This is a genomic window from Asaia sp. VD9, assembly GCF_037150015.1.
In the GTDB taxonomy this organism is placed as follows: domain Bacteria; phylum Pseudomonadota; class Alphaproteobacteria; order Acetobacterales; family Acetobacteraceae; genus Asaia.
Genome location: NZ_JBBCQM010000009.1, coordinates 112949 through 166624, shown reverse-complemented (window position 1 = coordinate 166624; position 53676 = coordinate 112949). Strand labels below are relative to the sequence as shown.

The 53676-nt window shown below is 59.9% G+C and carries 36 protein-coding genes and 1 tRNA gene (1 of these 37 running past the window's edge); 22 read left to right on the top strand and 15 right to left on the bottom strand.

Features of this window, described 5'->3' with window-relative positions:
* Nucleotides 1-34 precede the first annotated feature (34 nt).
* Nucleotides 35-111, top strand: a tRNA-Met gene (locus tag WFJ47_RS12195).
* Nucleotides 112-341: 230 nt separating this feature from the next.
* Here WFJ47_RS12195 and WFJ47_RS12190 read toward each other — a convergent pair.
* The 3 genes from WFJ47_RS12190 to rfaE1 form a co-directional block, all read right to left on the bottom strand.
* Nucleotides 342-857, bottom strand: a complete 516-nt coding sequence (locus tag WFJ47_RS12190) for a hypothetical protein (RefSeq protein ID WP_127103459.1) — start codon at nucleotides 855-857, stop codon at nucleotides 342-344.
* Between the two features lie 439 nt (nucleotides 858-1296).
* Nucleotides 1297-2457, bottom strand: a complete 1161-nt coding sequence (locus WFJ47_RS12185) for an AGE family epimerase/isomerase (RefSeq protein ID WP_336763325.1) — start codon at nucleotides 2455-2457, stop codon at nucleotides 1297-1299.
* 48 nt (nucleotides 2458-2505) lie between these two features.
* Entirely contained in the window at nucleotides 2506-3966 is a 1461-nt protein-coding gene (gene rfaE1 / locus WFJ47_RS12180; RefSeq protein ID WP_336763323.1) for a D-glycero-beta-D-manno-heptose-7-phosphate kinase, read from the bottom strand.
* Between the two features lie 139 nt (nucleotides 3967-4105).
* Between rfaE1 and WFJ47_RS12175 the strand changes: the two genes are divergently transcribed.
* From WFJ47_RS12175 to WFJ47_RS12150, 6 genes are all read left to right on the top strand, one after another.
* Entirely contained in the window at nucleotides 4106-4282 is a 177-nt protein-coding gene (locus WFJ47_RS12175) for a hypothetical protein (protein ID WP_158625444.1), read from the top strand.
* Complete coding sequence (locus WFJ47_RS12170; RefSeq protein ID WP_127103457.1) at nucleotides 4282-5463, top strand: S1C family serine protease; 1182 nt, start codon at nucleotides 4282-4284, stop codon at nucleotides 5461-5463. Before WFJ47_RS12175 ends, WFJ47_RS12170 begins: the two co-directional genes overlap by 1 nt.
* Before the next feature lie 96 nt (nucleotides 5464-5559).
* The gene (locus WFJ47_RS12165) at nucleotides 5560-6240 is read left to right on the top strand and encodes a response regulator transcription factor (RefSeq protein ID WP_127103456.1); all 681 of its coding nucleotides are present in this window, start codon (nucleotides 5560-5562) and stop codon (nucleotides 6238-6240) included.
* Between the two features lie 18 nt (nucleotides 6241-6258).
* Nucleotides 6259-7671 carry a HAMP domain-containing sensor histidine kinase gene (locus WFJ47_RS12160; RefSeq protein ID WP_127103455.1) on the top strand — a complete coding sequence of 471 codons (1413 nt, stop codon included), beginning with the start codon at nucleotides 6259-6261 and terminating at the stop codon, nucleotides 7669-7671.
* Between the two features lie 87 nt (nucleotides 7672-7758).
* Nucleotides 7759-8088, top strand: a complete 330-nt coding sequence (locus WFJ47_RS12155) for a hypothetical protein (RefSeq protein ID WP_127103454.1) — start codon at nucleotides 7759-7761, stop codon at nucleotides 8086-8088.
* A gap of 158 nt (nucleotides 8089-8246) precedes the next feature.
* Nucleotides 8247-11288, top strand: a complete 3042-nt coding sequence (locus tag WFJ47_RS12150) for an FAD-binding and (Fe-S)-binding domain-containing protein (RefSeq protein WP_336763318.1) — start codon at nucleotides 8247-8249, stop codon at nucleotides 11286-11288.
* A 94-nt stretch (nucleotides 11289-11382) separates the two neighbouring features.
* Here WFJ47_RS12150 and WFJ47_RS12145 read toward each other — a convergent pair whose 3' ends face one another.
* On the bottom strand, nucleotides 11383-12882 hold the full coding sequence (locus tag WFJ47_RS12145) for a replicative DNA helicase (RefSeq protein WP_127103453.1): 1500 nt from the start codon (nucleotides 12880-12882) through the stop codon (nucleotides 11383-11385).
* Nucleotides 12883-13009: 127 nt separating this feature from the next.
* On the opposite strand from WFJ47_RS12145, the gene WFJ47_RS12140 reads away from it, so the two are divergent.
* Nucleotides 13010-13729 carry an MgtC/SapB family protein gene (locus WFJ47_RS12140; RefSeq protein WP_127103452.1) on the top strand — a complete coding sequence of 240 codons (720 nt, stop codon included), beginning with the start codon at nucleotides 13010-13012 and terminating at the stop codon, nucleotides 13727-13729.
* Between the two features lie 303 nt (nucleotides 13730-14032).
* Here WFJ47_RS12140 and aspA read toward each other — a convergent pair whose 3' ends face one another.
* Together aspA and WFJ47_RS12130 are read right to left on the bottom strand one after the other, a co-directional pair.
* Complete coding sequence (gene aspA, locus WFJ47_RS12135) at nucleotides 14033-15436, bottom strand: aspartate ammonia-lyase (RefSeq protein WP_199751935.1); 1404 nt, start codon at nucleotides 15434-15436, stop codon at nucleotides 14033-14035.
* A 164-nt stretch (nucleotides 15437-15600) separates the two neighbouring features.
* Nucleotides 15601-16641: an aromatic ring-hydroxylating dioxygenase subunit alpha gene (locus WFJ47_RS12130; RefSeq protein WP_336763313.1), complete on the bottom strand. Its 1041-nt coding sequence runs from the start codon at nucleotides 16639-16641 to the stop codon at nucleotides 15601-15603.
* A gap of 127 nt (nucleotides 16642-16768) precedes the next feature.
* Here WFJ47_RS12130 and WFJ47_RS12125 point away from each other — a divergent pair, with 127 nt between their 5' ends.
* A complete protein-coding gene (locus WFJ47_RS12125) occupies nucleotides 16769-17728 on the top strand; it encodes a LysR family transcriptional regulator (protein WP_336763311.1) in 960 nt (319 codons plus the stop codon).
* A gap of 15 nt (nucleotides 17729-17743) precedes the next feature.
* Here the strand turns inward: WFJ47_RS12125 and WFJ47_RS12120 are convergent, their stop codons facing one another.
* The 6 genes from WFJ47_RS12120 to WFJ47_RS12095 form a co-directional block, all read right to left on the bottom strand.
* On the bottom strand, nucleotides 17744-18763 hold the full coding sequence (locus WFJ47_RS12120) for a L,D-transpeptidase (protein ID WP_336763309.1): 1020 nt from the start codon (nucleotides 18761-18763) through the stop codon (nucleotides 17744-17746).
* A 42-nt stretch (nucleotides 18764-18805) separates the two neighbouring features.
* Nucleotides 18806-20773, bottom strand: a complete 1968-nt coding sequence (locus WFJ47_RS12115; protein ID WP_336763308.1) for a S9 family peptidase — start codon at nucleotides 20771-20773, stop codon at nucleotides 18806-18808.
* A gap of 8 nt (nucleotides 20774-20781) precedes the next feature.
* Complete coding sequence (locus WFJ47_RS12110; protein ID WP_336763307.1) at nucleotides 20782-24117, bottom strand: efflux RND transporter permease subunit; 3336 nt, start codon at nucleotides 24115-24117, stop codon at nucleotides 20782-20784.
* Nucleotides 24118-24243: 126 nt separating this feature from the next.
* Nucleotides 24244-25113 (bottom strand): SDR family NAD(P)-dependent oxidoreductase, encoded by an 870-nt coding sequence (locus WFJ47_RS12105; protein ID WP_336763305.1) that lies wholly within the window; start codon nucleotides 25111-25113, stop codon nucleotides 24244-24246.
* A 10-nt stretch (nucleotides 25114-25123) separates the two neighbouring features.
* On the bottom strand, nucleotides 25124-28555 hold the full coding sequence (locus tag WFJ47_RS12100) for an AAA family ATPase (RefSeq protein WP_336763303.1): 3432 nt from the start codon (nucleotides 28553-28555) through the stop codon (nucleotides 25124-25126).
* Complete coding sequence (locus tag WFJ47_RS12095; protein ID WP_336763301.1) at nucleotides 28552-29910, bottom strand: DNA repair exonuclease; 1359 nt, start codon at nucleotides 29908-29910, stop codon at nucleotides 28552-28554. The genes WFJ47_RS12100 and WFJ47_RS12095 overlap by 4 nt, the downstream gene beginning before the upstream one ends.
* A 94-nt stretch (nucleotides 29911-30004) precedes the next feature.
* On the opposite strand from WFJ47_RS12095, the gene WFJ47_RS12090 reads away from it, so the two are divergent.
* From WFJ47_RS12090 to WFJ47_RS12080, 3 genes are all read left to right on the top strand, one after another.
* Nucleotides 30005-31687: a Na+/H+ antiporter gene (locus tag WFJ47_RS12090; RefSeq protein ID WP_336763299.1), complete on the top strand. Its 1683-nt coding sequence runs from the start codon at nucleotides 30005-30007 to the stop codon at nucleotides 31685-31687.
* A gap of 191 nt (nucleotides 31688-31878) precedes the next feature.
* Nucleotides 31879-33750 (top strand): DUF262 domain-containing protein, encoded by a 1872-nt coding sequence (locus tag WFJ47_RS12085; protein WP_336763297.1) that lies wholly within the window; start codon nucleotides 31879-31881, stop codon nucleotides 33748-33750.
* Nucleotides 33747-36173, top strand: coding sequence for a DUF262 domain-containing protein (locus WFJ47_RS12080; protein WP_336763295.1), 2427 nt, complete (start codon nucleotides 33747-33749; stop codon nucleotides 36171-36173). Before WFJ47_RS12085 ends, WFJ47_RS12080 begins: the two co-directional genes overlap by 4 nt.
* A gap of 245 nt (nucleotides 36174-36418) precedes the next feature.
* Here the strand turns inward: WFJ47_RS12080 and WFJ47_RS12075 are convergent, their stop codons facing one another.
* Together WFJ47_RS12075 and WFJ47_RS12070 are read right to left on the bottom strand one after the other, a co-directional pair.
* A complete protein-coding gene (locus WFJ47_RS12075) occupies nucleotides 36419-37594 on the bottom strand; it encodes a mechanosensitive ion channel family protein (RefSeq protein WP_336763330.1) in 1176 nt (391 codons plus the stop codon).
* A gap of 212 nt (nucleotides 37595-37806) precedes the next feature.
* Complete coding sequence (locus WFJ47_RS12070; RefSeq protein ID WP_127103442.1) at nucleotides 37807-38757, bottom strand: bile acid:sodium symporter family protein; 951 nt, start codon at nucleotides 38755-38757, stop codon at nucleotides 37807-37809.
* A 528-nt stretch (nucleotides 38758-39285) separates the two neighbouring features.
* On the opposite strand from WFJ47_RS12070, the gene WFJ47_RS12065 reads away from it, so the two are divergent.
* The 9 genes from WFJ47_RS12065 to WFJ47_RS12025 all read left to right on the top strand — a co-directional run bounded on the left by WFJ47_RS12065 (nucleotide 39286) and on the right by WFJ47_RS12025 (nucleotide 50241).
* Nucleotides 39286-39879, top strand: coding sequence for a phosphate-starvation-inducible PsiE family protein (locus WFJ47_RS12065; protein WP_336763292.1), 594 nt, complete (start codon nucleotides 39286-39288; stop codon nucleotides 39877-39879).
* A 119-nt stretch (nucleotides 39880-39998) separates the two neighbouring features.
* Nucleotides 39999-40616: an NUDIX domain-containing protein gene (locus WFJ47_RS12060; protein ID WP_336763290.1), complete on the top strand. Its 618-nt coding sequence runs from the start codon at nucleotides 39999-40001 to the stop codon at nucleotides 40614-40616.
* Nucleotides 40617-40741: 125 nt separating this feature from the next.
* Nucleotides 40742-41506 (top strand): DeoR/GlpR family DNA-binding transcription regulator, encoded by a 765-nt coding sequence (locus WFJ47_RS12055; protein WP_336763288.1) that lies wholly within the window; start codon nucleotides 40742-40744, stop codon nucleotides 41504-41506.
* Nucleotides 41507-41589: 83 nt separating this feature from the next.
* Nucleotides 41590-42582 (top strand): sugar kinase, encoded by a 993-nt coding sequence (locus WFJ47_RS12050; protein ID WP_336763286.1) that lies wholly within the window; start codon nucleotides 41590-41592, stop codon nucleotides 42580-42582.
* Nucleotides 42579-43829: a D-tagatose-bisphosphate aldolase, class II, non-catalytic subunit gene (locus tag WFJ47_RS12045; RefSeq protein ID WP_336763284.1), complete on the top strand. Its 1251-nt coding sequence runs from the start codon at nucleotides 42579-42581 to the stop codon at nucleotides 43827-43829. The genes WFJ47_RS12050 and WFJ47_RS12045 overlap by 4 nt, the downstream gene beginning before the upstream one ends.
* 27 nt (nucleotides 43830-43856) lie before the next feature.
* On the top strand, nucleotides 43857-44639 hold the full coding sequence (locus WFJ47_RS12040) for an L-iditol 2-dehydrogenase (RefSeq protein ID WP_127103437.1): 783 nt from the start codon (nucleotides 43857-43859) through the stop codon (nucleotides 44637-44639).
* A 325-nt stretch (nucleotides 44640-44964) separates the two neighbouring features.
* The gene (locus tag WFJ47_RS12035) at nucleotides 44965-46488 is read left to right on the top strand and encodes a sugar porter family MFS transporter (RefSeq protein ID WP_127103436.1); all 1524 of its coding nucleotides are present in this window, start codon (nucleotides 44965-44967) and stop codon (nucleotides 46486-46488) included.
* 70 nt (nucleotides 46489-46558) lie between these two features.
* Nucleotides 46559-47422: an N-acetylmuramoyl-L-alanine amidase-like domain-containing protein gene (locus tag WFJ47_RS12030; protein ID WP_336763281.1), complete on the top strand. Its 864-nt coding sequence runs from the start codon at nucleotides 46559-46561 to the stop codon at nucleotides 47420-47422.
* A gap of 737 nt (nucleotides 47423-48159) precedes the next feature.
* A complete protein-coding gene (locus WFJ47_RS12025) occupies nucleotides 48160-50241 on the top strand; it encodes a Hint domain-containing protein (RefSeq protein WP_336763279.1) in 2082 nt (693 codons plus the stop codon).
* 37 nt (nucleotides 50242-50278) lie between these two features.
* Here WFJ47_RS12025 and WFJ47_RS12020 read toward each other — a convergent pair whose 3' ends face one another.
* Nucleotides 50279-51199, bottom strand: coding sequence for a bifunctional helix-turn-helix transcriptional regulator/GNAT family N-acetyltransferase (locus WFJ47_RS12020; protein WP_336763278.1), 921 nt, complete (start codon nucleotides 51197-51199; stop codon nucleotides 50279-50281).
* A 264-nt stretch (nucleotides 51200-51463) separates the two neighbouring features.
* Here WFJ47_RS12020 and WFJ47_RS12015 point away from each other — a divergent pair, with 264 nt between their 5' ends.
* Nucleotides 51464-53676 carry the 5' portion of a TonB-dependent siderophore receptor gene (locus WFJ47_RS12015; protein ID WP_336763277.1) on the top strand. 70 nt of this gene lie beyond the right edge of the window, so 2213 of the gene's 2283 nt are visible here — the first part of the coding sequence; it begins with the start codon at nucleotides 51464-51466; the stop codon falls past the right edge of the window.

The following is a 53676-nucleotide window of genomic DNA, read 5'->3' as shown; positions in this document are numbered from 1 at the left end:
CCCTGATCCACCCCACAAAACACCCCACCACCCTCGCGGGGTGGAGCAGCCCGGTAGCTCGTCAGGCTCATAACCTGAAGGCCGCAGGTTCAAATCCTGCCCCCGCAACCAAATCCCCACACATACACAGACTGCCGCAATCAGCGCATCAACACGCTCGCCCAGCACATAGAACAAGCACAGCGGCCAATACACGTGCCCAATGCCCAAAACGCAGGCACCAGCGCAAAGGCGCAAACCACTCTCAGAGGGTTAGAAAGAGCGCGCCTTACGCATGCGCTTGCGGACTGATCACTCCAGACACTCGTGACGCAGCCGTTGCCTGCGTCGAGCCCGCATTTCTACAGCTCTCGGTAGAGGTAGAACGGGATGAACGCGAAGATTGTCCATGCGATCAGGAAGACAAGGGGAGCCTGATGGGCAAACATGCGGCCGCGACGGGCACGATGGGTCATGGCACGAGCATCCTCGTCGCTTTTCCCAAGCGTAAACTCAGACAAATTTGGAGATCGTCGATGGAGACGCTGCTCCTTCTCGTTCCATTTACCAATCGCCGCATAGCCCGCACGGATGCCGGGAAACGCCATGAGGGTCAGCATGAACCCCAGGAGCGATAGAAGCGGAGGAATGAGAATGGCCATGCGGTCTCCCCAACGCGTTGTTGAGCCGGTCATCGCGGTCGCATAGGCGATCACCAGAAAGGCCTGCGAACTCAGCAGCGCTTGGAGGCGGCCATTGACCGTCTCCGTTTCGAACCGGATCTCAGAGCGATAATAGGCGAGCAGCTCGTTATCGGACGGTTTGCCGTGGGCGATGACTTCTTCAGCATCGGGGGGCGGGAACGCAGGTATGACCATGCAATGCTTTCGTGGAGTGAGAGGTGAAATCAGACAGGATCGTGTCGTCATCTGCCTAAGACAAAGGCGACGCATCTGAGCCTATGGCGCCATGCACTCTCAAAAAGCGTGTCCACCCCGACGGTTCATATTCGCCTAGGGGGAGGCCGGATGCAGCAAGATACTGTGCGCTGATGGGCGAAATTATTGAGTCTTTCGTCCTGACCTCGCTCTTTATGAATGCATGAGCCGTGCAGCCAGCCTTCAGCAGATCCTGCAACGTTCGGCGCCAGGCCAGAAGAAACATGATCGGCGCATAGGGGGCAGTGGCCCTCTGCCCGTTTCATGACGTTTTTTCGGGAGAGTGGAAATGCGACCACGCCTACGGCCGTGCCCTATGTCTCGGGTCGGCTAACGTAATGGGACGCGTCCCCTTTTCGCGCAATGCTCGTTTATCGGCTCAACGTGACGCGATTTCGCGGCCGGCTCCGTAGATATGATAGAGCGAACTTGCAGGCATGTAGTCCACCAGCGGGTACCCTTGCGCATCCACATGGTCGATCCAACCCCCATTCAGTCTGGCCGGGGCGAATTGCCGTAAAAATGCCCGCCCATAGGCTGTGGCATCTTGCGTGAGCGCCTCCTTATGCGGAGCCATATGCAGAAGCCGCAGCAATTCGGTTTGTGCCCAGATGCGGGCGGAATGCTCCAATACGCTGAGGGTGTCGCTCATACTGTCGAGTACGACGCGCCGCTCATGGTCGCACCCATGAGTGAAACCTGCCTCATGGAGGCGCGATGCTGTAGCGCCAAGCCATTCGGCTTCATCGCCAGAGCTCTGAGCCAGTCTGGCGAAATCACGCAGCAGCCATGACCATTCGAAAAGATGCCCGGCCTGAACCTGATTGGCCCCATGAGAGGCGAATGGCATCCAGTCTGGGGCAAAGAATTCAAGCAGCAGACCCGAGCGACGATCGATCAGATGTGTCCGCGCAAGCGTGACCAGAGCACGGGCCTTGTCGAGATAGAACGCGTCTCCCGTCGATTCGAATACGACGAGATAAGCCTCCAGCAGATGCATGTGCGGGTTCTGGCTGCGGCGGGTTCCGTTATCAGGGACCGCATCGAGATAGCCGCCATTGGGCGCCGCAAAGATTGCCTCGATATCCTCGGCAATCTGCCGCGCCATTTGCCGGTCCTGAGGACGGTCGGCATAGCGAATGGCCCATCCATAGGCAAAAAGAATGAAAGCATGGGCATACAGGTCGCGTCTGCTGTCTGCCGGACGATCATCCTGGCCGATGGAGAAAACCCAGCCTGGTTGACCATCTGCCCGGTGATACAGCCTAAGAACGGTGTCGAGACAGTCGAGCGCCTGTTGTCCGGCATCATGCACGCCATCGAGCGCGGCGCGACAATAGGTGGAGATCTGGCGGGCCTGAACCATCAGGCGCAAGGCCGGGAGGACAACCGGACGTGCCTGCCAGTCCAGGCGCTCGTGATACAGCCCGCGGTGAGTATCAAACCCTGCCGTACTCCATAGCGGCAGAGCCTGTCCGAAAAGCCAGTTGCGCCAGGACTCCTGCAGGGAGAGGGCCGGATCTTCCATAGCGGTCGTCATATCACTCGGGGGCCAATCACGTTGGGGCCAGTCACTTCGAGGCCGGGTTCACTTGCTGATCGGCTCGTCCGTCTTGGAGGCGGTTTTCATCTTGCGCACGATCGAGGTTGTCGAGCGCTCTGATACCAGATCGGCCAGTACGACGCGACCACCATAGGATTTCACAACGTCTCCACCGACAACCTCGTCTTCGGTGTAATCCGCCCCCTTGACGATAATGTCCGGACGAAGGGCGCAAATCGTCTCATAAGGCGTGTCTTCATCGAAAATGACGACCAGATCGACATCGCGCAGGGCGCCCATCACGATTGCGCGTGCCTGCTCGTCCTGAAGCGGCCGCTCCTCTCCCTTCAGGCGTCGTACCGAGGCGTCGCTGTTCAGCGCAACGATCAGCTTGTCTCCCTCGCGCGCAGCAGCCTGGATGAGTGCAATATGGCCAGGGTGCAGCAGGTCAAAGCATCCATTGGTGAACACGACACATGCACCATGCTGGCGCCAGGCCTCTATCATGGCCTGAGCCTGAGCCAGGGTCGCGATTACGCCATCGCGGTCGATCTTGGATTTGAGGGCTGCGCTCAGCTCTGCGCGTGAAACCGTGGCGGTGCCGAGCTTCCCGATGACGATCGCGGCCGCATTTGTCGCGATCACCATGGCAGTGCGCAGATCAGCCTTGGCGGATATCATGCCGGCAAGCGTGGCGACCACGGTATCACCCGCACCAGACACGTCGAAAACTTCAGATTTCGGCACGTGTGCATGCGTCATGCGTCCATTGCGCTCCAGCAGGGTCATGCCCTCTTCAGAACGCGTGACCAGCACATCGCCGCCGAATTGCTCTTGCGCGGCGAGCGCCGCAAAATGGATCTCGGTGTCGCTGCCAACGGGCAGCCCCGTGGCCGCTGCCAGCTCCTTGCGGTTCGGGGTGATCAGCTGGGCGCCCTTATAGGCCGAAAGATCGCGGCGTTTGGGATCGACGACCACCGGGATACCACGCAGATTTGCCGCCTGTATGACGGCCTGAAGCACGGCGTCGCTCAGCACACCCTTGGCATAATCAGAGCACACCACGACATCCGCCCGGTCCATGGCGACGAGGGCTGCAGCGATGAGGCGTTCCTGCGCGGCAGGTGCCACGACCACAGAGGGCTCCTCATCAATACGCACGATCTGCTGCCGCCCGCTCAGGACGCGCGTCTTGGTGATCGTCACCCAGTCAGGATCCTCCACCAGATGCGTCAGATCAATAGACGGCTGACGGCCGATTGCGCGGCGGAATTCGTGAGCAGAGCTGTCCTGACCGACGAGCCCGACCAGATCGACGGCACAGCCCAGGGCAGCGGCGTTCATGGCGACATTGGCTGCGCCACCGGGCACGGTGCTGTGCTTGGCGCGCAAAAGGACCGGTACCGGGGCCTCGGGAGAGATGCGATCGACGGACCCATGGATATAGCAGTCGAGCAGCAGATCGCCGATGATCAAGACCCGTCCGAATATGAAGTCACTAATCATCGCTCATCCTTGTGAAAACGCCGCTTTGATCCCGGCAGGCCATATCCTGCCCAAAGTCGCTCAAGCCCAGAGCTGCTCAGGGGCATCACGGGTGATACGCGATCAGCCCGTCCTTTTGTCCTGCCAAAGGTGGCGCCGCATGACAATCCTCAACCCGCTCAGTCAGAGCGGCATGCTGGCCCTCGTTCCTGCGCACCGGCGAGAGGGCCTCTCGGTCAGCCGGGTAAAACGGATCAGGAAGGGAGATGGAATCATTTCGTTTCTGCGCTATCGTGCCCCCATGACCCTGAAATTTGCCCTGTCTGTGGTTTCTTGATGCGCGCAGCTCTTGTTCTCCTCGTCCTGGCCGGGTTCGGCGTGAAGCAGGCCCACGCCCTGCCGGCATTTCTGGAGAAATTTCTGCCGCATCCGCCGCCGCAGCCAAGTCACCCGGCCATTCCTGCCGTTCCTCCGGCGAACACGGTGCAGATTCCGGCCCAGGCGGCCGTACCGGATGGAACGCCGGCCTTGCCGCCCGTGCTCGTGCAGTCAGGGCCGCTTTCTTTCGCCCCTCTGGTCCAGCGCGTGATTCCGGCGGTAGTGAATATCGCCATCACGCAAATCAGTTCGGAAGGGGGGGGCAAGGTTCCTGCCCAGATCAAGGGCACTCCGCTCGAAAAGCGTTATCGCGAGAAGATGCAGCGCCATCAGGAGGAGATCCTGGGAGCGGGGTCAGGGTTCATCATCGACCCTTCGGGGATCATCGTCACGAATGATCATGTCGTCGGCGATGCAGATAACGTGACCGTCTCGCTTTCAAACGGGCAGGAACTGCCTGCCAAGCTCGTCGGGGTGGATGCCCTGACCGACATTGCCGTGATCAAGGTGGAGTCGCCCAAGCCGCTGCCCTATGTCACCTGGGGCGATAGTCACAAGGTCAATGTGGGCGACTGGATCCTGGTCGCGGGTAATCCCTTCGGTTTCGGTTCCTCCGTGAGCGCGGGGATCGTTTCAGCCCGGGGCCGCGATCTCGGGGCCGGATCGCTCGACGACTTCCTGCAACTCGACGCACCGATCAATCCGGGCAATTCGGGTGGCCCCGCCTTCAATATGCGGGGTCAGGTCGTGGCCGTGAACGCCGCCATGGTGTCGCCCGCCGGCGGGTCGGTCGGGATAGGTTTCGGCATCCCGTCGGAAATCGTGGCGCCGATCGTCGAGGAGATACGGCGCACCGGCCATGTCGATCATGGTTGGCTGGGCGTGACCCTGGATGACGGGGATGGTTCGGTCGTGTTGGTCGACGTGGATCGCAACGGTCCTGCCCAGAAGGGCGGATTGATGAAAGGTGACAAGATTACCGCCATCAATAACGTTCCAGTTGAGAACGGTCGCGCGTTGCTGCGTACGGTCGCCGCCGGAAAACCCGGTAGCGCCGTGACATTCACGGTAATCCGTAAAGGCAAGACCGTCACTGTCACGCTTCCAATCGGGAAACGCCCGGCAGATGCGGATCTCTGATCACAGAACCCTTTCTTCTCGCGCGTAACTGAAAGATAATGCAGTCACCGTAAAGTGAGGGGCGGACCTGCCGCTTCTCTGAGCCAAGGACTGACCATGCGTATTCTGCTTGTCGAGGATGATCCAACCGTCAGGAGCTTCATCGTGAAGGGCCTGAAGGAAACCGGGCACCTTGTCGAGGAAGCCGATAACGGGAAGGACGGTCTGTTCCTCGCCGTGAGCGAGAACTTCGATATCGTTATTCTCGATCGCATGCTGCCGGGCGGCATTGACGGTCTGCGCATTCTCGAGACGTTGCGTGCGCAAAACAACGCGACCCCCGTTCTGCTGCTCTCGGCGCTGGCCGATGTGGATGAGCGTGTGGCCGGGTTGAAGGCTGGCGGCGACGATTACATGACCAAGCCTTTCGCCTTTTCGGAGCTTCTGGCCCGTGTCGAGGCTCTGGCCCGCCGTGGCAGCGCCGAGCAGGCTCCCCAGACGAAGCTGACCGTGGCAGATCTGGAAATGGATCTTCTCTCGCGTACGGTAAAGCGCGGTGAGGAGAAGATTGATCTGCAGCCGCGCGAATTCCGCCTGCTCGAATTTCTGATGCGTCATGCCGGTCAGGTTGTCACCCGCACCATGCTGCTGGAGCGCGTTTGGGACTATCACTTCGACCCGCAGACCAACGTGATTGACGTGCATGTCTCGCGTCTGCGTCAGAAGGTTGACAAGCCCTTTGAAACTGCGCTGATCCATACGATCCGCAATGCAGGCTACATCCTGCGCGCCAATTGAGCAGGATGAGATAACTTCATGAGGTTCAGCCTGTCGCGCTTTCCCCTGCTTCGCGTCTGGTGGAAGCGCGCCTGGCGATTTCGTTCGGCGGGGCTTGGTTTCTCTCTGGCCTATGGGCTGGTCTTTGCCCTTTCGGCCACGCTGTTCCTGACATTTCTGTGGTGGCACACTATAGGCGCACTGGAGCGCGAGGTCGGACAGGCCGTCGACGCCGATGCTCACGGTCTCGCCGAGCGCTGGATGCAGGGGGGACTCTCCAGCCTGCAACGCGCAATCCAGGATCGTCTGGACCAGGATGTCGAAGATCAGGATCTCTATCTCCTGATCACGCCGGGCGGCCAGCGTCTTGCCGGGAACATGCCTGCCTGGCCTGAGGCCGTGCAGAGAGCAGATCGCTTCTATACGCTCAAGATCAGCCGCGCCGGTAACACGATCTCGGCGGCCATGCACGCCTATGTGCTGCCGGATGGGCTGCAATTGCTGGTCGGGCGCGATATCAGAGGGCGCGATATATTGCGCCGCGTGCTGACAGAGACCTTCCTCTGGTCCTGGCTGATGGTAACGGCGCTGGCGATAGGCGGCGCCTGGGTGGTGCGGGGTATCTTCAGCCGTATTCTCAGTTCTATCGCGCGTACCACCACGGCTCTTGCGAATGGCGATATGCGCCAGCGTATGCCCCTCGTCGGCAATGACGTCGATCTCGTCTCCCATTCGATCAATCGCATGCTCGACAGAATTTCCAAGCTGATGGAGGGAGTGAAGCAGGTCTCGAATTCCATCGCCCATGATCTGCGTACGCCCATCACCAGAGCCCGCAATCGCCTTGAGGATGCAGCCCTCCATGCGCGCTCCACCGAGGAGATGCATGATGCGATCTATCGTGCCGTAGCAGACCTGGATCACGTCACGGCGGTGTTCGACGCCCTGATGCGTATTGCCCAGATCGAGGCCGGGGCGCGCCGCGCAGCTTTTGAGACGACCGATCTGATCAGGCCGCTGCACGATATCGCTGAGCTCTATGAAGCCACGGCGGAAGATGCCGGGTTGCAGATCGCGCTCGATCTGCCGCCGCGCCTGTTTTTCCATGGTGATGCGCGTCTGATCCAGCAGGCCGTGGCCAATATGATCGATAACGCCATCAAGTTCTCACCTGCGGAAACGACCGTGACCCTGCGCGCCAGCACCTCGGGCGCGCTGGTGCGGATCAGCGTGACCGATGAGGGCCCAGGCATGTCGGCCGAGGATCTTCTGCGCGCTTCCGAGCGGTTTTTCCGGGCTGATCAGGCACGCAACACCCCTGGTGCGGGACTCGGGCTGTCGCTCGTCCAGGCCGTGGCGCAACTGCATCGTGGAACTCTGGCCCTCGAGCCGCTGCAACGTGGGCTGAGGGTGGTTCTCAGCCTGCCCGTTGACGACACGACGCTGAATTGACGCATCGGTCAGGAAAACTAACCACATAACCAAGTCTTCATGTCGGGCCCATCAGACCGCAATACAGACTGGCATAGTGCGGGTTTCATGACCCAAACCGCCATCACGCTGCTTTGCCTGACCTGCGCCCTCGGCCTGCCCGGCATTGCCGAGGCTGAAACGATAGGGGGGCCGCGCTCACTGCCTGTACGGAGTGAGGCTGTTCCCATGGCCGTGACGAGCGACACTCTGGAATATTGCAAGACGCTGGCGCGCAAGGTCCATCGGACGCTGCGCCAGACTGCCACGGCCACGCCCCCCATCATCAATCAGGCCATGTATCTCGAGCATGAGGGCGAGGCACTGTGCGCTCATGGACATCTGCGCACGGGCATTGCCCAGGAGCGGCGCGCGCTGATCGTCCTGACGCGCTCCTGAGCGCATGGACCGACAGGCTTACGCTGCCCCGTCAGCCGGGTAACGTCATCCCGGTTCTGCTCTCTATCGTTTCCCCATCGTTCGGGGTAATCCAGTGCCCTGCGCGCGGTGTCCGAGCTTCCATACCGGTCCGCACCCATCGTGATGGATGACCGGCCATGAACATGATCGCTGTTCTCGACAAGACCCCTGGCAATTCCGGCACCCATGCCGCCTTTCTCGAGGCGCTGCACGATGCCGGGTTCGCGGGCGAGATTGGCACGGGTCATGACACGCGCCTGGTGCATGCCACCGATAATTCGATCTATCAGCGCCATCCTGAGGCCGTCATCTGCCCCCGGCATCGTCAGGATCTGGAGGTACTCACCCGTCTGGCCGGACAGGATGCCTGGCGCGGCGTAGTGTTCGCCCCGCGCGGCGGCGGGACCGGCACCAATGGCCAGTCCCTGACCGATGGGATCGTGGTCGATCTATCGCGCCACATGAACCGTATCCTTGAGATCAATGTCGAGGAGAGGTGGGTGCGCGTCGAGCCTGGTGTGGTGAAAGACCAGCTCAATGCCGCTGTGGCCGCGCATGGGCTCTTTTTCGCCCCTGAACTCTCGACGTCCAATCGTGCGACCATTGGCGGCATGATCAGCACCGATGCAAGCGGGCAGGGAAGCTGCACCTACGGCAAGACGCGCGATCACGTTCTGGGGCTCTCCACGGTCCTGATGGGCGGAGAGGTTCTGGACAGTGTGAAACGCGATGACGCGGAACTGAACGCGCTCAGGCGCGGTAAAAGCCATGTCGCCCGCATCCATGATTGCGTGGCTGCGATTCATGAGCGTGAGAAGGAGACCATCGAGCGGATCTTCCCCAAACTTAATCGCTGCCTGACTGGATATGATCTGCGTCACCTGCGCGACGCAGAGGGACGTTTCGATCTGACGAGCCTGATTTGCGGGTCTGAAGGAACGCTGGGATTTCTGGCCGAGGCAAAACTGAATCTGCTGGCGATCCCGCCCCACAGCATTCTGGTGAATATCCGGTATGGGAGTTTCATGGAGGCGCTGCGTGACGCGCGCGCGCTGATCGGGCTCAAACCCCTGTCGATCGAAACCATCGATTCGAAGGTTCTCGGTCTTGCCATGCAGGATTTTGTCTGGAATTCGGTCGAGAGCTATTTTCCCGAAGATGCCGCAGGCCCTGCACAGGGGCTGAACCTCGTCGAGTTTGCCGGGCATGACGCGGCGGCACTTCGCGAAACGGTCGATGCTTTCCTTGAACATCTGAGGCAGGACAGAACCGTCCAAAGGCGCGGTCACACCCTGGCCGAGGGGCGCACATCCGTTTCGCAGGTCTATGCCATGCGCAAGCGGGCCGTGGGTTTGCTGGGTAATGTCCAGGGTGAAGCCCGTCCGCAGCCTTTCGTCGAAGACACGGCGGTCCCGCCCGAGAAGCTGGCCGATTTCATCGCTGAGTTCCGCACCCTGCTGGACAGTCATGGGCTCGATTACGGCATGTTTGGTCATGTCGATGCCGGGGTGCTGCATGTGCGTCCCCTGCTCGACATGCGCAACCCGCGTGACGCCGCGCTCATCCGTCCGCTGAGCGATGAGGTTCATCGTCTGACACGTCGTTACGGCGGCCTTCTCTGGGGAGAGCATGGCAAGGGCGTGCGTTCGGAATATGTGCCCGATGTCTTTGGTCCGCTCTATCCCTGTCTCGAAGAGATCAAGGGCGTGTTCGACCCTCATAACCAGCTCAATCCCGGCAAGATCGCTGCGCCAGCAAGATGTCGGGAGCCCCTCCTGCGCGTGGATGGGGTGCCCCTCCGTGGCGCGCAGGATCGGCAGATACAAGATCCGGTCTGGGAGGGCTTCGGCGCCGCCATGCATTGCAACGGTAACGGGGCCTGTTTCAATTACGATCAGGACGACCCGATGTGTCCGTCCTGGAAGGCGACACGCGACCGACGTTTCTCTCCCAAGGGCCGTGCGTCCCTCATGCGCGAATGGCTGCGCCTGCAGGCAGGGGCCGGGATCGACGTGGCGACGCTCGAAAATGCGCCTTCATCGCTGGTTGCCCGGATCCGTGCAGTATTTCACCGTCGCAGCCGCGCCCCGCTCGATTTTTCGCATCAGCTCTATGACGCGCTTGCCAGTTGTCTCGCCTGTAAATCCTGCACGAGCCAATGCCCGGTTAAGGTCGATGTACCCGATTTCCGGTCACGCTTTCTGAGACTGTATCATCAGCGTTATGCGCGGCCCCTGCGTGATTATCTGGTCGGGATGATTGAATACGCCTTGCCGCTCATGGCGCGCTTGGCGCCGCTCTACAACCTCGGTACGGCGTTGCCGCCGGTGCGGGGGCTTTTGCAGCGGGGGTTCGGGCTGGTGGATATGCCGCGTCTGTCGCGTGGCACGCTGCAAGGAGTCTGCGATGAATGGGAGGTCCAGCCCGCAACTCCCGAACGGATTCTGGCGCTGACCCAGGCAGAGCGCGCGCGTTCCGTCATCCTCATGCCGGATCTCTTCACCCGGCATTTCGAAACCGGTCTGGCGGCTGCATTCGTCGAACTCGCTGCGCGCTGCGGCTATCGCGTTTTCCTGGCTGAGAGCCTGGCTTGTGGAAAGCCGCTGCATGTGCACGGCTTCCTCGGGCTTTTCGCCCGTCAGGCGCGCCGCAATATATCGGTGCTGCGCGTTCTCGCCTCGGCTGGTGTACCGATTGTCGGACTCGATCCGGCGATGACCCTCGTCTACCGTCAGGAATATCGCAAGCTGCCGGGACTTTCCGCAACGCCTGATATTCTGCTCCCACAGGAATTCCTGTTGCGTGCCCTCAAGCCGCACGAAAGCAAGGAAACGGGCCAGGCGCATGTGTTCATTGGTCATTGCACTGAAAAGACAGCCCTGGCCGGTTCGGGTTCGGACTGGCAGGCGCTTTTCGCGCGGCTTGGACTCACTCTGACACTCGAGAAAACCGGGTGCTGCGGAATGTCCGGCACTTTCGGGCATGAAGCGCGCAACGTTGAAACGTCACGCGTGATATTCGAACAATCCTGGGGGCCGCATCTCGATGGTCTGAGCGGCACGCGTGTTCTGGCCAGTGGCTATTCCTGCCGCAGTCAGGTCAAGCGCTTTCGGGGGCAATCGCTGGACCATCCCCTCGTCGCTTTGCTGGAACGGCTGCGCGCACTCTCCGCCGTCTGAGACCCGCTCCGTTGGACCTGTGCCGCCCAGACTGATGCTGTGCTGCCCGGGGGCGTTCGGATGCCCCTCGGCGCCGTAGGCGGACGTGGCTGGCTCAGATTTCGTGGACGGTATCCAGGTCGCCGAACCGCGTGAATTCGCCCTCGAAGAAGAGCGAGATCGTGCCGGTTGGCCCATGGCGCTGCTTTTCCAGAATCAGTTCCGCCTTGTTATGAACGAGCGCCATCTTGCGCTGCCATTCCTCCATGGCGACCTGATACTTGTCCATGCTCTCATAGGCGCTGTCCTTGGGCATGCGCTGTTGCAGGTAATACTCATCGCGATACACAAACATCACGGCATCGGCGTCCTGCTCGATCGAGCCGGACTCACGGAGATCCGAGAGCATTGGCCGCTTGTCTTCACGCGATTCGACCTGACGCGAGAGCTGGGACAGCGCGATGACCGGCACCGACAGTTCCTTGGCGATCGCCTTCAATCCCTGGGTGATCATCGAGATTTCCAGCACGCGGCTTTCGGGTTTTGTCCCGATGGCGGGCCGCATCAGCTGAAGGTAATCGACTACCACAAGGCTCAGCCCCTTCGTGCGGGCAAGGCGGCGGCAGCGCGTTCGCATGGCGGAGAGGGAAATGGCCGGTGTATCGTCGATGTGCAGCGGCAACTCTGACAACTCTCGCGAGACACGCACGAAGCGATCGAATTCGCGTTGGCCGATATCGCCACGGCGGATCTTTTCGCCCGAAACCTCCGATTGCTCGGACAGGATACGCGTTGCCAGCTGCTCGGCCGACATTTCGAGCGAGAAGATGGCCACGGCACCACGCGGCTTGATGTTCTTGTCTTCGGCCTCACGCAGCAGCGCCTGTGCCGCCGAGAAGGCGATTTTCGTCGCCAGCGCCGTTTTACCCATGGCGGGACGTCCCGCCAGAATCAGAAGGTCAGAGGGATGCAGCCCACCTGTCTTCTTGTCGAAATCGCGCAGACCCGAGGTCAGGCCGCTTACATCGCCCGTACGCTGGAACGCCTGTTCGGCCACTTGCAGTGCCCCTGTAAGGGCGCGCTCGAAGCTTACAAATCCACCATCCTGGCCCTTATCCGTGGCGAGCTTGAACAGTGTTTCTTCCGCTGCGGCAATCTGATCGCCCCCTTCGAGGTCGGCGCGTGCACCATAGGCGTTATTGACCACCGTCTCGCCGATATCGATCAGCTGGCGGCGTATCCAGGCATCGTGAATGGCGCGACCGTAATCGCCTGCATTGACGATACCCACCATTGCCATCAGCAACTGGCCCAGATATTGCGGGCCTCCAACTTCATCGAGCAATCCTGAATGCTCGAATTCGGCACGCATGGTGATGGGGTCTGCAAGCATGCCGCGATCAATGCGCCGCGCAATGGCCTCGAAAATGCGTCCGTGGAGCGGATCGGCAAAATGTGCTGCCACCAGAAAATCGGAGACGCGCTCATAAGCCTTGTTATTGGTCAGCAGCGCGCCCAGAAGCGCGCGCTCGGCCTCGGGATTGGCCGGAGGGGTGCGCCGCAGAAGCGCCGTCAGGCCATCATCGGCCGCAGGTCGGTTGGGGGTATCGGTCATGGTCACAGCGCTCCTCTATCATGACCTCCCCCGATTCGATCAAGATATCGAGGGGTGGCACGAAGCACCGGATCGGCGATAACAGCGAGAGCGCCGAAAAGGCGCCGCGCTGCCAGGAGGTTTCGTCATGCATCTTTCGGGTCTGTTCACTCCCATTCCCGGTGAGGGCATGCTCCAGATCAAGGAACTCGGTCTTGCCTTCCTTCTCTCTGCCCTGATCGGGCTGGAGCGCGAATATCGTCAGAAGGCCGCAGGATTTCGCACCTATACCCTCGTCGGGGTTTCTGCCGCCCTGTTCATGCTGATTTCCAAATACGGGTTCGAAGACGTGCTGCTTCCTGATCGGGTGGTGGTGGACCCTTCGCGTGTTGCCGCCCAGATCGTCTCCGGGCTCGGATTCATCGGCGGTGGCGTCATCTTCATGCGGCGCGATACGGTGCGTGGCCTGACGACAGCGGCCTCGGTCTGGCTGACCGCGGCCATCGGCATGGCCTGTGGCGCAGGCATGGCCGGTATCGCCGTGCTGACAACGCTTGGCTATCTGATCATCATGTTTCTCACCCCTGCCTGGCTGCTGCGCCTGCCGCGCGCACCGCGCCATGGGTTCAAGGTGATCATCCGCGGGGATTCGGATGTCGATTTCGTGGACACGGTCTACCAGACTCTGACCCGACTGGGTTTTACGCTCGGTCACGTCTGGCAGGAGCGCAAGGAGGAAGATTCAGTTCTGCTGCTTCGTCTGCACGTGCACGGTATCAAGCCCGCCGAAGAGGTCATCTCGGCGCTCATGCGCATCCCCGGTGTTCAGGCAGCGGGGAGCGAGAAGCCTGACGAAGCTGCGGATTGACCCTGGGTCGGAGCGCGAAAGAGACTATTCCCAATTGTGCGAAGCTTCTGCGGGGCGCTGCCCCGCTCCCCGGAAAGGGGCGCACCCCTTTCATCCCCTGGGAGTGGGTTTGCGACGGTAAACTGCCTCTGCGGTGGCGGGACCCGATCGCGCACATCCCTTAATCACTGGCGCCACTGCGATGTATCGCCGTGCTTCTCGGCATAGTGCAGCGCCCCTGCTACATTTCCCAGACCTAAGCACAGGGCGACTGCCCTTTTGCTTGGGTCCGCAGCAGCGCTCCGGGCAACCGGCGATCCGGGTTCAGAAACTATTGGGGCGGCACAGCCCTTCAGGCGAGAGAATACGGGCGAGCGTCTCCTCTGGCACCAGATGGCGTTCGCGTACGATTTCGATCACGCCACGGCCGGTGCGATGGGCTTCGAGGGCAATGGCAGTGGCGGTTTCGTAGCCGATATAGGGGTTGAGCACCGTCACCAGACCGATGGAATGGGTGACCATGGCCTCGAGCTGGGCAGTATTGGCGGTGATGCCGCGGATGCAGCGCGATTCGAGCGTCAGGCAGGCGGCGTGAAGATGGGTGAGGCTCTTGAACAGGCTGTGCGCGATGATGGGCTCGAAGGCATTGAGCTGGAGTTGCCCCGCCTCGGCGGCCATGGTCACGGTCAGGTCATTGCCGATCACCTCGAACGCGACCTGGTTCACCACCTCGGGAATGACCGGATTGATCTTGCCCGGCATGATGGAGGATCCCGATTGCATGGGCGGCAGATTGATCTCGTTCAGCCCGGCGCGCGGGCCGGAGGAAAGCAGACGCAGGTCGTTGCAGATCTTTGAAAGTTTGACGGCAAAACGCTTGAGAACGCCGGACATCTGGACGAAAGACCCGCAATCCTGCGTCGCCTCGATCAGGTCCGTGGCGGTCAGGAGATGTAGATTCGTAATCATGTTCAGATGGCCGCACACGATCTTCGGAAAACCGGGGTGCCCGGCAATTCCCGTGCCGATGGCGGTGCCGCCCAGATTGATCTCGCTGATCAGCAGGATCGCCTCCCTGAGGCGCTTCTGGTCTTCATCGAGCATCACGGCATAGGTATGAAATTCCTGACCCAGCGTCATGGGCACGGCATCCTGTAGCTGGGTCCGGCCCATCTTCAGAATGTCATGAAATTCGCGCGCCTTGGCCATGAACGCCTTGCGCAGCACCGTCATGGCGTCGCTCAGATGATTCACGCCATGGATGGCGGCAATACGCAGGGCGGTGGGGTAAACGTCGTTGGTGCTCTGGCCCATATTGACGTGATCGATGGGATGGAGCGCGCTGTATTCGCCGCGCGCACGTCCCAGGTGTTCGAGGGCACGATTGGCGATGACCTCATTGGCATTCATGTTGGTCGAGGTGCCGGCGCCGCCCTGAATGACATCGACCACAAACTGATCATGCAGCTTACCCGAGCGGATATCCTCGCAGGCGGCGATGATGGCGCGGGCGCGGGGGGCATCGAGCAGACCGAGATCGCGGTTGCTGAGCGCTGCGGCCTGCTTGATTGCGGCCAGCGCATTGATCAGTTCGGGATAGGCGTCGATGCGGCGCCCCGTGATGGGGAAATTCTCGACGGCGCGCAGGGTATGAATACCGTAATAGGCATCGGACGGGACTTCGCGTGTGCCAAGCAGATCGTGCTCTGTTCTGGTCATCACCATGATCCGGGTGTCTCCCTCTTTCCTTATGCCAGTGGAGAAGAGAAGTGGTCTGGACGCAAGACGATGACCGGCGCGGGGATATGGTTTCTCGCCGCAGGAGCCATGCACTGACAGCACATGACTTCAGGCAGGACTGCTGCTAGCGCAGCGCTTCTGCGGGACGCCTCTCAGGCGGTGAAAAAACGGCTTAATCCCAGATCGCGCAACCCCTTGCGATAGGCGATCGAACTGCGATCGGCCATGACATGGGCTTCGAGAGTCGGGTCCAGCGGCAGGCATTCGGGCTTCTGGGCTTCGACGAGCACCCGATCCTCCTCGAACACGCGGCGATTGAACTCGTAAACCGCTTCGACCGGGATATCCTTATCGAAATTGCGGCATATGGGCGCGAACATGCGGGTCTTGCGTGCCGAGACGGGCGAGGCCGCGTTCATGATCACGAGGCGCCCTGCATCCGGGAAGTGGATTTCCAGCGTCGCGGTGAAGGGGAGCGAGGTACGGAAATGACGCAGCCATTCGAACCCGGCCGGTGCGCGGCCTTCGACCCCGATCGGGTAATTGCCGACCGTGCTCCGATATTCGACTTCGAAGCCTTCTGCTGTTCGACGGGGCATATAGGGAGGCACGACCGGATTTTCGGGGTCGGCAAAGGTATCCGTATGCACGAAGGCAAAATGAGCGACATCCAGAAACCCCTCGACCTGCCGTCCCGCAAAACCGGCAATGTCAATGGAGGGGCAGGTGATCTGCTGATAGGCTGGCTCGTCCCAGTGCGGCATTTCCGGCACGTCATGGGGCGTTTCGCCTGCAAGACAAGTCCAGATCAGCCCATAGCGCTCTCTCGCGGGAAAGGTTTTCAGGTGTAGCTTGCCTGGAATGGCGGAGGCGGGATGCGCGGGGACTTTCACGCAGCGGCCTGACGCGCCGAAGCGAAAGCCATGATAGGCGCAGGCGATACTCTCGCCATTGCCCGAGCCGAGACTGAGCGGCACGCCGCGATGAGGGCAGATATCCTGTGCCACGACCAGCGCATCTTCAGCGCGATAGATTACGAGCGTCTCGTCGAGCAATTTGGCCGCGACAGGGGCTGCGCCGACATCGCGGCTGAGGGCGATGGGATACCAGAAAGTCGAGAGAATGGCCCAGTCGGCAGCGTCGAAGCTGCACTGGCGTGGAAGCTGGACCGGGCGGTCGAGAGTTTCTGACATGGCGCTTCCTGCAAAGAGGGGAATGACAGAAGAGAGTCTTCCATGCCCCAAGCGTTCGGCGATATATCGAAAAACGCTCTTTTCCGTTCGAAAAAACAGAGCATCCTAAGGGTGCGAGGACGCCGCCATGCCTGTCTTCTCACGCTTTCTGACCTATTTCTCTGCTGTGGCGCGTCACGGGTCGATCCGGCGCGCCGCCGAAACGCTGGGTATATCGGCCTCGTCCATTGACAGGCAGATCCTGCTCGGTGAGGAAAGGCTCGGTGTCGCATTGTTCGAGCGTTTGCCGACAGGACTGCGGATGACGGCGGCGGGTGAACTGCTTCTGGCGCAGTCAACACAATGGCACCGCGATCTGGAAGCCTATCGGGGGCGTCTGGATGACCTCAAGGGAATGAAGCGCGGTCATGTTACGCTCCTCATTCCCGAGGCACTGGCGCGCGGTTTTGTGCCGCGCATTCTGGCCGGAATACGCCGCTCTCATCCCGGGATTACCCTGTCGGTGAAGGTTCTGGGCAACCACGAGATCGGTCCGGCGCTGATCGAGGGACGCGGTGACCTTGCCCTCATGTTCGATGCAGTGGCGTCCAGCCGTCTGACGCTGCGCGGGCGTATGGATTTTCCGCTTGGGATTGTCACCGTGCCCGGTCACCCCCTGACGCGAAAGGCGCATGCCCGCTTCAGTGATTGTGCCACATGGCCTCTCATCATGCCTGCCTTCCCGCTCGCCCTGGCCGAGAAGCTGGACTGGCTTGCGGCGGAAACAAGGGTAAGGATTACGCCGGTATGTGAGTCGGATGATATCGAAACCCTGAAGTCCCTGGTTCGCCATGGGGTCGGGATCAGCGTCATGAGTTATGTGGATGTGATCGAGGAGGTGGAGTCAGGCGCGCTGGCCTTTATCGGCCTGGCCCATACCAAGCTGCGGCCGTTCAGTCTTTCATTCTGCGTGGATCAGGCACGATCTCTGCCCCTCGCTGTGCGTCTGGTGGCGGCCGCGCTCGACAAGGCGATCAGCGAGGGAAAGGGTCTGGCGCCGACTAGGGGTCAGCACCCCTCGCCGCGCCAGGCAATTTCCGATGCCTGAATGCATCGGAAGCGCTTACCCCTCGTGATGGTTGAGGAGCGGTTGATGACCCACGCTGGCCGAAGAGATCGCCTGGACCGTCTCCGCTGAATCGACCACCACCAGCGCATCACCCGCAATCGGGGTGGGGGTGCGATCCTTGGGCAACAAGGCACGGAAGCGCCCGTCATAGCTCGCGGCCTGTTCGTACTGCGCGTCGAGCAGGCCGTTCTTGTCCATGAACACATTCATGGTGGCGGGAATGCGAATACAGCCTTCCGAGGCCGGATGGCCAAGACGCTGCTCAAGAAAATCCGGGTCAGTGGCGTGAATCTCGAGGCGGATATCCCCTGTTTCGTGATCAGGGCGCCAACCCTTGACTGCCGTATGCCAACCCATATCCCAGACGCGCATCCCTTTGGCGCCGATGCCGCGAATACCATTCTCGTTCTTGGTCCCGAGCGCGCGATAGCCCAGACGGTCAGGCGAATTGATGAACACGCCGGTGGGGGTGATGTAATAGAATTTGCGTCCCGCCTTCCCGGTGGAAACCGGGGTACCGCCGAGCGTTTCCCATTCGGCTGCGCCGGGCATGGCGAGAACATAGCACAGGCGCTGCACCTTGGGGTTGCGATCAACCACCATCAAAAGCTGCGGCCTGTCGATAGGCGTGTTGGAACTGGCGATGGCCGCGCGCGCCAGCCGGATGAAGCGTTGACGCTGCTCCGGCGTGTAGGTGGTGAAACGGGAAACCGATTTCTTCATGAGAAGAGTGAGGCGGCTCGCCTCTACCCGGGCCTGAGCCTCGGTCAACACTGGCAGAGGCGGGATGACGATGGGCGGCGTCGCGGCATGATCGGGTACGGAAGAGACCGCGCCAGAGGTGGTCGGACCCCCGCTTATGGATGATGGGAGCGGCGGTACATTGAGATTTTGGGCCTGAGCGCAGCCTGACAGCGCTGTGGCCGAGACAAGACAGCTCAGGAGAGCACCCTGCAGGGCCCTCCCGATCGGGGTCATCATGCCTGACGAGCTGGCCCGGTATCTGTTCTGCATCTCAACTCCAACGCTCCGTCAGTCAAACGTTCCAGACCGGCTTCAGTTTGTCGGGCCGGGCCTGGGGCCCGAGCCGCTCAGATAGCGGTCGAACCAGGCAATCATGCGCTTCTGGGCATCGATTGCGTGATCCCGCCCCCTCATTCCGTGGCCTTCACCGGGATAGATCACGAGGCTGGTCGGAATCCCGAGCGCGCGCAAGGCATGATAGAATTCAAGACTTTGTGCAGGCGGGCATTCCACGTCATTCGCCCCGACATAGATGAAGGTCGGCGTTCTGACCTGCTTGATGAATGTCATCGGCGAGGAATGCGCATAGATAGCGGGATCGTCATAGACGGTGGCGCCGAAGAAGGGAGGCATCCAGGCATCGATGCCGTTCTGTCCGTAATAGGATTGCCAGTTGGCAATACCGCCCCCTGCGGCGGCGGCCTTGAAACGGTTGGTCTGCGTCACGATCCACATGGTCATGTAGCCGCCATAGGAATAGCCGGTCACGCCGAGGCGGTGCTCATCGATGGGGGCCTGTTTTTCGAGCGCATCGATACCACGATGGATATCGCGCAGATCGCCATGGCCGAAATCGCGGCGGTTTGCCATCGTGAAGGCCTCGCCCTGGCCATAGCTGCCGCGCGGATTGGGCATGAACACATCATATCCCGCCTTGAGCAGCACGGCCGAATCCCCGGTCGCCCGAAGGAAGCGCGGCGTGACGGCTGAGGAAGGCCCACCATGGATCATGGTGATCATCGGTACCTTGCCGTGATGTGTCTGGGGGGCAGGACGCTCTTTCGGGGCGAGATGCCAGCCCTGTACCGTGTAGCCATCGCTGGTCCAGCTGATGCTGGTGGCAGTGAAGGGCGCGGTCTGACCCTCATTGTCATGGGTTACGGCCCGCCAGGACCCGATTGGCCCTGCCCAGAGTTCGGGAGCCTTCGTGAAATTCTGTCGGACGACGACGCTCTGCGTGCCCGCGCAGACCAGTCGGGGCTCGCCCCCGCCATCGGAAAGCAGATCATCATCGAGGACCATCAGGGGAGATTTGTCATCGAGGGCCTGAAACAGGGTTTTCGGGCTCGCGATGGCCGAAGCGATCAGACGTCCGCCACACCAGCTCAGCCCGGTGACTGTGCTATGGACGTTGCGGGTAAGGGCGACCGGGGCGGCTTTCGGGCGGGTCAGGTCAAGCTGCATCGGGTCGCCGCCAAAAAAGCCGAAATCGCTCATCAGTCCGCTCACGAAGCTCACGCTCCTGCCATCCGGTGCGACCAGGGGAAGCCCGATCTGCTGGGAAAGCGGGTGGGTATAGAGCACCGTTTCCTGACCATGGGCAAAGCGTGACAGATGAGCCTGCCACCAATTGGCATCGCCGTTGCCCTTCGCTGCCGTACCGATGAAAGCGGGCTCGGGGGCCTTCTGCCAGTCATATTCATAGACATAGAGATCATCGGGCGACTGCCAGTGCAGGCCATCCTTCTCTACCGTGGCAATACGCTGCTCGTCCTCTTTCGCGTCGATCTCACCTGTTTCAGGAGCGCCTGCCTGCAAGGCGCCGGGATCGCGTCGCGCATCGGCAATGGCCAGCACGGCCAGGGTCCCGTCGGGACCATAACGCAGGTCCTGCAGGGACCCCGTGAATTTCAGCAGCGTCGTAACCCCATGGCCACCCGGCGTCACGCTCACGATCTGGCGGTTCTGCGTTTTCTTCTGTCGCAGGATGAAGGCCAGATGCTGCCCGTCCGGACTCCAGCTTGGGCTGGAGGGAACGCAATCGTTACAGGGTAGCGCGATTGTCGTGGCTTTGCCGTCGGGCAGGGAGCGCAAGACGAGAGAAGGAACCGGTGTCTCGTCTGACTCGGGGTGTTCGAGCGTATCGAGCGTCGCCACGAGCCGGCCGTCGGGTGAGAGGGCAGGGGAGGAGAAGAGATGGAGCGGCTTCGCTCCGGCAGTGCCGAATGCAAGAAAGGAGGTGCCGAGCAAACCGGCCAGTTTCAAGAAGTCGCGTGTCATGACCGGCCTTAAGATTGGGTCGTCAGGGGCGCGGAGCCCGAAGGGGGAGAGTTGGGGTGCGTACCGGTACGGTCCGGCTGGCGCATGGGGAAGACCCGGTGCCAGAGTCGCGTGCCGAAGCGGCCAATGGCATCCATATAGAGATAGACGATTGGGGTCGTATAGAGCGTGAGCAGCTGGCTGATGAGCATCCCTCCCACGATCGCGATACCCAACGGGCGACGCATCTCTGAGCCATAACCGTGACCGGTCATGAGTGGTACGGCCCCTAGCGCCGCAGCCAGGGTGGTCATGAGAATGGGCCGGAAGCGCGTGAGGCAGGCCTCATAGATGGCTTCGCGCGGTGTATGGCCCAGCTCTTTCTCGGCATAGAGCGCGAAATCGATCATCAGAATCGCGTTCTTCTTCACGATGCCGGTGAGCAGGATCATGCCGATCATGGCAATGAGACTGAAGGACTCTCCGCCGATCCACAGGCCCAGAATGGCGCCGATCCCGGCCGAGGGCAGTGTGGAGAGAATGGTGAAGGGATGGATCAGACTCTCATAGAGCACGCCCAGCACGATATACATGGCAAACAGGGCCGCCACGAAAGCAAGAAGCTCATTGATGAGCATATCCTTCGTCTCACCGGCCAGCCCGGAGAACTCGCCTCCCAGACCGGGCGGCGCGCCCATGTCCTGCAGCGTCTGCTCGATCAGCTTGCGGGCATCCTCATAGGTCTTGCCCTCGACGAGATCGAAGCTGATGGCGGTGGAGGTCATGCCATCCTGATGGTCGATTTCCATCGGGGTTGGCTCCATCGACAGATCGGCTACATTGATCAGCGGAATCATGGTCTCGACCGAGGACGCCACGGCCGAGCCGTTTGAGTTATTGCCCGTGATCTGGTTGGCAATAGCGTTTCGGAGCGAGGCCTGACTGAGCTGGGTGGCGGTAGAGGCGGTGGCGTTGTTATCGGCCCGTACACGAATCTGATTGGACCGCACGGCGCCAGCCGGTGTGCCCGAGGCGGTGGAGATCCAGGTGTTGCGCAGGACCTCCGGTGATTCGCGATAGGCGCGGGCAACTTCCATGACCACGGAATGGGTCGTGATCTCGGTATGGATGCGTGACGCCACGGTCTGGCCATAGGCGTCATAGAGCACATTGCCGACGAGCTGCGGGGTAACCAGATAGCGTGCCTCGGTATCGCGGCGAAGCTTGACATGGACCGAGGCACCATGACCTTCGATATTGGTCGTGACCGAGGTCATCATCTTCTCTTTGCGCAGACGCGCTACCAGACGCGGCACCCAGAGCTTGAGCTCGGCGACATCCTGATCTCGCAGCACATAGCGGAAGGCGCCACTGCGATGCTGGCCACCCCCGCCATTGGGGTCGCCTGCCGAAAAGAAGGAGGTACGCAGCCCCGGCATGTCGCCCAGCTTCTTGCGAATGCTGTCCACGATCTGGTTATCGGTGCGTGTTCTGCTGCGCTTGTCGCTCAGACGGGCAAAAAGCTGGCCGTCACTGCTGCTGTTGTTCCAGCTCGTGACCGAGAGCACATCGGGATCGGCCTTCATCACCGCACCAACATAGTGGATGCGCCTGGTGATTTCGCTGAACGACATGGTGTCGTCACCGCTGATCGACCCGCCGACGAGCGCGATATCCTGTGCCGGCACCCCTGTCTTGGGCATGAGTACGATCGAGGCCACCAGGACGATGAAGCTGAGCGGCAGCGTGAGAAAGGTCAGGACGTGATGGCGCAGGGCGACGCGCAGCGTACGTCCGTAGAGCGCGATGATCCCGTCGAGTACGAAATCGATCACGCGAATGACCCGGTCGCTCAGCCGATGACCCTCCGGCTTCTCATGTTCCACATCCAGCCAGTAGGCGCACATCATGGGGGTGAGGGTGAGCGAGAGCACGAGCGAAATGAGCAGCGCCGACACGATGGTCATCGAAAATTCGTAAAAGATCGCCCCGACCTGCCCGGGGATGAACAGGAGGGGGATGAACACGGCGATCAGCGAGGCGGTGATGGAGAGCACCGTAAAGCCGATTTCGGAGGAGCCGCGCAGGCTGGCGCTCATGCGGTCCATGCCCGACTCCATGTGTCGGGCAATGTTCTCGAGCACCACGATGGCATCGTCCACCACGAAACCGACCGAAATGGTGAGTGCCATGAGCGACATGATATCGAGGGTGAAATGCTGCCATTTCATGACGGCAATGGTACCCACGAGCGCGATGGGCACCGTCACGGCGGGGATGATGGTCGAGCGCAGGCGGCGCAGGAAGACCAGAATGACGCCGATCACCAGAATGATCGAGATAGCCAGAGTGAGCTGCGTGTCGTCCATCGAGGCGCGTATGCTCGATGAAAGGTCGATGGCTGTATCCATCTCCACACCGGGGGGCAGGACGGCCCGAAGCGTGGCCATGCGTTCCTTAACGGCATCGACGATCTTGACCGTATTGGCCTTGGGCTGGCCCCGCACGATGAGGGTGATCGCAGGCTTGTTGTTGAAATACCCGGCCTGATACAGATCCTGAACGCTGTCATTCACCGTGGCGACAGAGGACAGTTTGATAGGATTGATATTGTTGCGATAGCCAATGATCAGGTCGCGGTATTGCGCCGCCTTTTCGGCCTGGTCATTTGTCTCGAGCATCATGCGCTGGCCGCCGGAGTCGATGAACCCCTTGGGCGTGTTGGCATTGGCCGAGGCGAGCGCCTGGCGCACGTCTTCAAAGCCCACACCCCATTTGTAGAGGGCGTACGGATTGACATCCACGCGTACGGCGGGGTCCGAGGACCCTACGGCCTGGACGTGGCCCACGCCTTTGATCTGTGCCAGGAGCGGCTTGACCCGGACCTGTGCCAGATCGAACAGCTTGGGGAGCGTCATCACATCCGAGGTCAAAGACAGCAGATAGACCGGTTGTGAGGTGGGATCTTCCTTATAGGCATAGGGATCGCGGTCGAGTGTTCCCTGGGGCAGGTCGGCCCGCGCCGCCCGGAGCGCCGCCTGGACGTCGCGGAGGGCCCCATCGATATTCCGCGATTCCACGAAGTCGATGCGGATATAGGCAAAGCTGTTTTCGCTGTCTGATTCGATCTGCTTCACCCCGGCAATCTGGCCGAGATAGCGCTCCAGCGGCGTAGTGACGGAACTGACCATCTGCTCCGGGCTCGCGCCTGGCTGTTCGATCTCGACATTGATGGTCGAGGAGCCGATATCGGGCAGGCTGGCGACAGGCATGAGCGGGTAGCAGATTGCCCCTGCCGCAAGCAGCGAGAGGGCGAGCAGAATCGTCGCCACGGGACGCATGATGAAGAGACGACAGAAATTCATTTCGACTTCATAGCAAAGATTTCGTCGAAATACTGCGCACCGAAAAGCGCGGCGATTATCTTTTCGTCATCTTGTCACAATCGCATCGCCCCTGGCGCGCATATGACCCTACGAGGCCGCACAGGGTCAGGTGCGGGAAGCCTGCTCAGGTTGATCCTTGCAGCCGGGTGTGTCCACACCCGGCATGGAACCGGGGCGGCCTGTCGGCTGGCGTGTGTAATAGAATTCTGCAAGACGTATGGGCAGCACATCCATGAAGCGCGAGCCCAGCACCAGCCACGACGGACAGATGATCCGTCTCTTGCGGCGCACGAGGCCGCGCAAAATATGAGCGGTCGCATCCTCGACATTCATCAGGCCGGGCATCGGGAAACGGTTCTGAGCCACCATGGGCGTGGCGACGAAGCTGCAACATACGCTCGAGAGATGGATTCCCGCCCGACGGCTATAGGCGCCGCTCGCTACCAGAAACCGGTCGAGTGCGGCTTTGGAGGCTGAGTAGGAGGGCGTGCCAGGATAGGAAACAAGCCCTGCCACCGAGGCGATGGCGCAGATCTGCCCCCTGTGGCGTGAAAGCCGTCCCGACTTTTGAAGCGGTTGGCTACGCATGCGTTCCATGACCGGCAGGATGGCATTGAGTGCGCCATCCAGATTGACCGCCATCATGCGCCGTATCTGCTCAGGGCTCTCAAAAGCGGCCTGTTCCTTATCGAGGGCATCGACCCCGCCCGTTACCCCGGCGCAAGCCAGCAGAAGATCGATCGCCCTGTCGGCGTCCTGGGTACACCAGCGCGTCATGGCCTCCTGATCGGTCACGTCCAGACATGTGGTGCGCGCCGTCGCGCCCTTTTCGTGGCATCCGGCGCGCGTCGCCTCAAGTCCTGTGGCATTGCAATCGGCCAGATAGAGATGACGCCCCGGTCCCGAGAGCGCCAGAGCTAGAGCACGGCCAAGACCTGAGGCCGCACCGGTGATGAAGATCGTCTGATAATTCATGAATCGAACTTTATACGCTGTGTCTCGCGGCACCAAATTTCTCGGCAAGATCAGCAAGATGGGCGTGATGGGTGAAAAAAAGGACCTGATGACGCGACGCAATTCGGGAGAGCGTGGCAAAACCCGCTTCGGCGCGTTGTTCGTCGAAAGTGATGAACAGATCATCGGCGAGGAACGGCAGGGTCACGCCCCGCGCACGGGCCTGTTCGAGCGCAGCCAGGCGCAGGCTGAGGAATAGCTGGTCGCGCGTTCCTTCGCTCATGGCAGCGGGGCGGATGAATTTCTCGTCCTGGGACAGGGCGGCTTCCGTGAGCGCTGCGAGTTCAGGCCCCTTGCCATCATCTGCGATCACCAGCTTCTGATACCGGCCGCAGGTCAGAGATGTGAAAAGTGCTTCTGCTGCCTGCAGGAGGGGATTGGTATTCTCGAGACGCTGACGGCGCGCCACGTGGTTCAGGAGGAGCGTCTGGATACGCGCCTCGGCCCAATGCTCGGCTGCCTCGGCCATCTCGACACGGCAGGATTCGATGTCGAAGGCCGCTTCGAGCGCGCCCTCCGCCTTTTCGATATCATGGAGGGACTGGCGGATCTCTCCCCCACGCTGCAGCGCCGTGTTGCGCTGCTGTTCCAGTGTCTTTTGTTCGGCATCGAGCGCGGCGAGGCGCGCATCGAGCGCAGCCGGTTCCATGGCGCGTGCCTGTTCCTGGAGGGCATCGAGCGAGAGGCCATCAGCCTGTTCGAGGATCTGGCGCTCGAGCCTTTTCCTTTCGTCAAGCGTGCGCTGATGGGCCATTTCTGCCTCAAGCGCGACTCTCATGCTGTCGATCTCGTCGAACCCCAGCCGGGCCGCATAGGGGGCAAAAAGCGCCGTGGCGTCATTGAGGGCGTTCCGAGCCCGATCCTGCGCTGCGGCACTTTCCTTCAGGCGCGCATCCTGCTGGTCGGCCTGATCCTTATCACTGCGCGCCCTGATGAGGGCGTCGACCAGACCTGCCAGAGCCTGCGGGCAAGGCAGAGGGGCGAGTGACTCTGCCTTGCCCAGCAGGGCCGTGAAGTCCCGAAATTCCTTGTCGAGTGTCGCAAGCGCCTCGCGCCGCGTGAACAGGGTGTCGCGCCCTGACTGAAGGGCTGCGGCGTCACGCCGGTTCTGACGCAGGTCTTGCACGGCTTCGGGCGACCAGATCGGCGTTTCGGGCAGGAGCGTGCTCCAGCTTTCCTGGAGGATCGCTCGTGTGGCGGCGATCGACGCCCCCTTGCGATGCTCGGCCTCGACACTGCGCCGCGCCAGTTCGAGCTCCTGGGCCCGTTCGGCCAATCGTTCGGCCTGCTGTTCTCTCTCGCGCAGGCGCTCTCTCGCTTCGATCAGCGTCTCGGCCAGATTCGGGCTGAATGCCTTCGGGGCTGGCGTCCCATTCTGCGTAAGCGCGCCAAGGGCGGCAATGGCCGTTTCACGACGAGCGCGCATTCTTGCATGCTCGTCACGCAGGCCTGCGAGGGCACAGGCGGCGTCCAGTGCCTGTTGCCGCAGGGTCAGCCAGGACGGCAGGCGATCTGGGGAAAGCACTGGAAGGCCGCGGCGTGTCTGCTCGACCGCGAATTCCTGCATTGCCGCCTGATGGGCAGAGGCCAGCCCGGCGAGGCGTGCCTGAGTCTGTGTGCAACGCAGGGCATTGCGTTCAAGCGCCAGATCGATCTGCGTCAGGCGGGCAGAGTCTTCAGCCGCCTCGTACCTGCGGTCTGAAAGATGATCGGCATGGTGCTGCGCCTGAAGGAAGATTTCTCGAGCCTCTTCTGATGCAAGATGCATCTCGGACGATGCGAAACACTGTGCGAAGAGGCGATCGCGTTCCATGCGCGCCTGATCGAGTGCGGCTCGCGATACGACGTCGCGTTGTTCGAGCTGCGCCTTGTCCAGGGCGAGGCGTTCCGCCTCCTCGGATAGGGTGCGTCGCTCGATTTCCGTGTCGGCCAGTTCCTTTTCGCGCACGCGCCAGGTATCGCGACGCTCCGAAAGGAAGTCCTGATCGGGGACAGCCATGGTCCCGAGGGCCTCGGCATCACCCTTCCAGGGAAGCAAATCACGCAGGGTTTGCGCTTCATGACGCTCGGCCTCAGCGATTCTGCGCTCGAGAGCGATGAGGCTTGCATCCAGATCGCCCAGTGCCTCGGCCTGTTGCAGCGCAACCTGGAGCGGCCGCAGGGGCAGCGTCTCGTTCGACCCTATCCGGGCTTCTGCAACGGCGAGTCTTTCTCTCGCCGCTTCGTCATCGCGGCGCCACGCGGCTTCGCGCTGGCTCAGCGCGGCATGTTCCTGGGCAAGCGGCAGCAGACGCGCCAGAAGCGTCTCGCCGGGAAGGCGGGCGAGAATGTCTTGGGGGTTGCCCTCCTGCCCCGCTGCCAGAAGGCGGGCCTGGAGCGTATCGAGGGCGGCCACGTCATCCTGCTCGTTCCGGCTGCTCGCTAGGGCGTCAAAGCGGGCCCTGAAGGCGAGAATCGCCTCCTGCTGCGCAAGAAGCGCCAGATCGGGCTGACATCCGGCGCGCAGGGCCAGCAATCCCTCGTGGAAACGCTCGGCTTCAGCCACCTTCTGGCCAGCTTCAGTCCAGTTTCTCAGGAAGGCCGAAAAACGATTCTGTTCGTCAACGGTGAAACGTAGAGCGGGGCGTGAAGCAAGCGTTTCATCGAGCCCGCCTAGCCGCAAAAGATCATTGCGAATACGCCTGAGACGCTCCAATCGGGCACGTTCGCCGAGCATGGTTGCAAGAGCGTCCTCGACAGCGCCGTTCTGCTCTTCCAGTGCTCGCGCCTCACCCGTCAGGCGCGCCCAGTCATCGCGTTCTTTCTCGGCCTTTGTCAGGCGGGAGCGTGCATCGGCCAGACGATTGCGCAGATCATTCAGCCGCGTACCGCGGCCGTTCTTTTTCCAGAGCGCTCCAGCCTCTGCCTCAAGCGCATCAAGCACGGTCTGGACATTTTCCAGCCCGAACCCCGCAGCCAGTAATTGCTGGCCCAGATCGCCTTCGAACCGCGCCATGGACTCGCCCCCCAGGCGCAGGCGCTGATGATCGAGACTCCACATGCGCTCGAAGGCGGCGCGATCCACCCCGCCCAACCAGCGCAGCAGGCGGTTCTCATCAAGAGGGGTCGCGTCATCCTCAGCCAAAAGCGTCTGGCTACGTCCACGCTTGCGGATCATGCTCAACTGCTCACCGTCCTGTTCGACACAGGCACCGACGCGCAGTTGAGCGGCATCGAAGCGCCAATCCTGTGCCTTGAGGTTCGGAAAGCCGTAGAGCAGATCGCCAACAGCCGAGAGCGTGGTCGATTTACCGGCTTCATTCGCGCCGTGGAAAAGCTGCAGATCCTGCGATGAGGAGTCGAATACATAAGAACGCTCGGAAAAGCCGCCGTAGCGTATGAGGTTGAGAGAGGCGAATCTCATGGCGCTTCTCCCTCAGCCCCCGGCGCAGACGTATTCCGGCGTTGGGGTGTCGAAACAGGAACTGGCGGGATCTGAGACTGCGCAGGCGGTTCTGGGCCGAGCCTCGCGCCGAGTCTCCCGGTCAATTCGGGCAAAATCGCGCCCCAGTCCCGGTCGTTTATGCGTGCGAGGAGGGAGTCCGGGGCGATTTCGCCCAGATTGAGCGTCTTGAGGCAGAGATCGAGATCGCTCCCGAGCGATACCAGAAAATCTTCGTCCCGGCTCGCCTCCTGCAGCAGTGGCCCCAAGGAGAAATTCTCGCTTCCTGCATCCGGCAGGGAGGGGGCTTCCTTCGCGCTCTTGCCCGGTAGGGTGGTCGCGACAACGAGTTTTTCGAGCTCGATATCGCCGCCGCTCAGCGTTGCCAGATGCTGAACCGCTTCACGCAGCGAGGGCCCTTGTCGTGAAAAACGATCATGAAGGACGGTCTCACCCACGAGCGTCAGGCGCGTCACACAGAGATGGCCTTCCTGTTCCTGCGCGATCTGACGAAAAAGCGCTGCGATCCGGTCATGAAGCGCGGCCTCGGTTTCAAGGCCGCTGCAGTCCTGATGCGCCTGGTGCCAGCGCACGACATCACAGGGTACGGGTGTAATGGAGTCGATTACCCTGTCCCTTACGGATACGAGAATGACGCCTTTTTCCCCCGTTTCATGGATATGTCGCCCCTGAAGCACGCCGGGATAGACGATGGGTGTGCCGTCACGCAGGATCATGCGCTCATGGACATGGCCAAGGGCCCAGTAATCATAGTTCCTGGCGCGGAGCCCTTCCACGGTGCAGGGGGCGTAGGTCTCGTGCTGGCCATGCCCGGAGAGCGAGGTGTGCAGCACGCCGATATTGAAATAGTCCGGCACCGGCGACGGGTAGGACGATGTCATGTCCTGGGGTACGTGACGGTTCGCGAAGCTCTGCCCGTGCAGGGCGACCCCCAGATCGTCCAGCAGGAAACTGCCCGGCTTCTGCGACGGGAAACGGTCGATACCTGCGGGGAGCGGAAGGTCGCGTGTCAGGACCGAGGCCGCATCGTGATTGCCCTGAAGCAGGAAGACACGAATACCCTGCGCCAAAAGGCGCCCCAGGGCCGAGGCCATATAGCGGCCTGTGCTGATCGTCTTCCAGTTGCCGTCATAGAGGTCGCCCGCAATCACCACGAAGGCCACCTTTTCATCGATGGCCGTCTGCACCAGACGATCGAGCGCCCGGCGTGAGGCAGAGCGAATACGGTCGATGGATAAATCGTCATGCCGCGTCAGCCCCCTGAGTGGGCTATCCAGGTGGAGATCGGCCGCGTGCAGAAAGCGAAAGGAGGTCATGGCCCCCTTCTAGCGCAATTTTCTGCCTTGTGCGCCGGATGAACGTCACCTGTTTTCACAGGGCCGTGTCTGAGGAGCCTGGTGTCCCAACGCCATGATACCCGCCGATAACATTCTCTTTCTTCTCTTGATGGCCGCCGGCAGCAGCCTGCTGGCCCGACTGCTCAAGGGGCGCATTCCCCTCCCGCTGATACAGATCGTCCTTGGCATTCTCGCAGCGCTCGTCGGGGTCACCATCGGGCTCCGGCCCGATCTGTTCATGCTGGTCTTTCTGCCGCCGCTCCTTTTCGCCGATGCATTTCGCATGCCGCTACGCGAGTTCCACGAGTTGCGGGGGACGATCTTCTTTCTCGCATTCGGGCTCGTCGTCTTCAGCACGATCTTCTGTGGATACGCGATCCATTGGCTCATCCCTTCGCTGGATCTGCCTTGCTGCTTCGCTTTGGCGGCAGCGCTCTCGCCCACCGACACGGTAGCGGTCTCAAGCCTGCTTGCCGGGCGGCGTGTGCCGGAACGCATGATCCATGTCCTGTCTGGCGAGGCGCTGTTCAATGATGCCTCGGGCCTGGTCTGCTTTCGCTTCGCCACGGCTGCCGCGCTCACCGGTGAGTTTTCCTACCGGCAGGCTTTCGATGATTTCCTGCTCGTGGCGTTTGGTGGCATGGCGATTGGCGGGGCGATCGCCTATGGCGCGGCGCGGCTCAACCGTATCCTGCTCAGGCGTGGTTTTGATGATCCGCCCTTGCAGATCACACTCATGATCCTGCTGCCCTTTGTGACCTATATCGTGTCGGAACGGGTGCATTGTTCGGGAATTCTGGCCTCTGTGGCGGCCTGTATGGTCATCAAGATGATGGGGATGATCGAGGAGACGAACACTGCCACGCGTCTTCAGGCGACCACGGTCTGGGGAATGGTCAATTACATCTTCAATGCGCTGATCTTTCTTTTGCTTGGCCTGCAATTGCCCGCCTTGCTGCGTGGCGGCATGACGATGGCGCATGAACGCGAGGTATCCCTTCTGCAACTCGTGGGGTTGGTCGGTGCGGTCTATCTCATCATGACGCTTCTGCGCTTTGTGGGGATCTGGCTGTCCATCCTGCGACGCTGGGCGATGGCCCGATGGAGCGCTACGCCCTTCGTCTGGCCCGATTTTCTGAGCTCTCTGCTCCTGACTTTCGCGGGAGCTCGCGGGGCTGTCACCCTGGCTGCGGTCCTTTCCCTGCCTGCGGCGGGCAGCGAGATGGGGGCTTTCCCTTATCGGGATCTGCTGATCACCATCGCAGCCGGGGTGATTGTGGTGTCTCTGGTGGGCGCAGGCGTTCTGATGCCGCTATTCGTACGCTTTCTGCCCAGATCCGGCATGGATCGCCACGCCACCGAGGAAATGATGGCGCGCCAGAGCCTGCTGCGTACGGCATTGGCCATTCTCGCAGAGGAAAAGTCACGCCCCCATGAAACGGGGTCAGGCACGCCGCATGAGCAGGATCTGAAGCGCGACGTGCTCGACAGGCTGGAACAGATTTATGAGAACCGTCTGTATCAGATCGATGAAACGACGCAGACCTCACTCATGAACCGCCAGCTCTCCCGCAGGCGAGAACGTCTGGAACTCGCAACGCGGTTTCTGCTGCTCAAGGCGCAGCGTCAGACCCTGCATCGCCTGTTTGTCGAACGCGGGATCAATGATCAGACCGAGTGGGAATTGCAGCAGGAACTGGATTTCGAAGAGCAGCTTCTTCGCGCCCGGGTGCAGCGCTTGCCGAAGGATATCTGACTCCGGCAGGTGCCATGTCAGGTGCTGGTGTATTCAGGTTTTTCGCCTGTTGCGGGAAGGCTCGCGATGGATTTGGCATTATACCGCGCTTCTGACGTGATCATCCACGATGACGTCTCTAATCGCATTCTTTGTTCTGCTATGGAATGCTGCTTTATATTAGAATAGCGATGAATATCTGGAGTTTTGACGTGAGCAGCGACCACTCAATCGAATTGAGACCAATAAATCGTCTTCTTTATGACGACGAAGGGAAGCCTGCTCGCTATTTTATTCCTGCCTACCAGCGTGGGTATCGATGGACCGAGAATCAGGTTGAGCAGTTACTCAATGATATATGGGAGTTTGTCCAAGAGAGCGACGACAATAACCGTGGGGCTTTCTACTGTCTCCAGCCTTTGGTGGTTCGCAGGATGTCTGACGGCCGTGTCGAGGTCGTGGATGGGCAGCAGCGCCTGACAACACTGTTTCTCTTGTTGTCATCTCAGCGTGAATTGCTTGAAGCGCTGCGGAAAAAGCCCTTCATGATCGAGTACCAGACGCGATACACTTCTTTTTTTCTGGATAAGATCGATACTGACAGAAGGAACGAAAACGCGGATTTCTTTCATATCTGTCAAGCCAAGGACGCAATTGCTCGATGGTTTGAGAGGCGCGACGGTCTGCTCGATCTCAAGCTGATCCAGCATCTGCTGAATCCTGATGAGGCTAGCCGCAACGTTCGTGTGATCTGGTATGAATTGGCGAAGGATGATGATGCCGTTGCGGCGTTTACGCGTCTCAATGTCGGGAAAATTCCGCTCACCGAGGCAGAATTGGTGAGAGCGCTCTTCCTGCGCCGGGCCATAAAGGATGATCATAGAGGGGGGTTATCGCTCAGGATTGCGAATGAGTGGGACCAGATCGAAAAACGGCTACAAGATGACGCTTTCTGGTATTTCCTGCAGAATGAGAGCGGCCAGGGCATAATTCGGATCGGTTTGATCCTTCAATTGGTTGTCGCTATGGCGCCACAGCTGGCGAATAAGACAGAAAGCGGCTCGCCTTGTCCTATATTCGATTATTTCTCTGAGTGTATCAAAAGAAATGGGGCAGAATATGAGTGGGATTATGCGCGATCTGTATTTCTGTCTTTACAGGAATGGTTCGAAAATCGAACACTTTTCCACACTATAGGATTTATGCTGAACTATGGCGGCGGTCGTAATACAAACGTGATGAAGGCGCTTATACGGAAAAGTCAGGATTTATCCAAACGGGAATTTGGCAAGTTCATTGGCCGGCAGATCTTCGTTCATCTTTTTGGCAGGGGCCTGAAGGCTACATCAGGGAATGTTGTCAGAGAAGAGATCAGGGAAGAGTGCGACAGGATCCATTATGGAAGGCACTCAGGGAAAATCAGGGATGTGCTTCTACTGTTCAATCTGACAACCCTGCTTGAGGATGCGCGGTCGAATATCCGGTTCCAATTCGACAGCTTCAAGCGGGAGCATTGGGATATAGAGCATATCAGATCGGTCAGCGATAGCCGCCCAGTCACGACCCGCGAGCAGGATGGATGGTTGAGACAATGCCTCGTCTATCTACGGGGAGTCGCCGGTAGCACTCAAAACGAGGGTGATGAGGCAGAAGACAGGAAGCCAACAGAGGCGGAAGAGGCGCGGAGGCTTTCTGACCGGATCACGCTCTACCTTGAGGCCAGACAGGATTCCAGACCAAAACTTCCTGAAGATTTCGAACGGATCGACCGTGATCTTTTGAGGTATTTCCGTGAGGAGAATACCCCGCCTGATCATGGGCTGGGCAATCTCACATTGCTGGATAGCGCGACCAACAGAAGTTACAAGAACGCGGTGTTTGCTGTTAAACGTCATACTCTTCTGCAGCATGACAAATCGGGAATTTTTGTCCCTCTTTGCACGCGCAACGTATTTCTCAAAGCCTATAGCCGAGAAGCCGGGGGGGTATTGTTGTGGTCTGCTAATGACGCGCAGGCGTATCGTGATCGGATCGTTGAGACCCTGAGTGCATTCTTCGAGAGACTGGAACTCCCCGCATCATGACCAGGTCCAGTTTCAGTCAGCTTATGGCTCGCGTAAAGCAAGTCGAGATTCCCATAATTCAACGAGATTATGTACAGGGAAGTGATCGTCATTCCCTCGTCCGGGACGGATTTCTGGAGGTACTCTGCGAGGCTCTGACAGCTACAGAGGCTCGCCCTCTCGATCTCGATTTCGTCTATGGCAGCATAGTGAATGGGGTCTTCCAGCCTCTGGATGGGCAACAAAGACTGACGACGCTATTCCTGTTGCACTGGTATCTCGCATGGCGGGATCGCGCCGAGGATCATTTCCGCGCGTGTTTCACGGACAAAGGGCGCTCGCTTTTCAGATATGAGGTGCGGCCTAGCAGTCATGCATTCTTCAACGCCTTGGCAACGAATTTCCCTCAAGTGGAAACGCCAGATGGCCATTCTCTCAGCGAGATCATCAGGGACCAGCCCTGGTATTTCCGCAATTGGCGACTTGACCCGACTGTATGCGCCGCACTGTCAATGCTGGACAGCCTTCATCTGCGTTTCGCCGGTAAAAGTGGCCTCTATGAGCGTCTGATCGATGACTCCCAACCATTAGTCACGTTTCAACTGCTCGAACTCGAAGGATTTGGCCTGTCCGACGACCTGTACATCAAAATGAACGCCCGAGGGAAGTCTCTTACGCCTTTCGAGACCCTGAAGGCGAGACTCGAGAAGGATCTGGAGGAGTTGTTCGATGGCGTGATGCTCCCGGCTGTGTGCAAGGGACGCCCTGTTGCCAGCTTCTTCGCCGACAGGATCGATAACGCCTGGTCCGACTTTCTGTGGAAATCTCGGGGCAGCGAGCAGAAGAATATATCATCTGACGAAGCAGCAATGAACCTGTTGCGTGCTCTCATTGTGATCACTCGGCCCCTGGACGCGGCTACAACAGATCAGGATCTGACGGATCTGCGTCGCGGTACGGAGGCAAATGGATATGACTGGTTTCATCGGCGTGGATGGCTCGATCGAGCTCTTATAACAGCTACCATGACTCTGCTCGAGCATTGGAGTTCGCACCATGATGAGCCCTTCCGCCTCACTGTTAGGGAGAAGCGTCATCTTGATGAGGCAGAGCTTTTTCAGAACATGATCCGGAAGCCGAAGGAACTCACCTATGTGCAGTTTCTTCAGCTGGCAGCTTATACGCAGTATCTTGTACGCGCTGAGGAGCATGTCTCAGGCGAAGGCTTCTCCGCATGGATGCGCGTCATCACGAATTTGGCGGAAAACACCGAGTATGCTGGCTCGGATGATTTGCGGCGCAGTCTGAACGGTTTGCAGAATTTTGCGGCTTATATGGACAATGTCCACGAATACCTTGTGAGTGCAGAAGGGGGAGAGATCAGTGGTCGATTTAACAGACTCCAATGTGCAGAGGAGCGCATCAAGGCGCATCTCATCCTCCAAGGCGAAGGCTGGTCTCAGAGGATAGCCCTTGCGGAGGAATATGACTACTTCCGCGGGCAGATTGGTTTCCTGCTTCGCTTCTGCGGTATCGATCTGGATCGTATCGACGATGAGATCGCGCGTCTCGATGCTCAAGCTGTGCAGGCGTTGGTTGTGCCTTTCGAGCGCTATCTCGCCTGTGCCAAGCAGATGATGGATGATCTGCTTAAATCCTCTGAAGACGCCGGGCGTAGATGGGAGCGCGCTCTGCTTACCTTGGGTAATTTCCTGCGCCCTGTTGGCCGCAATCGATCTTTGCTCGTCACACAACGCGATGAAGCGGGCAGTTGGAAACAACTCTTATACGATGCGGCGAGAGGGGATGAGCACGCGCTCGTTCTGAAGGCGCTTTGGGATAAAATTGGTCATCCAGAATCTTGTCTGGAGAAGCTGGACCAGATCATCGCAGATCCTGCTCCGATTGATGCTTGGCGGGCTGCAATCATCCGTACTCCCGGAGTCTATACTTATGTTACCAGGAGAATGCTGCGATTTGAGGGCGGGAACGTCTATCTTCTCAAGACTACCCAGATGAATGGCCGTCATACGGAGTTGTTTGTCTATTCTCTGCACGAGGAGCTGCGTAATAATGAAGCGGCTCTCTCTTTTTTTCGTGTTGAGCGCGTCGATATGCCGACGGCAGAGGACTACCCGCATATTCTGTTATCGAAGACTGTCGAGGATGGTCCCCAGATCAAATTTCGGGTGAGTTTCTCTGGTGCACATGGCAGATGGGAATTCCGGCTCGATTGCTCAAGGCTGCTACCGAGTTCTGATGCAGAGGCAGAATTGAAGGCTGAAGGGTTTGAATGGCACGATCAGGAGGTTCTGGGATGGTTCAAGACGACTGATCCTGACAGCGTCATGGCAGTGATCAACAGTCTGGATAGAAGGATGCAGCATTTGTTGGTGCCGTTCTGGCGCCCACAGATCGCTGAACGCTCATCGCTTCAAGCGTGAGCCCGGCGTCGCCCGATTTGTTTCACCAAGGGTCAGGGGCCCCCTCCTGACGTGGGGGACAGAGTTACGCTCGCGCCGGGAACGACCTCTCCCGGCACCGGTCCCTATGACGTGAAGTTGCTTCGACGCTGAGTCGCCAGCTTACTTGGGCAGAAAATGCTAAGGGCTACCTTGGCCCTATGAAAATCGGCGTTTCGCCTGGCTCGCTGAAGGTGTCGGTCGGCCCGATCACTCGGAGGACAGTTTCACCCCCGCGACCGGATATCAGGGCCGGTATACTGCCCTCCGGCCATTGGACGATTGACCGGCGGGGAGACCAGAGAGTCCGGCCAGGCCGGTTCGTCGCTGGCGCCGGGGACAATGGCGGTGCGGCCGCGTGGCAGGGATTGCGGAAGCTCTTCACGCAGACGCTTGAGCATGCGCTCACGCAGGTCGCAGCACAGATTCCACATGCCATTGGCATCGGCGGCTCCCGCGATCAGTCGGATGGAAATCACCTGAGCGTTACTGTCAGCAACCTGGCATCCGACAGAACTCATGTCTCGATCCCAATTGGCGGATTTTTCGAGCTCTTCATGGAAAATACGACGCACCTCATCCACGGGCGTCTGATAGTCGAGCCAGAGAAAGAGCGAGCCAATGAGCGACGGTGAGCTATGGGTCCAGTTCTGGAACGGATTTTCGAGAAAATAGGCGATAGGCACGATATAGCGTCGGCGGTCCCAGGTGCGCAGCACCACATAGGTGGCATTGATCTCCTCCACATAGGCCCAGTCACCATTGAGGATCAGCATGTCCTCCATGCGGATTGGCTGGGTAATCGCAATCTGGATGCCGGCAATGAGGTTGGACAAGGCGGGCCGTGCGGAAAGACCGACAACGAGAGAGGCCGCGCCTGCCGAGGCAAAGAGCGATACCCCGTATTGCCGTACGGATTCGAACACCATCAGGGCCGCTCCGACCGTGATCACCCCGCAGGTGATCTCGATCAGACGGCGCAGGATACGGATCTGGGTCTGGTGCGACCGTACCGTGATGTCATCGACATGTTCGCGATTGGCGATGCGGTCGAGATATTTATCCGTCCCGAAACGAAACGCCCTGATCAGCCCGAAACCGATGGTGATGATCACGGCGAAGGCGAAAAAATGCGCCAGAAACTGGATGGTGGTCGGCGCAAAGCCGGTCGTGGCGGGCAGGGCGGCACTGGCGGCCACGATCATCAGCAGCAGACGCACATGGTTCTGCAGCCGCCCGATCGTTTCATGAATGAACGCAATGCGCCTAAGCCCCGGAAGGCGTGGCAGGGCCTCGGTGATCAGTCGGCTGAAAAGCAGGGCAATGAGCGCAGCGGCCACCAGCAAAAGCGCTGAGGCCATTGCGGGGGGAAGCCAGTCGAACCAGGCGAGAAGCCGCGACATGGAGTGCACATAGTCTTGCTTGATCACGGGTTTTCCTTCGTCTCTCCGGATGACAGGGGGCTCTGCTATCACTTTGACGTGATGGAACAAAACCGTTGCATAACAGGGTTAACCCCTGATGCTGCCTGCGTTTCCCATGAAAGAGCGGTAAGGAACGGGCCCGAGCCCGAATAGGCTCTCGAAAGCGCCCGTGATCTTTTGGTGTGGTGTGATCAGGCTTCTGGTCGTGCCGCCAGACGTCGGGCCAGAAGGGTGCACACGAAAAGCTGGATCTGATGATACATCATGAGTGGCAGTACCACGGTTCCGACCACCGAGACCGGGAAGAGGATATTGGCCATCGGAACGCCTGTGGCGAGTGATTTCTTCGACCCGCAGAGCATGAGCGAAATGCTGCTCTCTTCCGAGAAGCCAAGCACGCGGCCCAGCAGACGCGACAGCACCAGAACAAGGCCCAGCAGTACGATATCGAGCCCTGCCATGAGCGCCAGATCGGGCACGGAAACGCGGTGCCAGATTCCCTCCACCACAGCATGGCTGAAGGCGGTGTAAACCACGAGCACGATGGAGCCTCGGTCGCTCAGGGAGAGCAGTTTCTTGTTGCGATGCGCCCAGGCGCCAAGACGCTTATGCAGCAATTGCCCCACACCGAAGGGCAGCAGAAGCTGGGTGGCGATATCGAGAATGGCGTGGGCCGACCAGATATTGCCCTTCTGCACGATAAGCCCCACCAGAATGGGCGTGGCCAGAATGCCGATCAGGTTGGATAATGTGGCCGCGCAGATCGAGGCCGGGACATTGCCTCTCGCGATGGAGGTCAGGGCAATCGAACTCTGAACCGTGGAGGGCAGGCAGCACAAAAAGAGAATGCCGTGCCACATATCCGGTTTGAGCAATCCCGGGACGGCGGCGCGCAGGGCGAGGCCCAGTAGCGGAAAGAGCAGGAACGTGCAGGTGAGCACGCTGCCCTGAAGCCGCCAGTCGCGCACGCTCTCCAGAACGGCTTCGGGCTTGAGACGGGCCCCTTGCAGGAAAAACATCAGCGCGATCAGGAAAGTCGTAAGCTTTGAAAAGACATCGGCCCACAGCCCCGAACAGGGCAGGAAGGTGGCCAGGGCGATGGCGGCGATCAGGCTGAGCAGGAAGGGGTCGAGTTTGCGCATGGGGAGGGATTTCCACTGCAATCACCCCATTTGGCAAGAGGGCGTGCGACACGCCTCCTGTAATCCACAGGTCGCCGAAGAAATCGACCGACATAAGGGGCGGTTCTTCCTTCGGGACGCGGCCGTGCGCCCTGGCGGGATAGTGCGCGATGATGCGGTCTGGTCTGCCACGCCTTCTTCCTAAACCGGTCCAGGAACGGCCCGTCTTCAGGTTTCACAGGAGAGGGTAGATGCCAGCCGGTGCGTCAGGCCTTCCTTTGCGTGGCACCATTGCCAACAGACGAAGATACAGGGGGTATGACCCCTCACCAGATCGACCCACCGCGCGGGTAGAGGCGCACCGGCGGCGCGTGGAGTGACAACGAAAAGAGGCGCAGGAGCTGATATCGGGTCGGCTGATTTCACCAGGCTATGAATGCGAAGACGAAGGCCGCGAGATTACGAAAAGCCAATATGCCGAGGGCTGATATGACCTCACGGTTTCGTTATAATGGACGCAGTCTTTACCCAGCGAGATAGCGCGTTTTCATGATCAAGAGCTTCCCCGGATTCTTCAAGGTATCCTCCCTTTTCGACTTGTTTGAGGAATGCGCGATGCTGATCCTGACGCTTTGCGTCATGGTCGTGGCTGCGCTGGGGCTTGTTCACGTTGTATACGCAGTATTCGACATGATCCGCACGGCTACACTGACCCCGTCGAACCCGGCTGTGCTCCAATCCTTGTTTGGCCTGTGCTTTACTGTTCTGATTGCCCTCGAATTTAAGCACTCCATTCTGGTCGCGCCCGATACGCCCTCGCATAGTCTCGTGCGTATGCGCTCGGTCCTGCTGATCGGCATGATGGCGACCGTACGCAAATTCATTGTGCTCGATCTGAGTTCGGTCGATGTCCTGCAGGTGCTGGCTCTCTCTGCCTCGGTGCTGGCTCTGGGCATCTGTTACTGGCTGGTGCGCAGCCGCAAGCCGGGTGCCGATATCGCTGGTCAGGAAGTCGCCTCACCGGGTGCTTCTCTGCCCAAGGGGGCTTTTGTAAGTGCCTCCCATGCAGAACCGGGACATCACACCGTTGCGAGAGGCACGACCGGGATGGGTGGGCAGGATACGAGCACCGGCGCCGTCTGAGACGGGTTATCCTGTCCGGAATATCTGTCCTGTTCCGAGGGGGCGTGGCAGGGTGATCCTGACGAGGCGGGGAAGCGCACCCCGGCCATGAATCAGACCATGCCCGCGGCGAGGCCAGGATGACCGACGAGAAAAGCCCGGGCTCCCCGGGAGAACCCGAGCGTGTGACGATCGGACAGACCCGGCTTCTGGCCAATGACTGGGGGGTGCTGACGAAATACACCCTGACCTATCATCGGCGTGATGGGGTGGCACAGCAACTCACCCGAGAAACCTATGACCGGGGTCACGGGGCGGCGATTTTGCTGATCAACGCCGCGACCCATACGGTCCTCCTGACCCGGCAGTTTCGTCTGCCCGCCTATGTCAGCGGACATCGCGAGGATCTGATCGAGGTCTGCGGCGGGATGCTCGACGACCATGACCCTGCCGCAGCCATCAGACGCGAGGTCGAGGAGGAGATGGGCGTCACCATCGACGCCGTGCGCAATATCGGCTGCTATTACATGAGCCCCGGATCGGTGACCGAGCGGATCCATTTCTTCATCGGGGCCTATGATTCATCCATGCGTCGCGCCGCAGGAGGGGGGCTACAGGAGGGGGGGGAGGAAATCGAGGTGCTCGAACTCGATTTCGATGAGGCATTGGCCATGATCGATGATGGGCACATCGTTGATGCCAAGACGATCATGCTGCTCCAGCACGCAGCACTCAAAAATCTGTTTGACCGGGCCTGAACGCTTCCCTGTTCGAACTCTAACACAAGGCTGTGATCCCTCACCTGCGGGGATGACAGCGCAGTAAGAATCATCTTACAAAACGAAAGACATATTTTCGTTTTGAAAGTTCTCTCTCGATGTCCATGGGTGTCAACAGTGCGACCCTGAAACGGCGTCTGGGCATTATCGATGCCGTCAGGCGGGCAGGGTTCCTGCGTACGGAGGCGCTGGCGGAGCAGTTTGATGTCTCCATGGTCACCATAAGATCCGACCTCGCTTATTTGCAAAGTCAGAATCTCGTCATCCGCACCAATGGCGGCGCGCAGCCCGCGCATGATTACGCAGTCAATGCGCCGCTCGATGAAAGTCCGACCCTGTTCGAGGCGCGGGCCCTGGCCCGAGCCGTGGCCTTCAGGCTCAAACCGGGGCAATGCGTGTTTCTGGATAATAGCCAGGCGGCCTCCTTCGTGCCGGTTCATGCGACAGCCGAGAACCTGCGCTTCGTCGTCAATAGTTTCGAGACCTATCACCTGGCGTGCCGGACGAGCGATGCTGCCGTGTCGCTTCTCGGGGGGGAGTATGACCGGCTCGGTTACCCCATGCTCAGCCCGGCCGCTGATCATGCCCTGTCATTCTACGATATCGATCTGGCCGTCATTTCTGCCTGTCAGATCGGCAAGACGGGCTTCACCTGTCTCGACCAGACGGGAAACTGCCTTGAGACCGCCCTGTATCGTGCAAAGCAGGTCTATCTGCTGACCGACCGTCTGGACCGTGTCGACGAGGATGGGCGTGTGATGGAGTGGCGCAACACCATGTCGGTCCTGCATGGCGGCATGCCGCCCGATGGCGCTGTCCTGTGTCAGGACTGGACCGTTTTTGCCGAGCCGCCTGCGCCACCGGAATGAGAGGGACGATACCCCGTCCAGTTCTCGATCGCGCCTTAACCCGGCCTTTCTTTCCTTGATTCTTACCTGATGGATTACCGATCATGGCATCCAGTTTTCTGATGGATCAGACCGCCGATTCACCCCGCTGCATCGTTACGATCGGTGAGATCGTGGTCGAGATCATGGCCCAGACGCAGGGGGTGGGTTTCCTCGAACCCATGGCGCTCAAGGGACCGTATCCCTCCGGTGCGCCAGCCATTTTCATCGATCAGGTCGCTCGTCTCGGTGTCGATTGCGGGATCATCTCCGCAGTCGGTCGCGATGATTTCGGCGCGCTGAATATCGAGCGTCTGAAGCGCGACAAGGTGGATGTATCTGCCATTCTCAGCGTCGATTCCTATTCGACGGGCTCGGCCTTCGTGCGCTATCGCCCCGATGGCAGCCGGGATTTTGTCTATAATATCCGCCAATCTGCCTGTTCGCAGGTGGGGCTGCATGAAACGTCGCGCGCCCTGCTCAAGCGCGCCACCCATCTGCATATCATGGGTTCGTCACTCTTTTCCTTCCCGATCATTGATGCGGTGACGACCGCAGTGCATCAGGTCAAGGCACAGGGCGGCACGATCTCCTTCGATCCGAATATCCGCAAGGAAATGCTCGACATTCCCGATATGCGCGCGGCGCTCGAGCTGATGCTTCAGGAATGCGATATCTTCCTCCCCAGCGGGCCGGAGCTGCTTTTGTTCAGCAGTGGCACCAGTCAGGACGAAGCCATTCGCGAGATTCTTGACATGGGCGTGTCCGAGATTGTGCTCAAGAAAGGCCATGAGGGCGCGAGCTGCTTTTGCGCCGACAAGACGGTGCATCACGACGCCTTTGCCGTCGAGGAGTGCGATCCCACCGGTGCAGGAGATTGTTTCGGTGCGACCTATGTGACCTGCAGGCTCTCGGGCAAGACACGCGAGGACTCATTGCTTTACGCCTGTGCCTCTGGCGCGCGCGCCGTTTCGGTATTCGGTCCGATGGAAGGGACATCGAGCTTTGCCGAGCTCGATGCCCTGATCGCGGCGCAGAAAACAGGAATCCCTGCATGACATCCGAATTTCTCACATCCCTGCGCGCGCGCCATGACAAGGGCGGAACGGACGCTCTGATTTCGGTCTGTTCGGCTCACCCTCTGGTGATCGAGGCGGCCTTGCTCCACGGGGCTGCGCGCCAGCAACCCGTTCTGATCGAGGCGACCTGCAATCAGGTCAATCAGGAGGGTGGCTATACGGGTATGACCCCGGCCGATTTCCGCGATTACGTGTTCGCCATTGCCGACCGTGTCGGATTCGATCGCGCACGAATCATTCTGGGGGGCGATCATCTCGGCCCCAATCCCTGGAAATCGCTCTCGGCCGATGAGGCCATGCAGAAAGCCTCGGACATGATCGCGTCCTTCGCCGAAGCAGGCTTCGTGAAGCTGCATCTGGACGCCAGCATGGGGTGCAAGGGCGAGCCTGCTCATCTTTCTGATCCCATCGTGGCCGAGCGTGCAGTGACCTTGGCGCGAAGGGCCGAGAGCGTGGCGCCGGGTCAGGCCGTTTATGTGATCGGTACCGAGATCCCGACACCCGGTGGCGCAACCGAGGCATTGGATCATGTCGTGCCCACCACACCCGATGCCGTGCGCGCCACCTATCATGTGCATGAAAAGGCGTTCAGGGCTGCGTTGCCCGATGCCTGGTCACGGGTCATCGGGATTGTGGTCCAGCCCGGTGTCGAGTTTGGCCACGAGGATGTGGCGGTCTATGCGCCTCAGGCTGCCCGTGCGCTGGTTGCGACGCTGGGCGACCTGCCGGGACTGGTCTTTGAGGCGCATTCGACCGACTACCAGCCGGGAGAGGCCCTTGCCCAGTTGCGCCGGGATGGGTTTCGTATCCTCAAGGTCGGGCCTGAACTGAGTTTTGCTCTGCGCGAGGCTCTGTATGGGCTCGATGCGATACGCTGTTTTCTTGAACCCGAATCTGTCTCTCTGGTCGCGGTGATGGAACAGGTCATGCTGCAATCGCCCGGGAACTGGCAGAGTCATTATCCGGGCGACCTGCGTACGCAGCGTATCCTGCGCCATTTCAGCTATAGCGATCGCATTCGCTATTACTGGCCCGTGGCTGAGGCCGAAAAGGCCGTCACGGCGCTCATGCAGTCTCTGGACGGGGTTGCCTTGCCCGAGACGATGATCAGCCAGTACCTCCCGCGCCTGTTCGAGCGGGTCAAATCAGGCGCGCTGGCCGCCGATCCGAAAACCCTTCTGCTGCAGTCGGTCCGGGATGTCCTGGATCGCTATGAAACGCTGTGACCCTCACGGCAACGGGATACATAACAGATGAGCACCAATAAACCTCTGCAGAACCGTGTTGCCCTGATCACCGGTGCCGCGCGCGGTATCGGGCGCGCCATTGCCGAGCGCTATGCGCAGGAAGGCGCCAAGGTCGTGATCGGCGATCTGAACGAGGCTGGCGCCACCAGCGCGGCAGCTTCCCTCGGTGAGGCGCATATGGGCGTAAAGCTCGATGTGACGCAGCAGGCCTCCATCGACGCGGCCCTGGCTGCAATCATCACGCGCTATGGGCAGATCGATATTCTGGTCAATAATGCCGGGCTGTTCGATCTGGCCCCTACGGTCGAGATCACGCGTGAGAGCTATCACCGCGTGTTTGCCGTCAATGTCGAGGGGCTGCTGTTCACTCTTCAGGCCGTGGCGCGTCAGATGATTGCCCAAGGCCAAGGTGGCAAGATCATCAATTTCGCCTCGCAGGCAGGACGCCGTGGCGAGCCATTGGTTGGTATCTATTGCGCCTCCAAGGCTGCGGTAATTTCTCTCACCCAGAGCACCGGTCTCGATCTGATCAAACACGGCATCAACGTCAATGCCATCGCGCCTGGCGTGGTCGATAATGAGCATTGGGACGATGTGGATCGTCGCTTCGCGCAGTACGAGAATCTGCCTCTGGGTGAAAAGAAGCGTATCGTCGGTGCCTCCGTGCCCTTCGGGCGCATGGCCCGCCCTGATGAAATCGGCGGTCTGGCCGTCTTCCTCGCCTCGAAGGATGCGGATTACATCGTCTCGCAAACCTACAACATCGATGGCGGTAACTGGATGAGCTGAGCCTCAGGGCCCAGCGCATCAGGGGGTCAAGAAAGCGCCTGTTCGATCGGAGGCGCTTTCGAACTTCCCTCATCGGAGCGCCTGAATGAAGAGGCCTCCGTGACAGCGCCGCCATGCGCGGGCGTTCAGGATCTCGTTCCGGCTTCGTTGACGGGATCGCCCTGACAGGGGCGGGGAGATGCTGACTGCCCGCCCTCGCGCCTCATAAATCGAAACGCCGTCTTTTCCGCCGCATCACAGGGCGGAGAGGGCCGTCCTGCGCCTTCGCCACCGGGTTCCCACCGGGGCGTCGCCGATCCCGCCTTGCCTGAAGAAGGGGAAAAACATGAATGAACGTGAGCACTCCGCCATCCGTCAGAACGGAGGGGCACCGAGGGGAGCACAGGAGTCCATCGAGACGATTGTGGCCGAAGCTTCCCCCATGCGGCATTCGTGGCTGATACTCGCCATGGCGTCCTTCGCGGCGGCGGTTTGCGGCGGGTTATACGGCTATGATACGGGGGTGATTTCCGGCGCCCTTTTGCTCATGACGCGCGAATTCGGTTTGTCCCATACCCAGCAGGAAATCGTGACCGCCTCCATTCTGGCCGGTGCGGTTGCCGGGGCGTTGATGACCAGCTGGGCTTCCGAGCGGTTCGGGCGCAAGAAGACCGTGCTGATCGTCTTGTTCCTGTTCGCGACCGGAGCCATTCTCTGTTCGGTTGCGCCAAGCGTGGGCAGCCTGATTGCCGCGCGTTTCCTACTTGGTATCGCTGTGGGCGGATCGACCCAGGTCGTGCCGATGTATATCTCGGAACTCTCGCCCAGTCGTTATCGCGGCACGCTGGTGACGACGTTCAACGTGGCGATCGGTATTGGTATCGTCCTGGCCAATATCGTCGGGTATTATTATCACGATGTCTGGTCGTGGCGGCGCATGGTCAGCGTGGCAGCGGTGCCTGCCGGTCTTGTTTTCGTCATCATGCTGTTCATGCCTGCGAGCCCGCGTTGGGTGGCCGAGAAACGCGGTCTTGTGGCGGCAGCCCGCATTCTTGAGCGTGTGCGGCGCACGCGGCTCGATATTCACCAGGAACTGACCCAGATCGACCGGATCAGGCAATCGACAGACAAGGCGGATTCCGGCTGGGCGGGCATCCGGCAGCCCTGGGCACGTCCGGCTCTGGTGGCGGCGCTTGGCGTAGCCTTTTTCACCCAGTGCGGCGGCCTGGAAATGATGATCTACTACTCTCCTACCTTCCTGTCCGATGCGGGCTTTGGCAAGAATGCCGCCCTTCTGGCCAGTGTGGGGGTAGCGCTGGTATATGCGGTCGTCACGCTGGCCGGGTGTTTTCTGGTGGATCGTATCGGTCGCCGACGCCTGATGCTGATCATGATCCCCGGCTCCGTTCTCAGCCTGATCGGGCTCGGGCTGAGCTTCATGTCCGGTAGCCATCAGGGGGTAGGCGCGCTTGCGACGGTCGCTTTCCTGCTGCTGTTCATGATGTTCAATTCAGGCGGTATCCAGATCTGTGGCTGGCTGCTGGGCGCTGAGCTTTTCCCTCTGGGTATGCGTGGCATGGCCACGGCGCTGCACGCAGCTATGCTCTGGGGAAGCAATCTGCTGGTAACGGGCACCGCGCTTACCCTGGTTCAGGCAGCGGGGATCGGGCCGACCATGTGGATCTATGCGGGAATCAATCTCCTCTCCTTTCTATTTGTGTATCGCTACGTGCCTGAAACGGCAGGATTGTCGCTTGAGGATATCGAAGGGAATCTCCGGGCTGGCAGCTTCACGCCGCGCGCCATACGCAAGATGAGCGCGCGTCAGACCCGCACGCACCAGGATCGGGAAACCGCGCTGCAGAGTTGAGTGCCAGGCCGGTTTTCCTCGCGGCGCAGAAATTCTACTCTCTCCCGATTGATGTGAATGGGAGAGAAAGATGGAAAAGCGTCGCGTCGCCCCTTGGGGCACTCTCGGAATCGGCGCGCTGCTGCTCGCAGGGTTGGGGGCAGGCGCTGCTCCCGTCATGGCAGCGCCCGGCCAGGTGTCAGCTGCCAGCATCGGTTTTACTCTGCCAGCAGAGCGCGTTTTCTCTCCTGCCGATCAGGCGCGTGTTGATCGGATCGAGCAGGAGATGGCGCCGGTTCACGACTTCACCAAACGGCTTGACCAGATATCGGCCGGGTTTCTGGGGACCCCCTATCAGGCTGATACGCTGATCGGTAGCGCAGACACACCGGAGAAACTCGTGGTCCGCTTCGAGGGCGTCGATTGCTACACCTTCATCGATCAGGTGCGTGCTCTGGCTCTTGGCCATGATCGACGGGGATTTCTCGAGGCACTCGTGGGAACACGCTATCGGGGTGGGCATGTCGCCTATCTGGATCGGCGTCACTTCCTGACGGATTGGGTCGCCTATGCCCCGAATAACGCGCGCGATATCACATCCGACCTGTCTTCCGGGGTGCGCGTCACGCATAAGATCCTCAACCAGCGCAAGGATGGCGGTGTGTATATAAGGGGGCTGTCTCCCCATGCACGCGATATCGCCTACCTGCCGCCAGAGGCTCTCACGCCTGAAGTGGCTGCGAAGATCCATACGGGCGATGTAATTGGTATCTACACTGCCCTGGATGGGCTGGATGTCACCCATACCGGGCTTGCCATCTGGAAGGATCACACGCTCTATTTTCGCAACGCATCCTCGCTGAAGGCCAACAGGAAAGTGGTCGACACCGAACTTGGTAGCTATATCCAGGGCAAACCAGGTATTCTGGTGCTGCGCATGATCGAGGGCGAGTGAAGTCGCTGCCGCTTGGACACGGGAGCGACTGGCCGTACCGATAAGCCTCGAACAATATCATCACCGGATGAGCGTCCGGGGCATACTGCAGAGCCTGGTTCTCTTCAGGCTCACCGCCAGGCGTGCGTCGTCCCCGTGGAGAGCTGCCTGAGCCAGAAAAGAGGCTCTCGTGTGAGATCATTCTCGGTTCAGGCGTCTCCTCGACAGAGGTATCGGCTGACCTGTGCATCGCGAAACAGGCCGGGCTTGCGAGATCTGACCCATGGGCAAATAGCGGCCCGTTGTCCCGGCCCTGAACGCCATGATGCGGAGTGTCATGGCCTAAGCCGCACGATGATCCGTATCTCGAACTCTTCGGGTTCGCGTATAAGCTGAACGGCGCTCAGGTCATGTGTAGGGCGTACTGATGGCGTACTCGGTTATTGGCAAGGATTGTTACTTGCTACCAATGGGACGACTCAGAAACGTTCTCGTGCCGCCTTCTCGTTTCGAAAATAGTTACCGCATTTGTCGCCCGAATTTCGGCGGTTATTTCCCTGCACTGTCCTGAACGCGTTCTGCGAAGCATGTCGCCTCAAAAAAACGCGCTGCCCTTATTTTTTACTGAATGCGTTCGAAGACCAGGGGGCGGCGGAAACATTTTATAATGATACTGATTGCGAAGTTTATTGACGAAAAAATACTGTATTTACAAGATGGAACATATCATCAATAAAAAACAATAATCAGGATGTTGCATGGCTTATACACTCAGCGGAACATGGTATGCTGTTCTGAGCGGTCAGGGGACCATCTACACGAGCACCGTTAATGGCCAGACCGTCTCGTATTCGGGTGCGGTCGTGTTTAAAGGCGCCACCCTGACGGTCACGAGCGGTGCGGTTGTGAGCGCCATCTCTGCCGTGTCGACGCAGATCTCGATTGCCTCGGGCGGCATCCTGCAGGGCTCGATCATGAGCAGCGGTGGCGTGACCATCGCGTCTGGCGGGAAAAGCATTTCCAACAGCTATAATGGCGGGGCGGATGTCACCACGCGCTACGAGGCGTATATCAGCGCGGGCGGGGCCTCTTACAGCGACACGTTCAATGGCGTCGGTACGATCAATGCGAACGAGGTGGACTCATTTGATGTTGGCTCTGGTGCCATCCTGCAGGATGCCACGATGGGAAGCGGGTCCTATGTCGCCATTTCCGATGGCGCCCAGGTGACGGGCCTGACGATTGAATCCACAGTAGCTTTTGTGGATTTGGGGGCAAGCTATGGATCTGTCCCGCTATCGGCCCCGCCGCCGCCATCATACACGCGCATGATTTCAGGTACCTGGTCGGCAGTCCTGAATGGCGGGCAAACCTATTACCAGAGTGGCACCAACTCCTTCCTGCAGCCCACCGGGGGGGTGTGCCTGACCGGTGGAGCGCTTTACGTCCAGTCGGGTGCAACGGTTGATCATGTCCTTGTGCAAAGTGGACAGGTCTTTGTGAGTAACGGGGCGTCGATGCGTAATTCCACTACGGAGAGCGGTGTTGACACGGTTATCCGTGATGGTGGCGTTTCGACCTCCAACGTCTATCGCGGTACGATTTCTGGCGCGGCTGGCAGCCTGTCGCAGGAGGATTATTTCGTCTCGCTCAACGGAATATTTAACCGGATCGACGGAACGGCGCAGGACGCGCATATCGGAACGCAAACCGAAGCGGGCTCGCTTTATATTGCTTCGGGCGGAAATCTCATCAATCCGACTGTCGCAGGCGGACGAAGCAGTGTGACGGTTCAGGGGGGTATGGACCCGTCCTGCTTCCTGCCGGGTGCCCTGATCGAAACCGTGAACGGCTATGGTGCAGTGGAGACGCTGCGTGCAGGCGATCTGATCGCCATTTATGATAGCGGTGAGCGGCAACTTGCGCCGATCTTGTCGGTATCGCGCCATACACATCACGCGCATGGACACAAAAACGCGGCTGATCTCGCCGGTTTTCCTGTCCGCATTCTTGCAGATGCCTTTGCACCGGGCGTACCATTCCAGGATCTGCTGGTGACCGGTGAGCATTGTTTCGTTTTCGATCATGCTTTGGTGCCGGTTCGTATGCTCATCAATGGCGGAACGATCCGTTATGAGACCGAGATGCCAAGCTATGACTATTATCACGTCGTCTGCGCCGGACATCACCTGATCCAGGCTAACGGTACGATGACGGAAACCTATCTCGACGCCACGACCGTATCCCGGGTCGAAACGATGCCAGCGGGGCGCCCTGTCGATACGACGCGCCACTTCGTGGAACCGCTCCATCGCGCCTTGCGCGCACGGGCGGGCATCATGGGCGTCGGTTGCGCCCCTCTGCCGGAAATCAGCGGTACTCGAGCCCAGTTGCCGTGTCTCGTGACGGGTGCAGGGACCCTGATTCATCCGCTGCGCAGGGCGGGTAACCGGGTGATTTTCAGCCTGCCTTCGGGTCTGTCCAGCGCTTATCTGCGGGTGCGCGCGGCGCTTCCCTCGCAGGTTTTTGGTCCCTTCATTGATGACCGGCGTCTGCTTGGCGTCTCGATCGGTGAGATGAACGTGTTCCATACAAGGGGGCAGCGCGCGATCACGAGCCACCTGACGTGCCACGAGCTTACGGGCTGGCATGGGCTGGGCGAGGCTGCATCACGCTGGACGACCGACCTCGCTTATCTGCCGGATCTGGCCCCGGCCGCGTCCTTGCAAGGTGGTCTGGACGATGTCGGCCCCTCTCTGCTCTCCATCGAGATTCTCGATGAAGGTCCTTCGGTCCATCTGCTGGCCGAAGACGGGGACGCGGCGCGTCTGGTAGGCTGAATCACGAGGGCTCGATCAGACGGTTCATGGGAGGGGCTTAGAGATGCCTCTCCCAGTCCTCTCCTTGCAGTGGGACGCCAAACAGATCGTGAGGTGCGGTCGCGACACAGGCAAAACCATTGCGGGCATAAAGGCGACGCGCCGTGTCCAGCACGGTATGGGTCCATAGCACCACGCGTTCATACTGTTTCTCACGCGCGAAATTCAGACATTGCTGCACGAGGGCATCGCCGATGCCACGCCTTCTGGCGAAGGGTTCGACATGGAGCAGGCGCAGCCGCGCCGTACCCGGTTTTCCGCGAGCGGCTTCATCGGTCAGAAAAACGGCCCCTGCCATGACGCCATTCAGATCGGCAATCCAGCACGCCTCGCGATCCGGTACGAATTCGCGCAGGAATTGTGCGGCGGTTTCGGCAATCAGACATTCCAGCATATGCCCCCAGCCATGGCTCTCGGCATAAAGCGCCGACTGGCGCGCCGCGATCAGGCTCACCTCTCCGGATCGCGGCGCGCGCAGGGTGAGCGTTGCCGGGGCTGAAGGGGCCAGCAGACGATGGGCGAGCGACAGGGATGAAACCAGGTCGTGCTGCTCCATAGGGTCCAGAACCGTGAGCGCCTTTTCGACGGCGCTCCGCATGCGTTGATCGAGTTGGGCGACAAGACGGGCGCCAGAATTGGTCAGGCTGACCGGACGCGTGCGTCTGTCCTGTGTCGTGGCGTCTCGCGCAACGAGTGCCCGTCGGCTGAGACGTGTGATAAGGCGGCTCAGATAACCTCGGTCGATCTGTAGGATCTCCTGCAAGCTGGCGGCGCGTACCGGCGCGTTACGGGCGATTTCGAACAGCACGCGCGCCTCGGCCATGCTGATATCCTCACCCAGGAAATGGGTGTCGATGGCCCCGATATGGCTCACATAGAACCGATTGAACCGCCTGATGGCCTCGATCATGTCATCCATAATACTGCAGTCCGTCCTTCACTGGCGTGGGGCGATGGGTCGCGTCTGCCCTCTGCGCTGCGAATGAGGCAATTCTCGGGTCATGACCTTCTGCAAATCTGTGCCTCGCGCCTGTGACGTAACAGATCAGTTCTCCAAACTGTGTCTTTGAGGCTTCAGAGCGGGCGATAAACCTGACTCAGGAGTCATTATGCAATTGACAATAACTCGCAATTGCAAGATCTCCGAGCGGGTTTCGTTCCAAGATGATGTGAATTCAAGACAATGCGCAGGACAATCGGTCTTCTCGCCCTTGCTGCGGCAAGTGCGGCTTCTCTCCCCATGGCTCTGGCAGAGGACAGACAGCCCGAGTCGATCCTGCGAAAAAAACCGGTCGCAGCCCGACATGATGCGGCCAGGAAAAAGGCCACGACCCGCGACAAGGCAGATGAGGTGATCGTTGTGTCGGCCACGGGTCTTTCCCAGGCAGGGGCCACGACCAAAACGCGGACACCGATCATCGATTCGCCGCAGACGATCTCGATCGTGACGCGTGAAGAGATCGAATTGCGCGCGTCACCGACCATTGCAGATGCGCTCTCCTATATGGCGGGCGTGCAGGCCGAGCCATCCGGTGTCGATAATCGCGTGGATGAGGTTTCGGTACGCGGGTTCGGCGCTGGGGGGTTCTCGTCGAATAATAATTTCGTCGATGGGCTGCGTCTGCCGTCGGGCGGCCAGTGGACGCGTACCTCCTTCGATCCTTTTGCATTGCAGCAGATCGAGGTTCTGAAGGGGCCCTCAGGCGCGCTTTATGGCCAGACGGCACCGGGCGGTATCGTCAATCTCACCACCAAGCGGCCAACCGAAAAGTCGCATGGTGAATTCTTTCTCCAGACCATCGGCTATACCAAGCTCGGCAACTGGCAGGGCCAGGCTTCGGGGGATGTTTCCGGCAAACTCAATAAATCAGGAACGGTCCAGGGGCGTATCGTTGCTGTGGCGCGTTATGGCGGAACGCAGGTCAATGATGTGAATAGCGGGCGCTATTACGTGTCGCCCAGCCTGACATGGAATTATGCCAAAGGGTCGAGCTGGACGCTGCTGGCGCAATATCAGCGCGATACGGGTGGGTCGACTTTCCAGTTCCTGCCGATGACTGGCACACTTGTGCCGTCCAAGGGACGCTATATCCGCAATGATGAAAATATCGGCGAGCCGGACTGGAACACTTTCGATCGGACACAGGTGCTGACGGGCTCGTTCCTCGAGCACAAGTTCAATAATATCGTCACGCTGCGCAACAACACGCGTTATACCTATCTCGATAATCTCTATCGCTCGACCGTGCTTTCGGGGGATACAATCACAAAATGCACGGCCAGCATCAAGGGTTGCGTGCCCTATCAGACCGTCAATCGTCGTGCAGTCGAAGGGCGCGGGCGTTCCCAAGGTGTCGCGACGGATACCCAGCTTGAGGTCAGGGCCAGAACAGGCATGGTGCGCCATACCCTGCTGTTCGGTACGGATTATTTCTACACCAATTGGGAAAGCTCGCGCGATCTGGTCAATTCGGCGCTTGTGCTGCCCTTGCTGAATATCTTCGATCCGGTGGCCCGTGGCACGACCGGCTATTCGGCCGGTCTGGCGCCACAGGTTTATGGCGCTACGGAATCACAGCAGAATGGTCTTTATTTCCAGGACCAGATGAAGATCGAGAATCTCTACATCACGGTCGGGGGGCGTCAGGACTGGGTGCGTGACAACACGCTCAATATCCTGACCAAGAAACGCTACCTGAACGATAATGACCGTTTCACCTGGCGTGCCGGTGCCGTCTATCGCACCAGGATCGGCCTGGCACCCTATTTCAGCTATGCCACGTCATTTCAGCCTCAGGTGTCCGATCCTTCCACCGCACTCGATAACAAGCCCTTCAAGCCGACCACGGGTGACCAGTACGAAGCAGGGCTGCGCTATCAGTACGGCAAGAGCATCTATGTGACCTTTGGCGGGTATCAGATCACCCAGCAGAATGTGACGACACCGGCACCGAACGGCCAGCTTTGTGGCACCGCTACCTGCCTTGTGCAGACGGGCGAGATGCGTGTGCGCGGTCTCGAGCTTGAAGGCCGGGCGACGCTGCCCTGGGATATGGCGGTCATTTTCACCGGGACGCGCAGCGCGGCAAAAATCACGGAATCCAATACGGCTTCGCAGATCGGTAACATTATGCCGCAGGCCCCGAAATGGATGGCTTCGCTCTTTGTCGATCAGCGCCTGCTGCATGGCCCCATGCGTGGTGCGGGTTTCGGTGGTGGCGTGCGCTATACAGGCCACTCCTATGGCGATACGGCCAATACACTCTCTATCCCCGGCTATACGCTTTATGACATGTTCCTGCGCTATGATTTTGGCGTGGCGCGGCCGCGCTATGACGGTCTCTCCTTCTCGCTCAACATGCGCAACATCGCGAACAAGCGCTTCGTGGCGACCTG

Excerpts from the sequence above, each read along its gene's own strand:
- WFJ47_RS12190 (WP_127103459.1), bottom strand. The coding sequence starts at position 857 with ATGGTCATACCTGCGTTCCCGCCCCCCGATGCTGAAGAAGTCATCGCC.
- WFJ47_RS12185 (WP_336763325.1), bottom strand. The coding sequence starts at position 2,457 with ATGACGACCGCTATGGAAGATCCGGCCCTCTCCCTGCAGGAGTCCTGG.
- rfaE1 (WP_336763323.1), bottom strand. The coding sequence starts at position 3,966 with ATGATTAGTGACTTCATATTCGGACGGGTCTTGATCATCGGCGATCTG.
- WFJ47_RS12175 (WP_158625444.1), top strand. The coding sequence starts at position 4,106 with ATGACAATCCTCAACCCGCTCAGTCAGAGCGGCATGCTGGCCCTCGTT.
- WFJ47_RS12170 (WP_127103457.1), top strand. The coding sequence starts at position 4,282 with ATGCGCGCAGCTCTTGTTCTCCTCGTCCTGGCCGGGTTCGGCGTGAAG.
- WFJ47_RS12165 (WP_127103456.1), top strand. The coding sequence starts at position 5,560 with ATGCGTATTCTGCTTGTCGAGGATGATCCAACCGTCAGGAGCTTCATC.
- WFJ47_RS12160 (WP_127103455.1), top strand. The coding sequence starts at position 6,259 with ATGAGGTTCAGCCTGTCGCGCTTTCCCCTGCTTCGCGTCTGGTGGAAG.
- WFJ47_RS12155 (WP_127103454.1), top strand. The coding sequence starts at position 7,759 with ATGACCCAAACCGCCATCACGCTGCTTTGCCTGACCTGCGCCCTCGGC.
- WFJ47_RS12150 (WP_336763318.1), top strand. The coding sequence starts at position 8,247 with ATGAACATGATCGCTGTTCTCGACAAGACCCCTGGCAATTCCGGCACC.
- WFJ47_RS12145 (WP_127103453.1), bottom strand. The coding sequence starts at position 12,882 with ATGACCGATACCCCCAACCGACCTGCGGCCGATGATGGCCTGACGGCG.
- WFJ47_RS12140 (WP_127103452.1), top strand. The coding sequence starts at position 13,010 with ATGCATCTTTCGGGTCTGTTCACTCCCATTCCCGGTGAGGGCATGCTC.
- WFJ47_RS12130 (WP_336763313.1), bottom strand. The coding sequence starts at position 16,641 with ATGTCAGAAACTCTCGACCGCCCGGTCCAGCTTCCACGCCAGTGCAGC.
- WFJ47_RS12125 (WP_336763311.1), top strand. The coding sequence starts at position 16,769 with ATGCCTGTCTTCTCACGCTTTCTGACCTATTTCTCTGCTGTGGCGCGT.
- WFJ47_RS12120 (WP_336763309.1), bottom strand. The coding sequence starts at position 18,763 with ATGCAGAACAGATACCGGGCCAGCTCGTCAGGCATGATGACCCCGATC.
- WFJ47_RS12115 (WP_336763308.1), bottom strand. The coding sequence starts at position 20,773 with ATGACACGCGACTTCTTGAAACTGGCCGGTTTGCTCGGCACCTCCTTT.
- WFJ47_RS12110 (WP_336763307.1), bottom strand. The coding sequence starts at position 24,117 with ATGAATTTCTGTCGTCTCTTCATCATGCGTCCCGTGGCGACGATTCTG.
- WFJ47_RS12105 (WP_336763305.1), bottom strand. The coding sequence starts at position 25,113 with ATGAATTATCAGACGATCTTCATCACCGGTGCGGCCTCAGGTCTTGGC.
- WFJ47_RS12100 (WP_336763303.1), bottom strand. The coding sequence starts at position 28,555 with ATGAGATTCGCCTCTCTCAACCTCATACGCTACGGCGGCTTTTCCGAG.
- WFJ47_RS12095 (WP_336763301.1), bottom strand. The coding sequence starts at position 29,910 with ATGACCTCCTTTCGCTTTCTGCACGCGGCCGATCTCCACCTGGATAGC.
- WFJ47_RS12090 (WP_336763299.1), top strand. The coding sequence starts at position 30,005 with ATGATACCCGCCGATAACATTCTCTTTCTTCTCTTGATGGCCGCCGGC.
- WFJ47_RS12080 (WP_336763295.1), top strand. The coding sequence starts at position 33,747 with ATGACCAGGTCCAGTTTCAGTCAGCTTATGGCTCGCGTAAAGCAAGTC.
- WFJ47_RS12075 (WP_336763330.1), bottom strand. The coding sequence starts at position 37,594 with ATGTCGCGGCTTCTCGCCTGGTTCGACTGGCTTCCCCCCGCAATGGCC.
- WFJ47_RS12070 (WP_127103442.1), bottom strand. The coding sequence starts at position 38,757 with ATGCGCAAACTCGACCCCTTCCTGCTCAGCCTGATCGCCGCCATCGCC.
- WFJ47_RS12065 (WP_336763292.1), top strand. The coding sequence starts at position 39,286 with ATGATCAAGAGCTTCCCCGGATTCTTCAAGGTATCCTCCCTTTTCGAC.
- WFJ47_RS12060 (WP_336763290.1), top strand. The coding sequence starts at position 39,999 with ATGACCGACGAGAAAAGCCCGGGCTCCCCGGGAGAACCCGAGCGTGTG.
- WFJ47_RS12055 (WP_336763288.1), top strand. The coding sequence starts at position 40,742 with ATGGGTGTCAACAGTGCGACCCTGAAACGGCGTCTGGGCATTATCGAT.
- WFJ47_RS12050 (WP_336763286.1), top strand. The coding sequence starts at position 41,590 with ATGGCATCCAGTTTTCTGATGGATCAGACCGCCGATTCACCCCGCTGC.
- WFJ47_RS12045 (WP_336763284.1), top strand. The coding sequence starts at position 42,579 with ATGACATCCGAATTTCTCACATCCCTGCGCGCGCGCCATGACAAGGGC.
- WFJ47_RS12040 (WP_127103437.1), top strand. The coding sequence starts at position 43,857 with ATGAGCACCAATAAACCTCTGCAGAACCGTGTTGCCCTGATCACCGGT.
- WFJ47_RS12035 (WP_127103436.1), top strand. The coding sequence starts at position 44,965 with ATGAATGAACGTGAGCACTCCGCCATCCGTCAGAACGGAGGGGCACCG.
- WFJ47_RS12030 (WP_336763281.1), top strand. The coding sequence starts at position 46,559 with ATGGAAAAGCGTCGCGTCGCCCCTTGGGGCACTCTCGGAATCGGCGCG.
- WFJ47_RS12025 (WP_336763279.1), top strand. The coding sequence starts at position 48,160 with ATGGCTTATACACTCAGCGGAACATGGTATGCTGTTCTGAGCGGTCAG.
- WFJ47_RS12020 (WP_336763278.1), bottom strand. The coding sequence starts at position 51,199 with ATGGATGACATGATCGAGGCCATCAGGCGGTTCAATCGGTTCTATGTG.